The 56,717-nt window shown below is 45.9% G+C and carries 58 protein-coding genes, 1 tRNA gene, 1 other RNA gene and 2 pseudogenes (1 of these 62 running past the window's edge); 32 read left to right on the plus strand and 30 right to left on the minus strand.

Going from position 1 to position 56,717, the window contains the following annotated elements; all coding sequences use genetic code 11:
- Window positions 1-421 precede the first annotated feature (421 nt).
- From J2T20_RS20605 to J2T20_RS20630, 6 genes are all read right to left on the minus strand, one after another.
- Window positions 422-1,246 carry a hypothetical protein gene (locus tag J2T20_RS20605; protein ID WP_307591206.1) on the minus strand — a complete coding sequence of 275 codons (825 nt, stop codon included), beginning with the start codon at window positions 1,244-1,246 and terminating at the stop codon, window positions 422-424.
- The gene (locus J2T20_RS20610; RefSeq protein ID WP_307591207.1) at window positions 1,230-2,273 is read right to left on the minus strand and encodes a M42 family metallopeptidase; all 1,044 of its coding nucleotides are present in this window, start codon (window positions 2,271-2,273) and stop codon (window positions 1,230-1,232) included. Before J2T20_RS20610 ends, J2T20_RS20605 begins: the two co-directional genes overlap by 17 nt.
- Window positions 2,274-2,309: 36 nt before the next feature.
- Window positions 2,310-2,630: a LapA family protein gene (locus J2T20_RS20615; RefSeq protein ID WP_307591208.1), complete on the minus strand. Its 321-nt coding sequence runs from the start codon at window positions 2,628-2,630 to the stop codon at window positions 2,310-2,312.
- Window positions 2,631-2,731: 101 nt separating this feature from the next.
- The gene (gene pepF, locus J2T20_RS20620) at window positions 2,732-4,522 is read right to left on the minus strand and encodes an oligoendopeptidase F (protein WP_307591209.1); all 1,791 of its coding nucleotides are present in this window, start codon (window positions 4,520-4,522) and stop codon (window positions 2,732-2,734) included.
- A gap of 212 nt (window positions 4,523-4,734) precedes the next feature.
- The gene (locus J2T20_RS20625) at window positions 4,735-4,905 is read right to left on the minus strand and encodes a hypothetical protein (protein ID WP_036654323.1); all 171 of its coding nucleotides are present in this window, start codon (window positions 4,903-4,905) and stop codon (window positions 4,735-4,737) included.
- A 6-nt stretch (window positions 4,906-4,911) separates the two neighbouring features.
- Window positions 4,912-5,145 carry a hypothetical protein gene (locus J2T20_RS20630; protein WP_036654325.1) on the minus strand — a complete coding sequence of 78 codons (234 nt, stop codon included), beginning with the start codon at window positions 5,143-5,145 and terminating at the stop codon, window positions 4,912-4,914.
- A gap of 172 nt (window positions 5,146-5,317) precedes the next feature.
- Between J2T20_RS20630 and J2T20_RS20635 the strand changes: the two genes are divergently transcribed.
- Window positions 5,318-5,515 carry a cold shock domain-containing protein gene (locus J2T20_RS20635; protein ID WP_036654327.1) on the plus strand — a complete coding sequence of 66 codons (198 nt, stop codon included), beginning with the start codon at window positions 5,318-5,320 and terminating at the stop codon, window positions 5,513-5,515.
- A gap of 260 nt (window positions 5,516-5,775) precedes the next feature.
- Window positions 5,776-6,519 carry a YebC/PmpR family DNA-binding transcriptional regulator gene (locus J2T20_RS20640; RefSeq protein WP_307591210.1) on the plus strand — a complete coding sequence of 248 codons (744 nt, stop codon included), beginning with the start codon at window positions 5,776-5,778 and terminating at the stop codon, window positions 6,517-6,519.
- 97 nt (window positions 6,520-6,616) lie between these two features.
- On the opposite strand, the gene J2T20_RS20645 is transcribed toward J2T20_RS20640, so the two are convergent.
- Together J2T20_RS20645 and J2T20_RS20650 are read right to left on the minus strand one after the other, a co-directional pair.
- On the minus strand, window positions 6,617-7,267 hold the full coding sequence (locus tag J2T20_RS20645) for a nitroreductase family protein (protein WP_307591211.1): 651 nt from the start codon (window positions 7,265-7,267) through the stop codon (window positions 6,617-6,619).
- A gap of 53 nt (window positions 7,268-7,320) precedes the next feature.
- Window positions 7,321-8,631, minus strand: coding sequence for an MFS transporter (locus J2T20_RS20650; protein WP_307591212.1), 1,311 nt, complete (start codon window positions 8,629-8,631; stop codon window positions 7,321-7,323).
- Between the two features lie 196 nt (window positions 8,632-8,827).
- Here J2T20_RS20650 and J2T20_RS20655 point away from each other — a divergent pair, with 196 nt between their 5' ends.
- Window positions 8,828-9,910, plus strand: a complete 1,083-nt coding sequence (locus J2T20_RS20655; protein ID WP_307591213.1) for a tetraprenyl-beta-curcumene synthase family protein — start codon at window positions 8,828-8,830, stop codon at window positions 9,908-9,910.
- Between the two features lie 66 nt (window positions 9,911-9,976).
- Complete coding sequence (pfkA, locus tag J2T20_RS20660; RefSeq protein ID WP_307591214.1) at window positions 9,977-10,948, plus strand: 6-phosphofructokinase; 972 nt, start codon at window positions 9,977-9,979, stop codon at window positions 10,946-10,948.
- 677 nt (window positions 10,949-11,625) lie between these two features.
- Here the strand turns inward: pfkA and J2T20_RS20665 are convergent.
- From J2T20_RS20665 to J2T20_RS20680, 4 genes are all read right to left on the minus strand, one after another.
- Entirely contained in the window at window positions 11,626-13,002 is a 1,377-nt protein-coding gene (locus J2T20_RS20665) for an MATE family efflux transporter (RefSeq protein ID WP_307591215.1), read from the minus strand.
- 114 nt (window positions 13,003-13,116) lie between these two features.
- Complete coding sequence (locus tag J2T20_RS20670; RefSeq protein WP_307591216.1) at window positions 13,117-14,349, minus strand: putative glycoside hydrolase; 1,233 nt, start codon at window positions 14,347-14,349, stop codon at window positions 13,117-13,119.
- A 241-nt stretch (window positions 14,350-14,590) separates the two neighbouring features.
- Complete coding sequence (locus tag J2T20_RS20675; RefSeq protein WP_036658735.1) at window positions 14,591-14,779, minus strand: hypothetical protein; 189 nt, start codon at window positions 14,777-14,779, stop codon at window positions 14,591-14,593.
- Window positions 14,780-14,950: 171 nt separating this feature from the next.
- Window positions 14,951-15,772, minus strand: coding sequence for a YitT family protein (locus J2T20_RS20680; protein ID WP_307591217.1), 822 nt, complete (start codon window positions 15,770-15,772; stop codon window positions 14,951-14,953).
- A 333-nt stretch (window positions 15,773-16,105) separates the two neighbouring features.
- Here J2T20_RS20680 and J2T20_RS20685 point away from each other — a divergent pair, with 333 nt between their 5' ends.
- Complete coding sequence (locus J2T20_RS20685; protein ID WP_307591218.1) at window positions 16,106-17,791, plus strand: DEAD/DEAH box helicase; 1,686 nt, start codon at window positions 16,106-16,108, stop codon at window positions 17,789-17,791.
- A 95-nt stretch (window positions 17,792-17,886) separates the two neighbouring features.
- Here J2T20_RS20685 and J2T20_RS20690 read toward each other — a convergent pair.
- A pseudogene (locus tag J2T20_RS20690) lies at window positions 17,887-17,976 on the minus strand (YjcZ family sporulation protein); the annotation flags it as partial.
- A 176-nt stretch (window positions 17,977-18,152) separates the two neighbouring features.
- Here J2T20_RS20690 and J2T20_RS20695 point away from each other — a divergent pair.
- The 3 genes from J2T20_RS20695 to J2T20_RS20705 all read left to right on the plus strand — a co-directional run bounded on the left by J2T20_RS20695 (window position 18,153) and on the right by J2T20_RS20705 (window position 19,832).
- The gene (locus J2T20_RS20695) at window positions 18,153-18,959 is read left to right on the plus strand and encodes a YesL family protein (RefSeq protein ID WP_307591219.1); all 807 of its coding nucleotides are present in this window, start codon (window positions 18,153-18,155) and stop codon (window positions 18,957-18,959) included.
- A 102-nt stretch (window positions 18,960-19,061) separates the two neighbouring features.
- A non-coding RNA gene (ssrS, locus tag J2T20_RS20700) (6S RNA) lies at window positions 19,062-19,253 on the plus strand.
- A gap of 189 nt (window positions 19,254-19,442) precedes the next feature.
- Window positions 19,443-19,832, plus strand: coding sequence for a DUF1499 domain-containing protein (locus J2T20_RS20705; RefSeq protein ID WP_307591220.1), 390 nt, complete (start codon window positions 19,443-19,445; stop codon window positions 19,830-19,832).
- Between the two features lie 154 nt (window positions 19,833-19,986).
- On the opposite strand, the gene tpx is transcribed toward J2T20_RS20705, so the two are convergent.
- Complete coding sequence (gene tpx / locus J2T20_RS20710) at window positions 19,987-20,505, minus strand: thiol peroxidase (protein WP_307591221.1); 519 nt, start codon at window positions 20,503-20,505, stop codon at window positions 19,987-19,989.
- 107 nt (window positions 20,506-20,612) lie between these two features.
- Between tpx and J2T20_RS20715 the strand changes: the two genes are divergently transcribed.
- Window positions 20,613-21,239, plus strand: coding sequence for a rhomboid family intramembrane serine protease (locus J2T20_RS20715; RefSeq protein WP_307591222.1), 627 nt, complete (start codon window positions 20,613-20,615; stop codon window positions 21,237-21,239).
- Between the two features lie 13 nt (window positions 21,240-21,252).
- On the plus strand, window positions 21,253-22,167 hold the full coding sequence (locus J2T20_RS20720) for a LysR family transcriptional regulator (protein ID WP_307591223.1): 915 nt from the start codon (window positions 21,253-21,255) through the stop codon (window positions 22,165-22,167).
- A gap of 51 nt (window positions 22,168-22,218) precedes the next feature.
- Here J2T20_RS20720 and J2T20_RS20725 read toward each other — a convergent pair whose 3' ends face one another.
- Together J2T20_RS20725 and J2T20_RS20730 are read right to left on the minus strand one after the other, a co-directional pair.
- Window positions 22,219-22,887 (minus strand): zinc metallopeptidase, encoded by a 669-nt coding sequence (locus tag J2T20_RS20725; RefSeq protein WP_307591224.1) that lies wholly within the window; start codon window positions 22,885-22,887, stop codon window positions 22,219-22,221.
- 33 nt (window positions 22,888-22,920) lie between these two features.
- Window positions 22,921-23,352: a MerR family transcriptional regulator gene (locus J2T20_RS20730; protein WP_307591225.1), complete on the minus strand. Its 432-nt coding sequence runs from the start codon at window positions 23,350-23,352 to the stop codon at window positions 22,921-22,923.
- Window positions 23,353-23,684: 332 nt separating this feature from the next.
- On the opposite strand from J2T20_RS20730, the gene J2T20_RS20735 reads away from it, so the two are divergent.
- The 3 genes from J2T20_RS20735 to J2T20_RS20745 are packed head-to-tail and all read left to right on the plus strand — an operon-like array spanning window position 23,685 to window position 26,934.
- The gene (locus J2T20_RS20735; protein ID WP_307591226.1) at window positions 23,685-25,076 is read left to right on the plus strand and encodes an ammonium transporter; all 1,392 of its coding nucleotides are present in this window, start codon (window positions 23,685-23,687) and stop codon (window positions 25,074-25,076) included.
- A 38-nt stretch (window positions 25,077-25,114) separates the two neighbouring features.
- On the plus strand, window positions 25,115-26,188 hold the full coding sequence (locus J2T20_RS20740) for a DUF294 nucleotidyltransferase-like domain-containing protein (RefSeq protein ID WP_307591260.1): 1,074 nt from the start codon (window positions 25,115-25,117) through the stop codon (window positions 26,186-26,188).
- Complete coding sequence (locus tag J2T20_RS20745) at window positions 26,185-26,934, plus strand: exonuclease domain-containing protein (protein ID WP_307591227.1); 750 nt, start codon at window positions 26,185-26,187, stop codon at window positions 26,932-26,934. The genes J2T20_RS20740 and J2T20_RS20745 overlap by 4 nt, the downstream gene beginning before the upstream one ends.
- On the opposite strand, the gene J2T20_RS20750 is transcribed toward J2T20_RS20745, so the two are convergent.
- The gene (locus tag J2T20_RS20750) at window positions 26,916-27,389 is read right to left on the minus strand and encodes a M67 family metallopeptidase (protein ID WP_307591228.1); all 474 of its coding nucleotides are present in this window, start codon (window positions 27,387-27,389) and stop codon (window positions 26,916-26,918) included. The two genes, J2T20_RS20745 and J2T20_RS20750, sit on opposite strands and share 19 nt — an antisense overlap.
- Window positions 27,390-27,521: 132 nt before the next feature.
- On the opposite strand from J2T20_RS20750, the gene J2T20_RS20755 reads away from it, so the two are divergent.
- Entirely contained in the window at window positions 27,522-28,085 is a 564-nt protein-coding gene (locus J2T20_RS20755; RefSeq protein ID WP_307591229.1) for a TlpA family protein disulfide reductase, read from the plus strand.
- A gap of 111 nt (window positions 28,086-28,196) precedes the next feature.
- On the opposite strand, the gene cimA is transcribed toward J2T20_RS20755, so the two are convergent.
- Complete coding sequence (gene cimA, locus J2T20_RS20760; protein ID WP_307591230.1) at window positions 28,197-29,816, minus strand: citramalate synthase; 1,620 nt, start codon at window positions 29,814-29,816, stop codon at window positions 28,197-28,199.
- A 222-nt stretch (window positions 29,817-30,038) separates the two neighbouring features.
- On the opposite strand from cimA, the gene J2T20_RS20765 reads away from it, so the two are divergent.
- The 3 genes from J2T20_RS20765 (at window position 30,039) to J2T20_RS20775 (ending at window position 33,292) form a co-directional block, all read left to right on the plus strand.
- Complete coding sequence (locus tag J2T20_RS20765; RefSeq protein WP_307591231.1) at window positions 30,039-31,331, plus strand: DNA polymerase IV; 1,293 nt, start codon at window positions 30,039-30,041, stop codon at window positions 31,329-31,331.
- 160 nt (window positions 31,332-31,491) lie between these two features.
- Window positions 31,492-31,734: a ferredoxin gene (locus tag J2T20_RS20770; RefSeq protein WP_307591232.1), complete on the plus strand. Its 243-nt coding sequence runs from the start codon at window positions 31,492-31,494 to the stop codon at window positions 31,732-31,734.
- A 136-nt stretch (window positions 31,735-31,870) separates the two neighbouring features.
- The gene (locus tag J2T20_RS20775) at window positions 31,871-33,292 is read left to right on the plus strand and encodes a L,D-transpeptidase (protein WP_307591233.1); all 1,422 of its coding nucleotides are present in this window, start codon (window positions 31,871-31,873) and stop codon (window positions 33,290-33,292) included.
- Here J2T20_RS20775 and J2T20_RS20780 read toward each other — a convergent pair.
- Window positions 33,289-33,426, minus strand: coding sequence for a hypothetical protein (locus tag J2T20_RS20780; RefSeq protein ID WP_307591234.1), 138 nt, complete (start codon window positions 33,424-33,426; stop codon window positions 33,289-33,291). The two genes, J2T20_RS20775 and J2T20_RS20780, sit on opposite strands and share 4 nt — an antisense overlap.
- Before the next feature lie 207 nt (window positions 33,427-33,633).
- Here J2T20_RS20780 and J2T20_RS20785 point away from each other — a divergent pair, with 207 nt between their 5' ends.
- From J2T20_RS20785 to J2T20_RS20810, 6 genes are all read left to right on the plus strand, one after another.
- Entirely contained in the window at window positions 33,634-34,728 is a 1,095-nt protein-coding gene (locus tag J2T20_RS20785; protein ID WP_307591235.1) for a quinone-dependent dihydroorotate dehydrogenase, read from the plus strand.
- A gap of 27 nt (window positions 34,729-34,755) precedes the next feature.
- Window positions 34,756-35,568, plus strand: coding sequence for a GTP pyrophosphokinase (locus J2T20_RS20790; protein ID WP_307591236.1), 813 nt, complete (start codon window positions 34,756-34,758; stop codon window positions 35,566-35,568).
- Window positions 35,558-36,010 (plus strand): DUF309 domain-containing protein, encoded by a 453-nt coding sequence (locus J2T20_RS20795; RefSeq protein WP_307591237.1) that lies wholly within the window; start codon window positions 35,558-35,560, stop codon window positions 36,008-36,010. Before J2T20_RS20790 ends, J2T20_RS20795 begins: the two co-directional genes overlap by 11 nt.
- A gap of 102 nt (window positions 36,011-36,112) precedes the next feature.
- Window positions 36,113-37,654: an RsmB/NOP family class I SAM-dependent RNA methyltransferase gene (locus J2T20_RS20800; protein ID WP_307591238.1), complete on the plus strand. Its 1,542-nt coding sequence runs from the start codon at window positions 36,113-36,115 to the stop codon at window positions 37,652-37,654.
- Between the two features lie 8 nt (window positions 37,655-37,662).
- Entirely contained in the window at window positions 37,663-38,418 is a 756-nt protein-coding gene (locus J2T20_RS20805; protein WP_307591261.1) for a pseudouridine synthase, read from the plus strand.
- Between the two features lie 22 nt (window positions 38,419-38,440).
- Window positions 38,441-39,241 (plus strand): Cof-type HAD-IIB family hydrolase, encoded by an 801-nt coding sequence (locus tag J2T20_RS20810; protein ID WP_307591239.1) that lies wholly within the window; start codon window positions 38,441-38,443, stop codon window positions 39,239-39,241.
- Between the two features lie 161 nt (window positions 39,242-39,402).
- Here the strand turns inward: J2T20_RS20810 and J2T20_RS20815 are convergent, their stop codons facing one another.
- Both J2T20_RS20815 and J2T20_RS20820 read right to left on the minus strand, forming a co-directional pair.
- Window positions 39,403-39,495, minus strand: coding sequence for a sporulation protein YjcZ (locus J2T20_RS20815; RefSeq protein WP_205622770.1), 93 nt, complete (start codon window positions 39,493-39,495; stop codon window positions 39,403-39,405).
- A gap of 133 nt (window positions 39,496-39,628) precedes the next feature.
- Window positions 39,629-41,014, minus strand: coding sequence for an RsmF rRNA methyltransferase first C-terminal domain-containing protein (locus J2T20_RS20820; RefSeq protein WP_307591240.1), 1,386 nt, complete (start codon window positions 41,012-41,014; stop codon window positions 39,629-39,631).
- Window positions 41,015-41,168: 154 nt separating this feature from the next.
- On the opposite strand from J2T20_RS20820, the gene J2T20_RS20825 reads away from it, so the two are divergent.
- From J2T20_RS20825 to J2T20_RS20835, 3 genes are read left to right on the plus strand one after another with little or no spacing between them, the layout of a single operon-like run.
- Window positions 41,169-42,305, plus strand: coding sequence for a glycosyltransferase family 4 protein (locus J2T20_RS20825; RefSeq protein WP_307591241.1), 1,137 nt, complete (start codon window positions 41,169-41,171; stop codon window positions 42,303-42,305).
- 5 nt (window positions 42,306-42,310) lie between these two features.
- Entirely contained in the window at window positions 42,311-43,660 is a 1,350-nt protein-coding gene (locus tag J2T20_RS20830) for a metallophosphoesterase family protein (RefSeq protein WP_307591242.1), read from the plus strand.
- Entirely contained in the window at window positions 43,657-46,848 is a 3,192-nt protein-coding gene (locus J2T20_RS20835; RefSeq protein ID WP_307591243.1) for an AAA family ATPase, read from the plus strand. The genes J2T20_RS20830 and J2T20_RS20835 overlap by 4 nt, the downstream gene beginning before the upstream one ends.
- On the opposite strand, the gene J2T20_RS20840 is transcribed toward J2T20_RS20835, so the two are convergent.
- Window positions 46,835-47,950 (minus strand): YkvI family membrane protein, encoded by a 1,116-nt coding sequence (locus J2T20_RS20840; RefSeq protein ID WP_307591244.1) that lies wholly within the window; start codon window positions 47,948-47,950, stop codon window positions 46,835-46,837. The genes J2T20_RS20835 and J2T20_RS20840 overlap by 14 nt on opposite strands.
- A 165-nt stretch (window positions 47,951-48,115) precedes the next feature.
- On the opposite strand from J2T20_RS20840, the gene J2T20_RS20845 reads away from it, so the two are divergent.
- From J2T20_RS20845 to J2T20_RS20855, 3 genes are all read left to right on the plus strand, one after another.
- On the plus strand, window positions 48,116-48,688 hold the full coding sequence (locus J2T20_RS20845) for a xanthine phosphoribosyltransferase (protein ID WP_307591245.1): 573 nt from the start codon (window positions 48,116-48,118) through the stop codon (window positions 48,686-48,688).
- A 91-nt stretch (window positions 48,689-48,779) separates the two neighbouring features.
- A complete protein-coding gene (locus J2T20_RS20850) occupies window positions 48,780-49,097 on the plus strand; it encodes a hypothetical protein (RefSeq protein ID WP_307591246.1) in 318 nt (105 codons plus the stop codon).
- A 118-nt stretch (window positions 49,098-49,215) separates the two neighbouring features.
- On the plus strand, window positions 49,216-49,431 hold the full coding sequence (locus J2T20_RS20855; protein ID WP_307591247.1) for a hypothetical protein: 216 nt from the start codon (window positions 49,216-49,218) through the stop codon (window positions 49,429-49,431).
- Between the two features lie 90 nt (window positions 49,432-49,521).
- On the opposite strand, the gene J2T20_RS20860 is transcribed toward J2T20_RS20855, so the two are convergent.
- The gene (locus J2T20_RS20860) at window positions 49,522-49,968 is read right to left on the minus strand and encodes a hypothetical protein (RefSeq protein ID WP_307591248.1); all 447 of its coding nucleotides are present in this window, start codon (window positions 49,966-49,968) and stop codon (window positions 49,522-49,524) included.
- 180 nt (window positions 49,969-50,148) lie between these two features.
- Between J2T20_RS20860 and J2T20_RS20865 the strand changes: the two genes are divergently transcribed.
- Window positions 50,149-50,232 (plus strand) — tRNA-Leu (locus tag J2T20_RS20865).
- A 90-nt stretch (window positions 50,233-50,322) separates the two neighbouring features.
- Here J2T20_RS20865 and J2T20_RS20870 read toward each other — a convergent pair.
- The 3 genes from J2T20_RS20870 to J2T20_RS20880 all read right to left on the minus strand — a co-directional run bounded on the left by J2T20_RS20870 (window position 50,323) and on the right by J2T20_RS20880 (window position 51,419).
- Complete coding sequence (locus tag J2T20_RS20870) at window positions 50,323-50,799, minus strand: helix-turn-helix domain-containing protein (protein ID WP_307591249.1); 477 nt, start codon at window positions 50,797-50,799, stop codon at window positions 50,323-50,325.
- A gap of 36 nt (window positions 50,800-50,835) precedes the next feature.
- Window positions 50,836-51,009: a hypothetical protein gene (locus tag J2T20_RS20875; protein ID WP_307591250.1), complete on the minus strand. Its 174-nt coding sequence runs from the start codon at window positions 51,007-51,009 to the stop codon at window positions 50,836-50,838.
- A gap of 245 nt (window positions 51,010-51,254) precedes the next feature.
- Entirely contained in the window at window positions 51,255-51,419 is a 165-nt protein-coding gene (locus J2T20_RS20880; RefSeq protein ID WP_307591251.1) for a zinc ribbon domain-containing protein, read from the minus strand.
- Between the two features lie 25 nt (window positions 51,420-51,444).
- Between J2T20_RS20880 and J2T20_RS20885 the strand changes: the two are divergent.
- Window positions 51,445-53,316, plus strand: a pseudogene (locus J2T20_RS20885) (beta-mannosidase); the annotation flags it as partial.
- 4 nt (window positions 53,317-53,320) lie between these two features.
- Here J2T20_RS20885 and J2T20_RS20890 read toward each other — a convergent pair.
- Window positions 53,321-54,031 carry an N-acetylmuramoyl-L-alanine amidase gene (locus tag J2T20_RS20890; protein ID WP_307591252.1) on the minus strand — a complete coding sequence of 237 codons (711 nt, stop codon included), beginning with the start codon at window positions 54,029-54,031 and terminating at the stop codon, window positions 53,321-53,323.
- 159 nt (window positions 54,032-54,190) lie between these two features.
- Between J2T20_RS20890 and J2T20_RS20895 the strand changes: the two genes are divergently transcribed.
- On the plus strand, window positions 54,191-54,376 hold the full coding sequence (locus tag J2T20_RS20895; protein WP_036654483.1) for a YqzE family protein: 186 nt from the start codon (window positions 54,191-54,193) through the stop codon (window positions 54,374-54,376).
- 63 nt (window positions 54,377-54,439) lie between these two features.
- Here J2T20_RS20895 and J2T20_RS20900 read toward each other — a convergent pair whose 3' ends face one another.
- The 3 genes from J2T20_RS20900 to J2T20_RS20910 all read right to left on the minus strand — a co-directional run.
- Window positions 54,440-55,453, minus strand: a complete 1,014-nt coding sequence (locus J2T20_RS20900) for a hypothetical protein (RefSeq protein ID WP_307591253.1) — start codon at window positions 55,451-55,453, stop codon at window positions 54,440-54,442.
- A gap of 142 nt (window positions 55,454-55,595) precedes the next feature.
- A complete protein-coding gene (locus J2T20_RS20905; protein WP_307591254.1) occupies window positions 55,596-56,546 on the minus strand; it encodes a YqhG family protein in 951 nt (316 codons plus the stop codon).
- On the minus strand, window positions 56,543-56,717 hold the 3' end of the coding sequence (locus J2T20_RS20910) for a DEAD/DEAH box helicase (protein WP_307591255.1). 1,571 nt of this gene lie beyond the right edge of the window; the window shows 175 of its 1,746 coding nt (coding positions 1,572-1,746); its start codon lies off the right edge, out of view; its stop codon occupies window positions 56,543-56,545. Before J2T20_RS20910 ends, J2T20_RS20905 begins: the two co-directional genes overlap by 4 nt.

Here is a 56,717-nt window from a genome sequence, read left to right on the forward strand (position 1 = left end):
GGCATTTTCCCCTCTAATTCACCGAAGGACGGGTCCGCAACCCGGATTCGCTACCTGTAAGACGTAGTTACCCCAAACCCGGTGAAACATCAGGCAAAGTTAAATCGAAATCGTTCCCGGCACAGTGACGTAAACGGAAAATCAAGCACTGATTTCGAGAAAGAGCCTCATTTATTTGAAAATAATATCGAAAAAAGGATATATGCTGGGTGTGGCGAATAACCAACAAATAGACTAAATAGTGGAAAATATGGGAGGTGTAGAAATGTCCGGACGAACTACAGGAGTTGTATTCATTGCTATAGTCGCATTTTTGTATGCTACACGATATATTTGCGGATCATTGCTGATAACGAATTTAAATGTGAGCCTGTTGATATAAGGGAGACTAGTCCTGAAAAAAAAGTGGACGGCGACTGAATTAGTCACCACCCACAGCAATCATCTGTACAACCATTCGTTTATCTCCGACTAACACGGCCTCACTTGCATTCATCTGCGAGGAACCGTCTCCATCAAGAAAAATACCCTCTGGATCTTCACCTGGAACAGACTCCAGTATAGCTGTGCGGAATTCACCGGCGGTGCATCGGCTGGGTGTAACTATGAGCCAGAGCTTGCCTGTATTGTCATACACTAAGCCTGAGCGCATTCGCAGCTCGTCTGCGTATGGCAAGTGCTCCTGCGTTGCTGAGGACAGCCACAGCCCTTCATCCTGTAAATTCATGCTGATCCCGCCTTGAGCCCAATACTGAGTGCGATCGCTGACCTCTAAGTCCTCCCCTGAAGAAGCAACTTGTATCGAAAGCTTGCGAGACCTGCCATCCCACACCAGTGTTCCCCGCGGGTATTTGGCATTGAACCATCCAGAGCCATAGGCTTTTTTGTCACCACTTATCGGAATGTCATTCATGATTGCGATAGATAAGAGATCCTTACCGTAGAAAAATCCGCCATTTATTCCGTAAGCCACCACCTGCCTGAGAGGAGACCTGGCGGTCCGTAGAATAACATCCTCAGGAGATACGGACATCATGTGCAGCCTTATTGGTCCGGGACTTTCTTTTTCCAGATAGGAATAGGAGTGGGGGAGGCCGTCAAAGACCTCCTTAGATTCCGACCCCTCAGACAGAAATGAAGCCGCAACCCATATCACCAAGGCCAGCAGCGGGACTATGACTAGCAGCCATTGTTTCAGTCCCCAAAGCTTGCCCAGCTTACGGCTATTCTCAGTTTGCACCGACATAAGCGGCCAGCAGCCTGGCTGTGTTTATTACAGCCAGCTTGTGTGTCCGTTCCATAGAGTGGGAAGCATGAACGCCAGGCCCAATCAGAGCCGCACGAATATTATTACCGCCTTTTAATGCGGCAGAAGCATCAGAACCGTATTGTGGGTAAATATCGACTGCGTAAGGGACAGCCAGTGCCTCTGCCAGCTCTATTAAGCGACCTGTCATCACGTAGTCATAAGGCCCCGATGAGTCCTTGGCACAAATAGAGACATCCGTTTCCTTGCAGCTAAGATCATCTCCCATGGCTCCCATATCTACCGCTATCATCTCATTGATATCTGCTGGGATCCACGAAGCTCCGTGTCCAACCTCTTCATAGTTGGAGATTAACAAAGAGAGATTATGCAGCGGCTTCCAGCCCTCGCGCTTCATACTTTCGAGGAGTCCAAGCAATGCAGCTACACTTGCTTTGTCATCCAGGTGCCGAGATTTAATATAGCCGCTAGGCGTAATAACCGCTCTGGCATCAAAAGAAATAAAATCACCAACAGAGATCCCCAGCTTCATAACTTCATCCTTAGAAGAGACCAGCTCGTCAATACGAACCTCCATATTCTCCTCTTGACGCTTAAAGTCGCGGGCATCGGGATATACATGGACCGAAGGATGACTTGTCAGTATGGTGCCGGTGTATGTTTTACCGCTGCGGGTATGGATTACACAGTATTCATTCTCTATGCTGTGCATTGTAAACCCACCTACAGAAGTAAGACGAAGTGTACCGTTGGATTTAATTGACCGAACCATGCCTCCAAGTGTGTCTACGTGAGCACTGATTCCAATGGTGCGAGAAGGGTCAAGACCTGGAACAGTCAGGATGACACCGCCTTTTTCATTCCAAGTCAGGGGTACATTGAGCGCTGCAGCCTCTTCGGCAACAAGGTTCATGACCTGTGCAGTAAAACCGCTAGGACTGGGTGTATCGAGCAGCTTTTTGAGAATGGAAAGGATGTAATCTTCATTTGGTTGAATGGTAAGCAATGGTAAGTCCTCCTGTTCATTATTAAAAAATAGTAGCTAGAGCTGAGTCGAATGGGAAGTTGATATCCGATCTTGATCGATATTCATAGACTCCATAGAGGTATTGGCATCACGGAGTTTAGTTAATTCTGCGGTCATAATTTTGATTTGCTTCTGGAGCTTGTATTGGCGGAATATGCCATAAGAGCCCACAATGATTCCACCAATTAGGGCACAGCCGAGGATCACTAGAATTAGTGGAATACTGACTACATCGAATCCGAAATTGACCTGGACCGGATCTACGTTGATAACAGCGAACAGGGCTGTAAGCAGAGCGAAGATAAGTCCGGCAATAAGCGACCATTGAATTTTCATAATGAGCCCCCTTGAATGGTGAGTTACTTTCATACGGTCTAAATGTTAAAATCCCCTGCCCGAAGCGGGCAAGGGACTATTGTTATACTACGCTTCTCGTGTTACTTGGTCAACTCTTCCATCTGAGCGATTACACTTTCGAAAACACTCATCGCTTCGCGGATCGGTTCTGGAGAAGACATGTCAACACCGGCTTTAGTTAAAATATTAATGGAGTAGTCGCTTCCGCCACTCTTCAGGAAACCGAGGTATTTGTCTACCGCTGGTTTGCCCTCTTCAAGAATTTGCTTGGCGAAGCTGGTTGCAGCCGAGAATCCAGTCGCATATTTGTATACGTAGAAGCTGTTGTAGAAATGCGGGATTCTGGCCCACTCCATCTCGATATCCTTATCAACGACCATTCCCTCGCCATAGTACTTCACGTTGAGGTCATAATAGATCGCTGAAAGATCCTTGGACGTTAGAGATTCACCTTTCTCAGCACGCTCGTGAATGATCTTCTCAAATTCTGCGAACATGGTTTGCCGGAACACGGTAGTGCGGAACTGGTCAGCATAGTAGGTCAGCAGGAACATTTTTTCCTTCGGATCTGTTGACTTATTCAGCAAGTAATCCATTAGAAGAGCTTCGTTGGTAGTAGAAGCCACCTCTGCCAGGAAAATAGTATATTGGGCATCGCGGTATTTCAGAGCATTGTCTGAATAATACGAATGCAATGCATGACCCATTTCATGAGCCAATGTGAACATACTGTTGAGATTATCATTATGGTTCAAGAGGACATAAGGATGGGTGCCGTAGGCTCCCCAGCTGTATGCTCCTGTACGTTTGTTCTCGTTCTCATAAACATCAATCCAGCCTGTGTCGTAGCCTTCCTGCAGCACGTTCAGATAGTCTTCACCGAGCGGTTTAAGACCCTCTTTGGTAATCTTCTTGGCTTCTTCAAAGGTGATATCCATCTTATATTCATCAACAAGTGGTGCAAATAGATCATACATATGTAGTTCATCAACACCAAGCAGCTTTTGACGGAGTTTCATGTAACGATGCATCAGCGGCAAGCTTTCGTGAATGGTATCAATAAGGTTCGTGTAGACCTCTTTTGGAATGTTGTCACCGTATAGTGACATTTCCAGAACTGAAGGATATTTGCGCACTCGTGAGTAAAATACGTTTTTATTTACATTGGCGCTGAGTGTTGCAGCGATTGTGTTTTTCTGTTTGCCATAGGTTTCATAGACTGCTTTAAAAGCGTTTTTTCGAACCTCACGGTCAGGACTTTCTAAAAACTTAATGTAGCTGCCGTGTGTTAATTCAACTTCTTTACCGTCTTCATCTTTAATCTTAGGGAATTTGAGATCGGCATTATTCAACATGCTGAAAATACTTTGCGGTGCTTGGGAAAGGTTGCCCACTTGTGCAAGCAAGGCTTCTTCTGCTTTAGAAAGAACATGCGCTTTCTCGCGTTTCATCTCTTTGAGAGTGAAGGTGTAGTCAGATAACTCAGGATTTGCAATGAATTCATCCAGCGTTTCTACAGGCAATGCCAAAATTTCTGGTGTTACAAAAGAGAGTGCCTCACTGGCTTCTACATTCAACTGCTTCGATTTCTGAGCCAAACCTTGGTAAACGGAGTCAGCGGTATCTTCATCCTGCCGCATGTGTGCATATACATAAAGACGTTCGGTGTTTAGCGACAGCTTATCATCCAGTTGGAAACAATCCTTTAGGGCATCTGGAGAGCCCAGTTTACCCTGGAAATCGGAAGCTTTCTTTATCAGCTCTTTAGCTTCTTCATATGCTTGATCCCATTCAGATTGGGAAGAAAACATGTCTTCAAGCTTCCAACGATTTTCGGCAGGTACTTCACTTCTCTTCAATAATTGTTCCATAGTAATCCTCCTTGAATGATGATATGAAGTAGGCATAATCTTTACCGGAAGCCTGACGGATAATAAATCACCCGAAAGCAGGCTAAGCGTTAGCAGAATAGGGAGTGACTTGGCTGGTATGGACAAATGGGCTGCCTCCTAGTAATCAAAGGTCAGCCTAGTATGTCCTGCCAGATCAAGATTATTTATCCTTATCCTGCATTGTACAGAATTTATGCCAACAAACTATAGATAACAAAAACAAAAGCCAATACAATCATAATTACTGCTGTCAAAGCCATCCCCCGCTTAAGCTTGGGAGGCATCTTATCCTTACCCATTATGAGTACTGCACCCAGGCAAAGGACAAGAATTACATAAATGGTTAGGTTCTCGGTGTCCATTATGCTTTATACCTGTTTGAATGCTGCGATGATGTTTTTATATTCTTCTTCATTGTCTTTGTAAGACTCTTTGTTGAAGCGGTTATTTACCCACTGCATCATGGCAGGACGGCTTAGAAAAGTATGGGTTTCTTCTCCCCATTGATCAGAAATTTCTCGAAGGACAATATATTTTCCTTGTACTTCTACGGTCATCATGTTCCATTTGTCTGTTTTGTATATTTCATGTTTTTTAATCATTGTTTATTCCCACCCTGGCTATTTTTGGCTTTTGGGTCAATGATAACGCACACACGAAGGGAAAAGCAAATTAAATCCACTTTATGCTTGTTCCTCAATTGATTTGAAGAAAATGCTGGAGTATAATGTAAGTATACGCCATATATGGCGCTATTTTTAGGAGGTTGTTCATTTGAAAGGTACAGTTAAATGGTTTAATGCAGAAAAAGGTTATGGTTTCCTTCAAGTTGATGGCGGCGAAGATGTATTTGTTCACTTTTCAGCAATCCAAGGCGACGGTTTTAAGACTTTGGACGAAGGCCAAGCGGTTGAATTTGATGTCACTGACGGTAACCGTGGACCCCAAGCAGCTAACGTAACGAAATTATAAGAAACGGCTTAGACAGCTCCTCTGTCTGCTATAAATATACTGCTAGTGTTAGATTCGTGGAATTAAACACCAACTAGTCATAGATCACACAGTTCTCTTTCGGGAACTGTGTTTTTTTCATATATTCATTCAATAAATTGGCTAAAAAATGGGTTATGGTATTGGCTTTGACCGAACGTATAAGGAAATGATAAACTAGAATGGTACCCTTTGTTTGGGAAAAGAGAGTAGAAAGTCATTTTGATGGGGAGCGTTACGTCATGAAGTTTAAATTATTTAAGGATCGTAAAGGCAAGGCTGATCAAGCCAAGAATAACAAATTCGTCAAGCTGGCCCGCGAAATCTATGTGCAAGCACGTAAGGGCGGACCAAATCCGGAGGCTAACTTCGGGTTGAAGACAGCTATCGCTAGCGCACGAGCAATCAATATGCCTGTTGATAATATCGATAGAGCGATTAAGAAAGCCATCGGTGGTGGTGAAGAAGTCGATTACGAAGAAATTTATTATGAAGGTTATGGCCCTGGCGGCGTAGCCATTATGGTTAAATGTCTTACAGACAACCGCAACCGTACGGCTGCTGATGTTCGGTCCATTTATAATAAACGGGGCGGCAATATGGGTGAGTCAGGCTGCGTTTCTTATATGTTCGATGAGAAGGGTGTACTCGTTGTCGACCGCGAAGCCTTCACAGACCTGGATGAAGATACGGTGATGATGCAGTCATTGGAGGCAGGAGCGGAGGATTTATCTGTTTCTGAGGAAAGTTACGACATTCTTACACATCCCCACGAACTTGAGGCCGTAAAAAGCGCGCTGGAAGCGCAGGGCTATACTTTTGCAAGCTCTGAGGTCCGCTGGATTCCGCAGAATACAATTGATGTCGAAGGTGAAAATGCCGAGAAGCTGCTTAAAATGATGGATGCCTTTGAGGACAATGATGATGTTCAAGATGTATACAACAATTTTGAAATCAGTGATGAGGAAATGGATCGTATCGGGTAATAATGGCGATGATTTGAATAGTAAAAGGACCTTGCCCTCTTGAAGAAGAGGAGCAAGGTCCTTTTACTATTGTGAGGTAGGATCTAACGCTCACCGTTTACTCAATGAAGGTTAAGATTTCTGTTACTTCCTTGCGCGCCATAGTTTTTTGGGGCTGTATAGCCGGATGGCCAAGAGCAACGACCATATTGATTCCCCGGTCGTCTGGAATAGTCAAATAATTACGAAGCTCTTGTTCAGCCAGCAGGACTGGGCCAGTCAAAGGACAAGTTGCCAGTCCCTTGGAATGAGCAGCCAGCATCATATTTTGAATGGCAAGGCTGCTGCTCTTTAAAGATTCCTCAGCCCATATAGATGCACTTCCAAATTCAAGCGGATCAAAGATCCGATCTCGAAACTTTGAGGCGTAAGGAGTGCTGAGACACACAAGCAGCACCGGCGCATTATTGAACGCAGTGGCATAGGGTCCGAAAGATTTCAGCAGTAGTTTTGCTTCCTTCTTAAGTCCTTTCTCTACAGAAGCAGCAGCTATAATATGAAGCTGCTCCCAAGTAATCCGCTCAATATCTTTAATCTTATCCCGATTCATTATGGCGATAAATTCCCAAGTTTGTGAATTAGTATCACTTGGTGCATAACGGGCGCAATCGATAATGTCATGAATATCGCTGACTGTGACACTTTCCTCACTGAAGTCCCTAATACTACGCCGTGATTGTACTAGTTGCCTGAAATCTTCAAAGAGCATTCCTGTTTCCTCCTACAATTGTTACCAGGTACTAATAGCTGATATTAAATCGATTATAACGTAATTTTCGGAGGGTGAGAAGTCTCATCTGCTTCGAGAGAGATAGGCTGTGTAGTCGGTTGAATAATCTTAGTGCCACGTTTTCTGAGTAGTAGCCTCGGGTGAACACCTGAGTCCAATGCATGCTTGCCTAGAAAACCAACACAAGCAGTAAGTGCAAAAAGCATGGCTACTGTGTAAAAGAAGGACCTTCCGGATTCTTCAAATATGATCCCTCCGAAAGTACCGCTTAGTAGACCTGCTGCGCTTGACCATACCACAGTGAAAATAGCAAGTCCTGTAGCGCGTAAGTGGTCTGGAATGATCCGGGTAATGTAGCGAACCGCAGTTACATAATAGATTCCGAAGGTCACACTATGCATAGCTTGAATGGCAATTACGGATCCCGGATGATCCGCTCGAGACATAAGAATAAAGCGAACTGCATACATAAGACTGGCAAATGCAAGCAGTGGCAATTCCTTAAATCTATCACCATACTTACTAAGTGCGAAGAACACTGGAATCTCACTGAGTGCGGACGCAAGCAATGCCCATCCAATCAGTTCTTCTCCTGCCCCCATCTCCTTTAGGCTTACAGTTAAAAAAGCTTCGTTCATCCGGTGGCCTAAAGCCAAGACAAAGACGCAGCTAAAAAACCAAAGGACCTCTTTCTGAAAAAGAATCTCTCTAAGCCCGTTTTCTTTACGTTTCGGAACCTGGGCAGATGCATTCTTTTCATTATGAGTGTCAGAGGTAATTTTCTTAACATCCTGCAACCACCATGAAATGATAAGAGCCGATATAATTATGATGAGACATAAGGTCATACTCCAAGAGGTGCCTAAGGCTCTAAGAACGTAGCCAATGGTTAAAGCAAAGAATGCATAGCCGAGCGAACCGAACACCCGAATAGATATAAAGTTGCGGCCATGTTTCTGCGCGGTTTTAATAGCTATTGTATCCGCGAGGGGGAAAACTGGGTAATAGAAGAAATAGAAGAAGGACAATATAAGCATAACTGATGAAAACTCGGTAGCTTTAGATAATAGGAGCACAGAAATCAATTGTCCGCCTAATAAAATCATCATAATTTTCTTGATTGTTCCCAGTCGGTCACTTATCATACTCCAAAATAGATTAGAGAGAATGGAAATTAGCGGTCCTAAGGAATACAATAAACCTACCTGAGAATTGCTGAAGCCCAGGTGTCTGTAAAAAAGCGGGAAATAGGAGACCGCCAGAACACTGGTGCCAAAAATGGTGAACATAAACGCACGAAGCCAGTTCTGATCACTATAACTGCTGCGGGGATACTCTTTCATAACCTTGTAGTTGCACTCCTCCAATTAAGAAATACGGATAGTATAGCATAAGTAAAGAATACATGTTGGTTAAAACAGCGGTGTTATAGAATCTTTTATAGGTTCGATAAGTGATTTTGTTGTTTGTACAAATACGATGATCATATTATAATAATGTTGATTTGGATAAGGAGACAACAATGTGGAGGCAACGTCATTGAGTGAATTTGAGCAAGGCCGTTACCTTAGCCCGCGTGGTCCAATTGGGCTTATGAACAGGGTCTACAAGTATGTGCTCCCGGAAGTGAGAGAATGTCTCCATTTCTGGCGCGAAGATGCAGAAGGAATTCCCGATCCCGAGCTTCGAAAGCAAGCGCTTGCCAGCATTGAAACGAAACAGTTTCATTGTGAAGGTGGTGGAATTTATGCTGCCGGCAATTTGGCCATGAGACATATACTGATTCCGCTTATAGTTGCTTATCAAACGATCAGTGATTATTTGGACAACCTTTGTGATCGCAGTACGTCACTTGACCCTGCTGATTTCAGGCTCCTGCATCAATCCATGCTGGATGCTATTAATCCGATTGCTGACCCGGTTAATTATTATGCGCTTCGTAGTGAACAAAATGACGGCGGATACTTGCAACGTCTGGTGCAGAAGTGTCAAGAAATGATCTCCAAGCTACCGGGCTACTCAGCTGCGGCATCCGAGATTCATGATTTGGCAGTGCTTTATACTGACCTTCAGGTCTATAAGCATATTCAACCAGAGCTTAGAGAAGATGCACTACAAGAATGGTGGAAAGCTGAGGGGAATCGCGCACCGCATTTACAATGGAACGAATTTGCGGCTGCAACAGGATCTACCTTGGGCGTTTTCATGCTTTTTTTGGCAGCCTGTGATCCCAAGTTAAGTACGTCAGCCTCAGCGACGATACGTTCAGCGTATTTCCCTAATGTGTGCGGTCTGCACATTATGCTGGATTATTTAATTGACCAGGATGAAGACCGAGCTGGCGGTGACCTCAACTTTTGCAATTATTATGATAACACCGATATCATGCTGAATCGTCTTGCTTCCATAGTAGAGTGGGCCCGTAAGGATGTCCGGAGTCTACCCGAGACCTCTATGCATCGAATGGTCATCGAAGGATTGCTGGCATTGTATTTATCCGATCCGAAAGTTAGCGAACAGCGGGAAGTTCGTATGATCTCCAAGCGTTTGATGAAAGGAAGCCCGCTAACGAGGCTGTTCTTTTTCGTCAATAGCCGTTGGATACGCAAGCACATGTATTAGTAATGCTGTGGGGTAGAACCTTATACTTAAGGGAGGCTCCACACAATTTTGAGGAGGAACATTAGAATGTCAAAAGTTAAAAAAATCGCCGTATTAACGAGCGGTGGAGATTCACAGGGCATGAATGCCGCTGTACGTGCGGTAGTCCGTAGCGCCCTTTTTTATGGAATTGAGGTTTATGGTGTTCAACGTGGTTATCAAGGCCTGTTGAACCGTGATATTTTCCCTATGGATCTGCGTAGTGTGGGTGATATTATCCAACGTGGAGGAACCATTCTGCAATCTGCACGTTGTCTAGAATTCCTGAAACCGGAAGGACAACAAAAAGGCGCCGACATTTTAAATGAAATGGGTATCGACGGCTTAGTAGTTATTGGTGGAGACGGTTCTTATAAAGGAGCTAACAAACTTAGCAAATTGGGTATCAACACCATGGCATTGCCAGGTACGATTGATAACGATATTTCCTTTACAGATTACACGATTGGTTTTGATACAGCAGTTGGTGTCGTAGTAGATGCTATTAATAAGCTTCGTGACACTATGTCCTCCCATGAACGTTCTTCCATTGTAGAGGTTATGGGTCGTCACTGTGGAGACATTGCTCTTCATGCAGGTCTTGCTTCAGGAGCAGAAACCATTCTGGTACCAGAGATGCCTTATGATTTGAATGAGGTAGCTGACCGTATGCGTGATAACTTCGCACGAGGCAAACGCCACAGTATTGTAATTGTTGCTGAAGGCGTTGGTAAAGGGGAAGATGTAGCATTGGCCCTTAAAGATCGTCATGCTTCCTTGGATGCACGTGTTACTGTTCTTGGACATATTCAGCGTGGAGGCACTCCAACTCCAGCAGATCGCAACCTGGCCAGCCGTCTAGCTGACTTTGCGGTACGTAAGCTAATCGAAGGTGAATCGGATAAAGCATGTGGCATTATCAAAGGTGAACTTACACTTACAGATATTGACCTTGTTGTTAACACGAAAAAAGACTTCGACCTCGAGTTGTACGAATTGGCATCCCGTTTATCCCAATAAGAAGAGATCCATCAAAAAAGAGACTGTCTCTCACTAAAAGTGAAGGATAGTCTCTTTAGTTTGGAGGGCGTAAAATAAGTTGTGTACCAAGATTTGGAGCCTAGTCAAGGCACAAAAAAGTAGGGTATTCCGGGGATTACGACACCACCAAGAAAGGACCCTACTCGATGACTATTTTACCCGAAAACATGCTTAATAATCTATTTGAAAATCTTGTTACTCAATTTGTCAAAAATAACTTGGAATCTATCATGTAAGCGGAGATCCAGCACTACTAACAAAAACCCGAGAAGATACTTTCTACTCTCTTACACAAACTTCTTGACGCTATCCAGGAAATGGATGCAGTCAGTGAATAGATGTACTTTATACACTTATTTCTAGCTTTTGGCGCACGGATGTATGGATAGATGTACTTTGTGCAACTAAAAACACGAATATGCCGATTAAACCTCGGAATACCCAAAAATAAGTGTATAAAGTGCAATTAAACACCCTAAAGTATGCTAGAGGAGAAATATAAGTGTATGTTGTGCAACTATATATATTGAACTCATGTAGGTAGGTAGACGATTTTCCATATTGTCGCGGGTACCCGAGGAGATACTTCTACTCTCATACACAAACTTCTTGACGCTCCTTTAGTTTGGGTGATTTCTCTAAATTTAGATCTGAATTTAGAGTTGCTGCAAGGGTTGAGTTTTATCTTTAGCAGCATAACGACGTTGCACGGTAATTAGCCGTGATAGGAGGAGTACAGCACCGATAGCCAGACCCGTAATAAGCCCAATCCAATAGCCGTAAGCTCCCAAGTTCGTGTATGTAGCCAGAACATAACCTGTTGGCAGACCGATGATCCAATATGCCACGAAGCAAATGATAAAGGAAGGATTCACATCCTTATATCCTCGCAGGACACCTTGAGTCGGAGTAGCTATGGCATCCGAGATCTGAAAGAATATGGCATAGATGAGGAAGTGCTGAATCAAGGAAATCACTTGCGGATCAGCCGAATACAATCTGGCTACATGACTTCCGGCAAAAAGTAGAACCAACGCCGTTGCCAATGATAGTATTGCAGCAAGGCCTATCCCGAGCCAACCATATTGGCGGGCATCCTTAAGCCTTCCAGACCCCATCTCAAAGCCGACCAGAATGGTTAGGCTCATACATATACTGAGGGGAATCATATACAAAGTAGAAGCAAAGTTAATGGCTGCTTGATGAGCAGCTATGGTCATTGTGTCAAATCGGCTCATCAGCAGAGTAACAGCAGAAAACACGGCCGTTTCAAAAAAGATGGAAAAGCCTATCGGCACTCCAATGGTAAGTAATTCTTTGATACTTCTCAGTGATAAGGGATGGAAATCCCGAAATAGGCGAAGATTGATAAACGGCTCTGCCCGGTAAATAAATAACAGTGCAATTGCGAATATAACCCAGTAAGTAATGGCTGAGGCAACACCGGCCCCAACACCGCCCAGACGCGGGAATCCGAAATTACCAAAGATTAGCAAATAATTCAGACCCACATTAACAGGCAACGCTATTAGTGTAATAAACATGGATACTCTTGTTTGTCCGAGTGCATCAATGCAACTGCGAAGCACAGTATATCCGAACAAAGGCAGAATGCCGAATGAAATAGCACCCAGGAATCGAAAAGCAATGTCCCTTACTGAATTCTCCAAATTCATAAAGTTAAGGATAGGGGATAACAATATAAAACCAATAAGCAGAACCAGGGCTGATACGATCAGTGACAGCCAGATACCTTGCATTACCTGATAAGCTACATCTTTGTCCTTTTTACTTCCAAGAAGGTGAGAGACAATGGGGGTAATCCCAATAAGAATTCCACTAAGACCAGTTTGTATAGGAATCCAAAGACTGGTGCCTATTGCTACTCCGGCCAGATCCGCAGTTCCAAATTTGCCGGACATGTTCGTATCGAAAAATGTAATTGCTGACAGCGCGATCTGAGTAATAAGAATCGGGAATAAAATGTGTAGAAACTGATTTATTTTTTGTCTGAGTGATAGGGTTTGTATCATTGATTTATTCCTCGTATCTTAAGTTTTCGGGGGAGTATCTTCCTGTTCCAGCAAAAGACCCGGCATGCGCCGGGTCTTTTATTATATTTATAAGACGGATAAGAGCAGTATGCATTATTTCTCGTAATCAACACCGGCAGTATAACGATTATTAGCGTTCCATAGCAGAAACTCATCTACATTTTCTTCCTTCAATGCCCGAACCTGATCTTCCACTTGTTTCTTGCCGTATTTCACATAGTGGCCACTTCCCAGCCAGCTGGCTGTAAAGTCTTGGATCCATGGGCGAATGATGGGTTTATAGCTGCCGAGTGGATCAAGCTTTTTATGCGTATCGACCATAGAACCTTTGATGGTTGCGTACGGATTTTTGTCAGGATCTTTCACATCGAACCAGCCGGTCGAGTAATGACTAGGATAAACCATCGGGCTGATAATATCCACATTCTTAGATATTTTTACAAAATCTTGTCCAATTCCTTCAGCGGCTGGAACAGAGGCGGCATAACCGAAAATATCGACGGATACTCGAACCCCGAGAGGGTTGAGCTCAGACTTTGCGTATTTAACGAAATCAGAAATGATTTCTACTCGTGATTTATCGTTTTTGGTGTATTTAAGGGTATCAGCTCTCTTTTCGAAACCTTCAGGGAAACGAACATAATCAAATTGAATTTCTTTAAAACCCAATTTAACGGCTTCCTTTGCAATTTCTATATTATACTTCCAAACGTCTTCATTATAAGGATTAACAAAGCTGTCACCACCCTTGTTCCTCCAAACGGAGCCGTCTTTATTCACAAATGATAATTGCGGGTTTTTCTTTGCAAGTACGGTATCCTTGAAAACAACAATCCGGGCAATTGGGTATACGTCATGTTTCTTAAGTCTTTCCATAAGCTTGTTAACATCACCAATGAAAGGTTGAGGTTTACCGAGCGTTTGTAAGTTAACGTTATCAGTCTTATACGTAATGTAACCTGCATCATCCTTGATATCGATAACCATTGAATTCAGCTCTGTTTGATCCAAGAGATTCAGAAGAGTTTCCATTCTGGCTCCTCCTGCACTGTAAGCTGTGACATAAATGCCTTTAACCTTTGGTGCGTCCGGTTGAGGATCGGCGAGAATTAGATTGTTTGGAGCTGTTGCTCCAGGAGAAGCGCTGGGACTTGGAGTTGCTGAAGGATTTGAAGGTGATGTTGAATCAGGATTGCTGCTGTGTTGTGAGACAATGGGGGGATTCATGGCGGACTGCAGAGCGGATGCCACTGCGGCTTCATTCTGATCATGCTGTACGCCTACGCTTCCCAAGGTCATCATCAATAAAGCCCAGGTGATGTTCATTCGTTTTCTCTCTCCCTTTATGTACATTGTCTAAATTATATAGGAACGGCTGCTCCCAAAAAGAACAGGTTTGTAACAATCTTGTGGCAGATCTGTTCCTGTAGCAGGTGGTTAAAAAAGGTTACTTGTTTCTATAAACGCGATACGGAAATAATAAACCTGCCTTTAAAAAGTAAATGCCGCTCAAGTTCGGCAAAGGCCGAACCTGAACGGCAACATCAAGACTTATCTTGCTTGCAGATCATTGAAGATACGCAGAATTCTGATGCTCGCAAATGCTGTAATGAATGATATCCATTGCATCTGCCGGTTCCAGAATACTCAGACCGTCTCGCAGAACTATGACAGAATTCAGTTCGTTCTGCTTAAGAAACGGCATCATATCAGGATACCACCTCATGACGATTGCTGACAGTTTTACCGTTTCCATTTCCACAAAAATCACCCTTTCCTTTTTCGAATAGTACTGAACTGAAATTCAGGGTCATCGGAAAAGCGAAGTGCCTGGAAAAAAGAGGGGTAATTCATAATCTTTATGAAATTGTTAAGGTCCTGCGTAGTCCTAATATATCACAATTTTAAAACAAGCGCATTGTTTGGTTTATCGCTTGCGGAAGGAACCCATGACTCCAACCGTCTCCACGATATTCACAAAAGCTTGAGGATCACTTTTCTTGATAATACGCTGCAGCTCGGCCAGTTCATAACGGGTGGTTACTGTCATTAACATGTCCTTTTCCACATGGGAGTAAGCACCTTCTGTTTTGATCTTGGTGACCCCTCGTTGAAGACCCAATAGCTGACGGAGTAATTCATCGGTACGGTTAGTAACAATAAACACTGTAACCTTAATGTGACTAATATGAATCATATCCACGACTTTTCCGCTGACATATATGGAAACCATGGATGCAAGTGCTAAATTCCAGTTATTGTCGAAGTACCCCGCAGCCAGGATCACGAGCGCATTTAAGCTGACAAGTACATTACCCACAGGGAAATCCCGGTAGCGGGTAATAATCGAACCTACAATATCGAAACCTCCTGACGAACCGCCGATACGAAAGGAAACCCCGCTGCCAATCCCAACAAGCACTCCTCCAAAAACAGAAGCAAGCAGCATATCCGAAGCAACAGGAACCACCGGAATGAGGGTCATTAGCCAGGTGGTGCCTACAACAGAGGCTATGCTTAGAACAATAAATCTCCGTCCAAGCTGGAACCAGCCAGCGGCAAGCAGAGGAATATTAAACAACAGATATAGAAGACTAATATTAAAGGGGGTGAAGTATCCTACTAACATGGATAGACCCGATACGCCTCCACTTAACAGACGATGTGGAATTAGAAAAAGGTTGAAGCCAGCGGCAATTAATGCTGAGCCGAAAAAAACAACCAAATAACACCAAATATTCCTTAACAAAAGATTTCACCTCGAAGTCTGAAATGTAAAGTCTGAAATGTAAATAATGAAAGAAAGGAATACACTGGTATTTATCATTGGGTTTGTGATATAATGTATAGGATATTCTTGAGTAGGACGTTACAATGGTATTTTTGCATTGAATCAGATGTAAAATACAGTTGTTCAGGTATAAATTGAAGTACCTGATAATAGGACGATTTTTCGTCCCAATACGCGCTAAACCATGCAGAGAATCCGGCATGATTGGACAGCCTATATATGTGTTTACCGCTACTTAAGAATACAGACAAGCATGTGGAATGTCCACTGTATAGAAGGAGCATGAATAATTTGAAAACATTTGCGGAATTTGGCTTGCAGCCTAAAGTTATGCAAGCAATCACAGAACTAGGATTTGAGGAAGCGACACCGATTCAGGCGCAAGCGATCCCCCTTGCATTGGCAGGATCGGACTTAATTGGTCAAGCACAAACAGGTACAGGTAAGACTGCAGCTTTCGGTATTCCTCTTATTTCTAAAATCGATCGTGAAGACGAAAGAATCCTCGCGCTCATTATGGCACCTACACGCGAACTTGCGATCCAAGTGGCAGAAGAAATTGGAAAACTAAGCAGATTTAAAGGTCTTCGTTCCCTGGCAATCTACGGTGGACAAGACATCGGCCGTCAAATTCGCGGTTTGAAAAAGAAACCACAAATCATTATCGGAACACCAGGACGCTTGCTCGATCACATTAACCGCAAAACAATTCGTCTTGACGATGTTCAAACGATCGTATTAGATGAAGCAGACGAAATGCTTGACATGGGCTTTATGGAGGATATTCAAACCATCCTTAAGCTTGTTCCAGAAGAACGTCAGACTATGCTGTTCTCCGCAACAATGCCAGCTAACATTCAACGTCTTGCACAACAATTCTTGAAGAATCCACAACATGTATCCGTTATTCCTAAACAAATCAGCGCACCATTGATTGATCAGGCTTATGTTGAAGTACCTGAGCGTCAAAAGTTTGAAGCTCTTAGCCGTTTGATCGATATGGAGTCTCCTGATCTTGCTATCGTCTTCGGCCGTACCAAACGCCGGGTAGATGAATTAGCTGAAGCTTTGCAAAAACGCGGCTATTCCGCTGATGGATTACATGGTGACTTGTCTCAGAATCAACGGGATGCTGTTATGCGTAAATTCCGTGATGGCAGCATAGATGTTTTGGTAGCAACAGACGTTGCTGCCCGTGGTCTCGATGTATCTGGCGTATCACACGTTATTAACTTTGACCTTCCGCAAGATCCGGAAAGTTACGTTCACCGTATTGGTCGTACAGGTCGTGCGGGTAAAGAAGGAACTGCATGGTCTTTCGTAACTCCTCGGGAAATGGATCACTTACACCTAATCGAGCGTGTTACCCGTCACCGGATTACACGTAAACCTTTGCCGACAATGGCTGAGGCGATTGAAGGCAAGCAACGTATTACTGCTGAGCGTGTCCTTGCAATGGTGGAGAGCGAGGAACTGAACGAATATAAGAGCTTGGCAATCCAATTGCTTGAGCAATATGATTCTGTTCAATTACTCTCCGCAGCAATGAAATTGTTGACCGGAGACAAAAAAGACTCAGAGATCGAATTGACTCCAGAAGATCCAATCCGTGCAAAACGTCGTGGAGGCAAAAATGACATTCGCAGTGGCCGTAAACCAAGCGGAAGTTATGGCGGCGGCAGCGGCGGTGGATATCGCGGCGGTACTAGTGGATCCGGTGGATCTGGCAGCGGTGGCGGTTACCGTGGTAATCGCGATAGCAGCGGCGGCGGAAGTCGTGGTGGCTATGCTGGTGGCGGAAGTAACTACGGTAGCGGCAGTGGCGGTTATGGCGGCGGCTACAAAGGCAACCGTGACGCTGGGGCTGGCGCAAGCAGAGATGCAGGAGCTAACCGTACTGGAGAGCGTAAGCCTTCATCACGTCCAAGCAGCAGTGCACCTAGCCGTCCAGCTAAGCGTGAGGATTCCTTCGAGTAAAGATATGGATGCGGCATAAGGTCAGCATCTCCTAGTATAAAGAAGACGGTGCCCTCTAGAGGCCCGTCTTTTTTTTGTAGATTGGGGAGATAGATGAATGTGCGGCTAATAATCACGAGAAGGATAAACAGGACAAGTATGGTGCTGGTGGATGTCCAGGCTCCGTAAGCAACAGTTGAGGACATGGAATTACCTCCTTTATCGACCATATTTGTCTTGTTTTCAATAATAATATATGTCCATTTTTTATATCTGCGTAGACCTCTATCTATATTCTGAAACTTGGGCTATGGAAATGAACAGGTCAAATAAGGTATAGTTAAATTACGCAGTATGCGCTAGATAGACAGGAGGAAGGGAATTGGAGTTTAAAGGAGCAATGGGCGGTTTATACCGTATCACAGAATGGATATCACGCATCGCCTTCGGCAACATCTTATGGGCGTTTTGTTCGATACCGTTTTTGTTTACCGCCGTCTTAAAAATCATTATGATGGCATCAGAACAAGGGGGGCCTAATGAACAAATTACTTTGAACTGGGTGCTGGGTATTACCGCACCGTTCACTGTATTCCCCGCTACAGCAGCATTGTTTACACTCGTTCGTAAATGGGTTATGGGCAACACCGACGTCAGCACGTTCCGCACTTTTTTTCAAGGCTACAAAGAGAACTATGTTAAAAGCATGCTTGGTGGTTTGATTTACAGTTTGTTGTTCGTAGTTATGTATGTCGATGTAACAGTTTACATGACTCAGATGTCCAGCTTCAAGATTGTGGGCATTTTAATGCTTGTGCTGATGATTATCCTTTTTGTATCGATGTTTAATTTCTTCTCCATTATTGTGCATTATCAAATGACCTTTAAAGAAGTGGTCAGTAATTCCATCCTGTTGACGATCGCTCGTCCAATTCGTGTGTTCTCAACATTGATTGCTGGTGCATTTCTGGTGTATATAGGTCTGAAGTACCCGGTGCTTTACTTTATTTGTATTCCGACGCTTATAGCAATGGTTGCCTTCTTTAACTTCTATGCTACCTATAACAAGCTTCAATTGCAGGTGGAGAAGAAGAAACAGGAAGAACTAGAGGCGGCTGAAGAAGCGGCGCTGAATGAGGGTACAGACCGTGAGAATGAGGACAGTGAGCAGCAAACCAAACATATTTAAGAAGCACAGTAACAATCGTCACTTTATCTGGAAGATATTCTCAAATGTAAGATAAAGCGCATACAAGGTTTACTTTTTCGTTAAAACGCAATATAATAGTTATAAATCCTGCGATGTTCGTTACGGTTGCTCGTTGTTTTGAACCAATGATAATGTCTTGGGAGATCTACACGAAACGCCGCTGAACAGCCCTGTCTATATGACGTGGGGAATTCAAAAACGTTTTCTGCGATCACCCACCTGCTATAGCAGGTTCAGAAGACACTGTAGCCGGACGGCATAAGCGGGTTTTCTATTTTTGTCCAAACGCTCAATTTCCCTCTCTGGGAAAGAGGGCGTTTTCTTAATTTATAAGGAATTAAGAATTTTGTGACACTGTTAGAGAGCGCAAACGCAAAAGAGAAGAAGCATTACTCTTTTGTTCCGAGTGTAAGAGTGTTACACTTATACTAGTGAATTGGGATTTGTAGAGGGGGAAGAATTTTGTCGTTAAAGAGAACTTTGGTAGGCTTATTCCGTAGTCATGATGGGACGAGCGACCGTGCAAAAGACCCGACATTAAAAACGCGCTATTACAATCTTATGAGGGACAAGGCGTGGGAGGAAGTATCATCGACCATGAAGAAAATCCCTGGTTACAAGGTATTGCATGAGGTGGAGTCAGTAGGTGAGATTACACTGGAGAAAAGAACGGCCTTTGGCCGCACGCTTGATATAACTGTATCGGTGCTCAATACGTCTCCGATGCGATGCGGTGTGGACATTTATTCTGCTTCAAGAGGCTCCTTGGGCGACTTAGGGGCAAATTATCGTGTAATTCAACGACTATTTCAATCGCTTGATAAAAAGCTGGGAAAATTTAAGTTGGATTAACAAGATGAAGCTGAAGCGTTGATTATTTGTTCTGATGAATTAGACGGCTTCTGGTCAGTCGCTCAAAGGTTTATATAGTTAAAAAAGCGGGAGAAGGAGTTCCTTCTTCCGCTTTTTTAGAAACTTAGAGTAATAATTGTATATTTATCTGCAATTACATTAAGCTTTTGACGGCAGAGACCGCGGCTTCGAAGTTGGGAGACTCGGCCATTTCGCCTAAATACTCGACATAAGTAATGATGTTGTTCTTATCCAAAACGAAGATTGAACGCATGTCCAACCGGAACTCTTTGATCAGTACGCCGTATGCTTCACCGAATGAAGCTTCTTTGTGGTCAGATAATGTAATAACGCTCTCAATTCCGCTAGCTCCACACCAACGGGCTTGGGCAAAAGGCAGATCCATGCTGATTGTGAGAATAACAACATCATCACTAAGATCAGCAGCTTCACTGTTGAAGCGGCGGGTTTGAGCGTCACATACTCCGGTATCAAGAGAAGGAACAACACTGATCAGCTTGATCTTGCCGGCGTAATCACTGAGAGAGGCTTGTTCCAGTAGGTTCTTGCTGATTACAAAATCGGGTGCAGAATCTCCAGCCTTTAATTCCGGGCCTATGAGAGTGATAGGGCTGCCTTTAAAAGTAGCTACACCTGTTCTTTCTTGTGCCATGTTATTAAATCCTCCTCATATTTTAAAATGGATTGTACTGCCATTATAAATTATAATCTTTTTAATAAGACCATGTCCAACTGGATGGGTACATAAGGATGGGTGTTATGATATTCATACGTTATGAGAATTGGAAAAGCTACCTGAAATTTTATCCGGCTACTTGCCTGTTCCTGTTGGCAAACGTAGTTATGTTTCTTATTTTGACGCTTAACGGCGGTTCTACAGATCCTTATACGTTGATTGATTTTGGAGCTACAGTTGATACCGAACCTTACAAGAGTGAATTTTGGAGATATTTGACGGCTATCTTTTTGCACAACGGCTTTTCCCATTTTCTGTTCAACAGCTTTGCGTTGCTGGTATTCGCTCCACCGCTGGAACGATTGCTGGGTTGGTGGAGGTACGCGGTGCTGTATTTATTTGGAGGCGTTCTAGCAAACGTTCTATCCATAGCCCTTAGCACTCCTTCTCCGGGGGTGGATGGTACGGTTTCAGTCGGTGCTTCTGGAGCGATCTATGCCGTATACGGAGCTTTTCTGTATATTGCAGTACTTCAGCGTGCGAGTATGGATGAGGGGTCCCGTAAAACGTTGTACGGCTTGCTTGTGATGGGTTTGATTACATCGTTTGCCATACCAAATGTTGATTATATGGCGCACATCGGGGGTATGATTGCTGGATTCTTTATATATGGCCTAATCATACGGTTATTCAAAAGAAATAGAAGATAGGGGCGATAATGACGTGGAGCTTAGACAACTGCAATATTTCCTTAAGGTTGCTCAAAAAGAACACGTCACACGAGCAGCAGAGGAACTGCATGTGGCGCAATCTGCGGTAAGCCGTCAGATTCATCAACTGGAGCAGGAACTGGGTGTTGACTTATTTATGCAAAAAGGACGCAACCTGCAGCTTACTCCGGTGGGACAGCTTTTTTGTAAACGGGTGGAGAATGTGTTGAAGGAATTGGATCGTTCTGTTGCTGAGATTCATGAATTTCTCGATCCAGAGCTTGGTGAGATTCGCATCGGCTTCCCGCATAGTCTTGGAACACACCTGATTCCTACGATAGTAGCGGAATTCCGTCAGCAGTATCCTCATGTAAAGTTTCGTTTTAAGCAGGGCTCATATCACTCTTTAATCAAGGATGTAGTATCAGGGGAGGTCGATTTGGCATTCATTTCTCCCTTTCCGGATACGGATGTGCACGTAACGGGAGATATTGTAATGACAGAGGAACTGTTTGCTATTCTCCCTCAGAATCATCCTCTCGCAGATGAGTCGCTCATAAGGCTTGAACAGCTTAAGGAAGAGAAATTCGTATTGTTCAGTGAAGGTTACTCGTTAAGGCCTATCGTGTGGCAGGCGTGCTTACAGGCCGGATTTGAACCAAAGATTGCCTTTGAAGGTGGAGAGACGGATACCATTCGAGGTTTGGTGGCAGCGGGCATGGGAGTGAGTCTTCTTCCTGAAATGGCGTTATTTCAGACTAATCCATTGCAGCCTGCGCAAGTGAGGATCGTAGAGCCGACCATAACCAGGACAGTGGGATTGATTCATCGTTCTGATGGGAAGCTTCCGCTAGTTGCTCATTCTTTCCGTACGTTTTTGTTAGGTTATTTTAGATTGCGAGAAAACAATACCCCGGTAGGCAATTAGCCTTCCGGGGTATTTGTGTATTGTGGTATTAGGATGTAATTTATACTTTACTTAGTCACGGTTTCCAAGAAAAACTGTTACAAGGCGAAGCAGTTCAAGCAGAGATACCAGTGCTGCGGCTACGTAAGTTAATGCTGCGGCATTTAGTACTTTAGCTACACCTCGTTCTTCCTCATTGCGAATGTAACCTTGTTCTACCATGACCTGCCGTGCACGATTGCTGGCATTGAACTCTACAGGTAAAGTTACGAGCTGGAAGGCCACAGCGGCTGAGAAGAAAATAATACCAAGACCAACAAGGTTAAAGTAACCGAATATAAAACCTGCCATCAGCATAAAAGGAGCAACGCCTGAGGCGAAATTGACAACTGGGAACATTCTATGGCGAAGGGTAAGCATAGGATAGTGTACCTTGTGTTGAATCGCATGACCTACCTCGTGACAAGCGACGGAGACGGCTGCGATGGAGCTTTCATAGTACACAGGTTCGGACAGACGTACGACCCGGTGTATTGGGTCATAGTGGTCTGAGAGAGAACCTCTAACGGCTTCGATTGGAATATCGCTCAACCCGTTGGTATCCAGCATGTGCCTTGCTGCTTCATAACCGGTCATTCCGTTCGAGTTCGCGACCTTGGACCACTTTTTAAAGGTGCCTTTCACTCTAAATTGTGCCCACAATGAGAATATAAAGGCGACAATTACTAATAACATCATCATAGCTGCATTCCTCCATTGAATTGTAAAAACTGATTACATTGGCGGCCCTTGGGTAAGCAAGAGACGGATCGCTTCCATGCAGGCGAGGCCTTGAGGCAGCAGATTGGTTAGGGCTGTGTGAGCCTGTCCCGGTTTGAGCTGGCTGATTATCGGCTCAAGTGCTTTGACCTCGCGTTCAAGCTGTTGCATATGAACTTCTAGCTCCACCAGTCTATCTGATACGTCGGCTTCAGGTGTGGCTGAATTCCATTTGCTCATCAAGGATTTGATCTCTTCCAATGTATATTTTTCTTGTTTCAACTGATTAATACGTTCTAAGGCCGCCAAGGTTTCATGGCTGTAAAGACGGTAGTTCTTTATACTACGTAATTCTGGTGTAATCAATCCCAGCTTAGTGTAATAATCTATCGTACGCTCACTGATGTGAGCTGCTTTGGATAATTCGCCGATCCTGTAGAGTGTCATATTCCCATGTTCCCCACCTCGCAGTTGTTATCCGGCAATAGAAAAGTGCCTGCCGGGCTACATATAATACACATATAATGATAACAAACAGGAAACCGTACAGTCAAACGTCACACTTACATAAAGTATATGCCTATTTCCAATATTCATTACATATATATATATTATGCATAAAAATGCAACTTTCTTTTAAGGACAAAGCCAAATGAGGCTTTAGCTCATTAATTTCAACTTTCCAAAAAATACTCTTGTCAATTTAGCTGACTTCTGATTATAATGACATTAAGAGTTTCACGCTTTGTTAGAAAATATAACATAGGGGAGTGGGGAAATTGAAAAAGAAATGGTTGGTAATGGTGTTGGCCATGTTTACACTTATGGCTTACCCAGTGAGTGCTTTTGCAGCGGAGGGTCCTACTAGTCCGGAATTATTAATTGGATTGGACACGACATTCACCTTCTTGGCCTTTATCCTAGTGTTCTTTATGCAAGCTGGATTCGCAATGCTGGAAGCCGGTTCCGTCCGGATGAAAAATGCCGGTCACGTTGCTGGTAAAACGGTATTGACTCTTGCGATCGCGAGTCTGTGTTTCTGGGCTGTTGGATTCGGATTTGGCTTCGGTAACGGTAATGGATTCTTCGGTACCACCGGATTTTTATTCGGCGGAGATTCTACCGGATCATCATTTGAGTCACTAGCATTCTCAGATGTAACATTGAATGTTAAGTTCTTGTTCCAAATGGCCTTTGCAGCGGTTTCGTTGGCTATCGTATCTGGTGGTATGGCGGAACGTGCAAAGCTGAGTGTATATATCATATTCGGAATTTTGTTCTCCGTCCTCATTTATCCGGTAGTTGCTCACTGGGTTTGGGGCGGCGGTTGGTTGGCTGAATTAGGAATGCAAGATTATGCAGGTTCGACAGTTGTCCATCTGACAGGGGCAACAGCAGCAGTTGTTGCTACAATCCTACTTAAGCCTCGTTTGGGTAAATTTAATAAAGAAGGTAAACCGGTAATCATTCCTGGTCATAACCAAGTATTCACTGTTCTCGGTGTTATCATTCTATGGGTAGGTTGGTTCGGATTCAATCCTGGTAGTGCATTATCACCAATGGGTGGATTGTTTGGCCATGTTGCACTGACAACGAACATTGCAGCTGCTGCTGGTGGTCTGGCTGCCTTGATCGCTTCGTGGTTATATTTTGGAAAGTCCGATATTCCAGCCATGTTAAATGGTGTTCTGGCAGCGTTGGTTGCCATCACAGGAGCTTGTGCATTCGTTGAGCCTTGGGCGGCAATCATCATTGGTCTGGTAGCAGGTGCATTTACATTCATGACTTCCCAATGGTTGGAACGTGCTGGACTGGATGATCCAATCTATGCCTTCTCAGTGCATGGTATTGCAGGGATGTGGGGAGCGTTGTCCACTGGTTTGTTCGCAGCACCTAGACTTGTAGAAGCAGTTGGTATTGGTGAAGCTGGCTTATTCTACGGCGGTGGGTTACATCAGCTTGGAGTACAGGCGCTTGGTGTAGCTGGAACCTTTGCATTCGTAGCCGTACTGTCTTTCATCATCCTTTATGTAATGAAAATGGCTATTGGCATTCGTGTAACGGAAGAAGAAGAATTAATGGGTCTGGACATCAGCGAGCATGGTACTTACGGTTACCCTGAACAAATGAAGCTGATTGCTGAATCGGAATCCAAAACCCTGAAACATTAATTGTAATTCAATTAAGGGAGGCGGACCGTGTGACATCGATGGAGACAGCAGATTGGAGTAAGAATAAGGACTACATGTCCATCGTAACAGCCGGTTCGTCAGCGGAATTAAGGCGAAGTCGTATTGCCTGCCAAAGTATACTTCTAGAACAGTTAAATCTTATTCCTACCCAGGAATGGATGTACCGTGTGAATTTGATGCACGATAGGGTTGCTCAGACAGCGGTGCAAATATGTGAGGCACAAATGAAGGAGGCGGGCTACGGCTCGCCTCCATGTGCTTATTCTTTCATAGTATTCGGCAGCGCAGGCAGACAGGAGGCTACCCTTTGGAGTGATCAGGATAATGGGTTAATTATTGAAGGAGACTCAGACGAGTCTAAGACTCGTTATTTTGAGCCCTTTGGAAATATGCTCTCCGATTTGCTATCAGAGGTTGGATATGAAAAATGCGAAGGAAAGGTCATGTGCTCTGAACCTCTGTGGCGGAAAACGCTGCCGGAATGGGAGCAACAGCTTCAAGATTGGAGGATGCAGTTGGCGTGGGAGCCTATACGGTATCTTTTGATATCGTCAGATATGAGGCATATCTCTGGAAGTGATGAACTATCTAGAAGATGGCGAGAATCCTTTCATGCCGGCGTTACTTCGAATGAGAGACTTTCCACAGCTATTTTAAGGAATACGGTTCGGCACAAAGCAACGCTTAATCTGCTCGGACAGGTATTGACCGAACGATTCGGAGATCATGCCGGCGGATTTGATATTAAGTATGGAGTTTATATTCCTCTAGTAAATTATGTGAGGCATTTATCTTTGCAGCATGGAATTTGGGAAACGTCGACCTTACAAAGACTTGAAGCTCTTCAGTTATTAGGTGAAACCAGGTTGATGGAAGGTATTCGGGAGGCTTTTTTGACAGGACTCCGGATGCGTGTAAATACACCTTACGTGAGTCAGGATGGACTCCTAGCCAGCAGCGATTATGTCGCTGGAAGTGTGTTGAAGAATAAACAACAACTGTCTGAGCTGCGCGATAGTCTGCTGATTGTAAGGCGAATGCATCGTACCCTGCAACGCCAGCTCCGATCAGCGGAAAGGAGGCAGTTATGAAAGAGCCGAATAAAGGCGGAGGATTCTGGAATAATCTGAGACAAGGTGGTATGCCGTCCGCAATTGCATCTATGAGAGGTGGAGAGTCCGCTCAACAAACCGCTCAGCAAATGGCTTTTATCCGTTCCTTGATGCGCGAGAAGCGGCGGCCTGAAGTACTGCATACTCCACTGTCGGAACTGGAGACGATTATATTTGATCTCGAGACTACGGGTTTTTCACATCAGCACGGGGATGAGATTATGTCCTTTGGAGCAATTAAGGTAATCGGGCAAGAAATTAAGGAAGACGAGTGCTTTTATACACTGGTTAACTGTCAAACCCAAATCCCTTCGAATATTACGGAGCTAACCGGAATTTCGGGTGAAATGACACGGGGAGCTCCTTCCTTAATGGACTGTCTTCATAATTTTATGTCTTTTGTAGGTCAAAATGTTATGGTTGCGCATGCAAGTACCCATGATAAGTCATTTCTTAATGCAGCTCTTTGGAAAACATCTAAGGTCCAGCTTACCAACAGGGTACTGGATACCATGATGATTGCCCGTTGGCTGGAGCCTCAGCGTGCAAGTTATAACCTTGATGAACTGCTTAGTGATCACGGAATACCGATCTACGGGCGACACAATGCTCTGGAGGATTCCAAAATGACAGCTAAATTATGGGTATCGTATCTGAAGGAAATCGCCCAGCGGCGTCAAGTAGACACGTTAGGAGATCTTTATGCTTATTTAAGCAGAGCATAAATGGGGGCTTCCACAAGACGAAGGGACAACTTCCCATTAGAGTTCCTTCGGCGGTCGATGAGGTATCCATTCACAAGGGGGATGTTAGGTTCTCTTCCAAGTGAACCAATTAAGTAAACAAGAAATTCTGGGCCAAGGGCAGGTAATCCCTTTAGATCAGCTAAAGATGGAATAGGCGCTGAATGAGGGTGGGAGTGGAACAGGCCGATAGGAGCCGGTTCTAGATATAAAGCTTCCACCCAATCCCTGGGATCAGGGATGAAAGCGTGCAGCGGGTCAGGCGCTACGTTGCGAAGAGGCACATAGGTGTCGATTCGCATGCCTCCCGCTGCGGCAGCTCCCAGCAGGATTCCGCAAGCTTCGCGCGGATAACAGGACAGCAGGTGCTCCCCCAGTGCCTGCTGTACGGAACACGCCAGCTCTATGGGCTGGATATTTCCCTGGAATGCTGTCATGCTTCACCCCTCTCTCTTCATTGGGTTCCGTCTCTGACGGAATCTCTTTTTTTTCTCTCCTTCAGGTTTGAATCTTCGGTAAATGGGGGTACAATAGGAGAAACTATCCTATTTGCAAAGGACAGACCCATCATGAAAGCAGTTAATAAACGTAATTTAACGGTTATTGCTCTTGTTGTTTTTCTTGTTGTACTTGTGCTATGGCGAAATAATCCTGCGGAGTCCGTATCCGTTTTTCAACAGCAGAATGAATCTACGGCAGGGAATGCTGTAAAAGCCGGTCAGCTAGCCCCTGAGTCTACTCTGCAGGGAGTAGGCGGCAAAACCTATACCATCGGGGGACCTAAGGAAAAAGCTGTCCTGTTGAATTTTTGGGCATCCTGGTGTGATCCTTGTAAGTTGGAGGCTCCGGAACTCAATGCATTAGCCGAGAAATATAAGAATTCATTGGACATTTATGGAATTAATGTGACCAGTCATGATTATAAACCCAACGCGGAACGGTTTATAAAAAAATATAGTCTGACATTTCCGGTCATGTTTGACCTAAAGGGTGACGTCTTTGCCCAATACCGTGGTATTGCATTTCCAACGAATGTGCTAATCGACAAGAATGGAGTCATTTCCGAAATTGTTCTGGGATTGTTAACACCAGAGGAACTGGAAGAGAAAATCAAGGCTGTGACAGAACCTTAGTTTTTATCAGAATAGCATAAATGGCAAGTGTACGTGAATCAAAAAACACCCCCAATGAGCTGATGTAGTTTAACCAGCTTATCGGGGGTGTTCGTATGCTAAGCCTGATCTTTAATGATTGACCAGTCCTCTAGGCTCTCTATCCGTGTTTGTTTCGTTTTCCTGTGAGATTTGTCCCAGAAGCGCATAACGCATACTGTCTACAAGAGCCTCCCAACTTGCTTCAATAACATTTCCGGATACACCCACGGTGCTCCAAGTATCTACAAAGTTCTTGGACTCGATAAGAACACGAACCTTAGCTGCAGTTTGATCTTTCTCATCAAGCACCCGCACCTTGTAATCCGATAAATGCATTTCTTTTAGTTGAGGGAAATAGGCCAGCAGCGCTTTACGTAGTGCGTTGTCCAGAGCATTTACCGGACCGTTGCCCTCCGCAGCCGTATATAGACTTTCGCCACCGACTTTTATTTTCACAAAGGCTTCTGAGATGACGGGTCTGCCGGCTGTTTTTTCTACAAGCATTTTGAAGGATTCGAAGGTAAACAGCTCATTCACTTCACCGGTGGCTTCACGAAGCAGCAGCTCCAGAGAGGCGTCTGCGCCCTCGAATTGATAACCTTGATGTTCTAGATCTTTGATCTTGTCGATAACTTTGCGCGCTTGTTCACTGCTTGGGTCCAATGTCAAACCTATGTCCTGTGCTTTGGAGAGCACGTTGCTCTGACCAGCCAGCTCGGAGACGAGCACACGTTGCTTGTTTCCGACCTTTTCAGGTTCTATATGTTCATAGGTACGGGAATCCCGTAAAATAGCTGATACATGGATACCGCCTTTATGAGCAAAAGCTGCGGCACCTACGTAAGGCTGGTTAACAGGCATGTTGACATTGGCTACCTCACTAACGTAGCGAGCTGTATTTGTAAGCTGTGAAAGTGCTTCTTCGGGAATGCAGTGGAGACCCATTTTGAGCTGCAGTGTGGGTAGGATAGAGCATAAATTAGCGTTCCCGCAGCGTTCACCGTACCCGTTGATCGTCCCCTGAACCTGCCGGGCACCTGCACTGATTGCGCTTAGCGTATTCGCGACTGCGAGCTCACAGTCGTTATGAGTATGAATACCCAACTGAGCTCCTGAGAGCTGAAGTGAGACTGTGGAGATGATGCCATGTATTTCCTGCGGCAGTGTTCCACCGTTCGTATCACACATAGTAAGCCAATCGGCTCCGGCTTCACGTGCTTTGGCGAGAACAGCAGCAGCATACTCGGGATTGTGCTTGTAGCCGTCGAAGAAATGCTCGGCATCGAAAATAACTTCGAGCCCGTTGCGCTTAAGGAAAGAGATCGAATCACCGATCATGGCGAGATTTTCTTCCAAGGTCGTTTGAAGGGCAGTATGGACATGGAAGTCCCATGATTTGCCGACCAGCGTGACTGCCGGGACACCTGCATCAATCATTCTCTTCAGGTTGTCATCTTGCTCAGCTAGAGAGTTTTTCCGACGGGTGCTGCCGAATGCGGTGATTTTGGCATTCAAATGCAGATCTTTGACCCTTTTGAAAAATTCAATGTCTTTATTGTTGCTTCCCGGTATGCCACCTTCAATATAGTGAACACCCAGATCATCAAGTTTCTTGGCGATTTTTAGTTTATCATCAGCCGAAAGACTGATACCTTCGCCTTGGGTGCCGTCACGAAGAGTTGTATCGAAGATGGAGATGGACTTAGACATGAGAGTCCTCCTAAAAGTTTTGTGAGTGTTGACTTCCGGAATTAGCTTCTTACAAAACTCGCCTCAGAAGCATACGCTTAAGGGAAATGAATTTTTATATTATAGCATTTTTACGCGGGAATGTAACAAAGAACTTTCCAGACTTCCTCTATATTGACCTTAGGGTTGGGTAGGGGTATTCTAAATTGGACAATAGAAACCATAGATAAGAAGGTAGATATTGTGCAGAATGTGGATCAATATTATCCAACGAGTGGCAGGGTAATCCTGCATGTGGATATGAACGCTTTTTATTGCTCTGTTCACGAAGCGGAGGACCCTGATCAATATCGGGGGAAACCAACTGCGGTTGCGGGCAGTGTCGAATTGAGGAAGGGGATCATTGTAACCTGTTCCTATGTTGCGCGGAGACTGGGGATTTCAACGGGAATGCAGGTGCAGAAAGCGCTACGGATCTGTCCCTCGCTGATGGTAATCAAACCCGACTTCCACTTATATCGTAAATATTCCAATGCGTTCATGCAAATAGCATACAGTTATACGCCCATGCTTGAGGCTGTTTCTATTGACGAATGTTATCTCGATATTACAGGCTCGAAGCAGTTTGGTACGCCATTGGAGATCGCGGAGAATATCCAACATCGTATTATGGAAGAACTTAGCCTGCCATGCTCGATTGGAATTGCCCCTAACAAGCTGCTGGCCAAAATCGCATCTGATCTGAAGAAACCGAATGGCATATCCGTGCTGCGTTTACGGGATGTCGCAAAAGTCCTATGGGATAAGCCCTGCAATGAGATGTTCGGGATTGGTGACAAAACCGCTGAGAAGCTGCGTAAGCTTGGAATCTACAGTATAGGACAGCTCGCTGCAGCCGAAGAAGGAATGCTGATTCAGAATTTCGGTGTATTGGGATCTTGGCTAAAGCGGGCCGGCAATGGGGTCGATCACTCATTAGTGAATCCGGAGAGGGAGCAGAGCAAGTCTATAGGGCACACAACAACACTGCCAAGGGATGTGTTGGGTATTATTGAGGCTCGGCCTATACTGCTTAATCTGTGTGATCAAGTAGCGCGTAGACTTCGGCGGCAGAGTCTCATGGCATCCGGAGTTCAACTCACGATCCGTACCCCGGATATGAAGACTATAACTCGTTCCTGCCAACTGGATACGCTATCTGAAAGTGCTGAAGATATATATAAAGCAGTCTGTAATCTCTATTTAAAGCACTGGAAGGCTGAAAAACCTGTAAGATTACTGGGTGTGACTTTGCAGGGTCTAAAGGCGAAAGAAGAATCCGCCATCCAATTAGATTTATTTGATTATGAACGCCAGCCGAAGAAGGAATCATTAAACAAGGCGATGGATATGCTGCGCAACAAGTTTGGGGAGAATGCTGTATTAACAGCAGGTATGTTAAGTGACACACATTCAGCACGTTTGCGAAATCACAAGGAACGCGGAACCTCGCTGCAGAAGGATAATTTAAAGGATATAGATCATGATAATGTATGACACGAATGATCTGAAGCGTGTGAATTAAGTTGCCGCAGATTGCGTCAGAAATGCAAACGTCTTGAAAACCCATTGAAATTGAAGTCTATTTATATTAATATGAGAAAAATAACACGCTGCTACAAGGGCGTTGTATGTTTAACAGGAGGCAGAGATAACTATGGCTAAGTATACTTGGGTCGAGAAAGATACTTGCATCGCTTGCGGTGCGTGTGGTGCGACGGCCCCTGATATTTTTGATTATGATGATGAAGGTTTAGCGGAAACCATCTATGAGAATGATGGTAACCACGGAAACACAGCTATTCCTGACGACTTGTTTGATGATTTGCAAGATTCTGCTGATGGATGTCCTACGGATTCCATTAAAATCGCGGATGAACCTTTTAACAAAGAAGGTTAATCATTCTGTAAGTTAGTAACGTAAGATTACGAGAGACATCCCGTTTGCCGGCTTCATTCGGCTGGGATGTCTTTTTTTATTATCCGGTTTTGCCGATATATATTAAGGAAGATATCATTACATGACGGAGGTCCCGATGAAAAACTCGCAGCACCTCAAGGCGTATGTACAGATGCACCCTGATAATAAGATGGCATGGTACTTGCTTGGTAAGGAATATTATAAGAATGGTCAGGAAGGTAAAGCGAATTACTGTTTCAATGAAGCTGGAGAGGTTTATGAGGCGTTCGAGCACAGCAAGGTGCCTGGTGAGGTCCTGCGGGAATATGAAGAGGGACTTATGCGAGCGGACCAACAGCGTCAACTAAGCAAGCTTAAAGTCCGCCGATGGCTTCTGGGCTTGATGTTTTTGCTGCTTCTCATCATGCCTTCGTACGTCTCCCCGGGTATATACATAGATAAAGAAACCGGGAAGAGGCAGGTAAATAATCTTGCAGGTGATACGGGTCCTACACCCAATGAAGTCACTATCGAAGCTGAGGCTGCTGAAATTCTATTCACAGCAGAAGAAGTGAACGGGGTTACTTCTGGAAAGGCATTCATGAATATTCTCCAGAATAAAAAAACACCTGCACGGATAGCTGTGTTAGGTCTTGAACGCTCAGGTAAATGGCTGCTCTGGAAGGAGAAGCTTCCTCTAAAATTCACTGTGGCTAAAACTGGTAACGGGCAGGCAGCGTATCAAGACTACGATCCGGTAGCCTGTTCATGTCAACCGCCGGAGCATGGAGAGCTGACTGCGAAGGCTGCGCAGTGGCAAGAGCAGCAGGTAGAGAAGGCTGCGTTGTGGAGTTCGATTAGAGCCTTTGCTAATAGTAAAGGGCGTTCACCTGCTTCACTGAAGGAACTGGCAAGTCCCTTCCCGGGTAATTGGCTGGCAGGTACCACTCCTGCGATGAAGGTATCCTTCATGACGCTTATGAAAGCAGCTGCCGAGACCATTACCCCAACTCTTCCGGCTATTCCAGATAAGCAACTCTCTCCTGCAGGAGCTTCAGGGGGAACCGCTGCCACTCCATCTGCAGCAATAAGCGAAGCGGGAATGCCGTTTCTGTCAGAACCGCTTACAATCATTGTAGATAAACAAAAACACCGATTGGCTGTGACCAGCGGTTCTATAATTCTACGAAACTATGAGGTTGGTCTTGGCGGTAATAAAACACCGGAAGGGAGCTTTGTTATCTCCGATAAGGTCGTTAATCCAAACGGTCATGACAATGGTGAATTTGGAAGCCGGGGATTACAATTATCGGATAGTAACTATGCTATTCACGGTACAAATGAGCCTGAAAGTGTAGGGAAGGATGAATCACTAGGTTGTATAAGGATGAAGCGTGAGGATGTGGAGGAGTTGTTTGCGCTAGTCCCGAGGGGTACAAAGGTACAGATTAGTAAAGGGGTTCTGCCCGCTGAGCTGTTAATACCGGAGGATCGCTTCTCCCCCTCTGCAACTCAGAACCAGACCAACCCCCACAAAGTATATCATTGGCTGAATTAATTACCCGCTACAATTAATAAAACAATTATTAGAAGTACGAGTAATGAAAGGCTTACTCCGACCCATAGAATTGCCTTGCGGTTCACATCTTCTTTCTTCTGCTGCAATGTGGGAGGTTTGCGTTTAGTTGACATACAGCTCTACCTTCTTTCTCTATTCATCGGTGGTTACCCTTACATTGTAATTCGTTTGTAAGAAAAATACTATACTCTATAGAGAGGTCCTGAGAATCGTAGGGGCAAAAAACTTTTCTTTTCAACTGGAAAAGGCTAAAATTAAGAAGAAACCTACAGAACCAGGGGAAACTGCATAGTAATGGACCCCTTGAAGGAGCGAGAGCGGTGTTGTATCGTAATATTGCCAAACCTTTTTTCTTTAAAATGGACCCGGAAAAGGCGCACCATCTCGTCGTAGGCGGTCTGGAGAAATCATCAGCTTTTCCAGGCGGTCGCGCAGCTTTACGCTTGATGTATGGTGTTCCTGAAACGGCTGATCTCTCGATAGATCTGTTCGGGCAGCATTTTCCGACCCCAGTGGGACTGGCGGCTGGACTCGACAAGAATGCCCAGGCGGTTGCAGGCTTCTCTTCCATTGGCTTTGGGTTTATGGAGGTTGGCACGGTAACCCCTAAGGGACAGCCGGGTAATGAGAGCCCGCGGTTGTTCCGTCTTCCCTCGGACGAAGCGCTCATTAATCGTATGGGCTTCAATAATGAGGGTGCGGAGAGTATGGCTCTGCGGCTTAAAAAGATTACCAAACGTCCCATTCCGATTGCGGTGAATATAGGGCGAAATAAAGCTACAAGCAATGAAGCGGCTCACGAGGATTATCGTCAGTGTATCCGTACCCTTTACCCGTACGGTGATTTTTTTGTGGTTAATATCAGTTCGCCGAACACACCTGATTTACGCAGTCTTCAGCATGGTAGTGAATTGTCATTTCTATTGAATCAGGTAAAAGAAGAGATGGACATTCAGCGTCAGGCTAGCGGCATTCGCAAGACCCTGCTGGTCAAGATTGCACCGGACGTTACTGCTTCTGAGCTGGAGTACATGGTACATACGCTGACAGAAACCGGAATGGACGGGATCATTGCTACCAATACAACGATTAGTCGTGACGGCTTGAAGCATTCGAGTGCCGGAGAAACCGGAGGCCTAAGCGGCAGACCGCTGCGGGATCGTTCAACGGAGATCATCCGCTCGATTTACCGCCAGACCGAAGGGAAGCTGCCAATTATAGGATCCGGTGGTATTTTTACAAGCCAACATGCTTATGAGAAAATTCGGGCAGGCGCAAGTCTGGTCGAAATTTATACAGCCCTCATATACGAAGGACCGGAAGTTAATCGCAGAATTCATGCCGGATTACGGCAATTGCTGCGGCGTGATGGATTCCGGAATATTTCAGAAGCAGTGGGTGCAGATCATCACTGAAGGTGATTAGGACAGGAGGACAGGAAGATGGACGACAGGGACTGGGGAACTTTTTTACTTCCATATGAACAGACTGTGGAAGAACTGAAGGTTAAATTCAAAACGATGCGATCGGAACTGAAAAAGAGAGAGGAATATACACCGATCGAATTCGTGACAGGACGAGTGAAGCGGCTGTCAAGCATTCTGGAAAAAGCACAGCGGCTGAATGTCAAAATGGAAGATCTGGAGACTGGAATCGAGGATATTGCTGGAATTCGCATCATGTGCCAATTTGTGGAGGATATCCGCAGAGTGGCTGAATTTATCCGAAACCGCAAGGATCTAGAGGTTCTTTACGAGAAGGATTATATCACTAATTATAAAGAGAGCGGCTACCGCAGCTTCCATATGATTATAAAATATCCCGTACAAACGGCTCTAGGGCAAAAGATTGTGTTGGCTGAAATTCAAATTCGCACACTGGCGATGAATTTCTGGGCCACCATTGAGCACTCCCTGAACTATAAATACCGGGAGAGTCTGCCGGATGAAATGCGGATTCGCCTGAAGACGGCAGCGGAAGCCGCGTCGATATTGGATAGTGAAATGTCCAGTATACGGGAAGAGATCCTCGAGGCACAGAAGACTTTTGAGGAAAATTCCAATGCTACAACACAAGTGTTGAAAGCTATCCACCAATTATATTTCTATCATCTTGTTAATGAAGCGATAGAATGCCAAGGGCGCTTTAACGAGATTTGGCAAGCACAGGATATGGATGCCATGAAAGACTTGTTAGACCACGTAAGAAAACTGCTATCCGAGGCGAAGAAGGGCAGCCAGCCCTATGGCTTATGAGAAGCTTTATATAGCTTATCTCATCTATTTTAATCGTGACCGTGATTATTTTGAATGTCATGAAGTGTTAGAAGAATTGTGGCTTGCCCGGGAACGTGATCCGCTCTATAAAGGATTGCTTCAGGTGGCAGTGGGTCTGTATCATTTTCGTAACGGGAATGTGCGCGGAGGAACTATATTGTTAAGAGGTGCGACCGACAAGCTGAAGGATTATCCGGCACTGACACTAGGCATCAATCTCGCCAAGCTGTTGACAGAGGCTCAGGATTATGCCGGACGCTTGGAGAGCTATGAGGAAATGCCATTCCCCTACTACGATTTAACCATTGAAATAGTTGATCATGCGCTTGCCTTGGAAGTAGAGGCGGCATCCCCCGGTATAAAGCCCAATATTCCTCAGCGCCGAGGTCCACAAAGACCTCAGGCATCTTATTATAAATAAACAATATCCAGCAGCAAATATGGATCAGCTAGAGGGACACCCGCAGGGGTGTTCCTTGAGTCTTTCATCACCTAATGTTTGGATAGCAGGAGGACAGTATTCATGGCAGTGCAATTACCGCACTCTTTCACCGAAAGAATGAAGGAGCTGCTCGGTACGGAATATGAGCAATTTGCAAATTCGTATAGCGAAATCCCTTATGGGGGTATCCGTGCTAATACACTGAAGATAACGGCGGAACAGCTGCAAGAAATCTCACCTTTTCAGTTGGAGCCGATTCCTTGGTGCCCTACAGGGTTTTATACCCCGGAAGGTGCCAGACCCGGCAAGCATCCCTACTATCATGCAGGGCTGTATTACATTCAGGAGCCTAGTGCAATGGCACCGGTAGAATTGCTCGGTGTAACTCCAGGCGACCGTGTATTGGATTTATGCGCTGCTCCCGGCGGCAAATCAACCCAGATTGCAGCCAAGCTGCAAGGTAAGGGACTGTTGGTGAGCAACGATCTTCACCCTGAACGGACCAAAGCGCTGGCTAAGAACCTGGAACTGTACGGAACCCGCAACGGGATCGTCCTGAATGAGAGTCCAGAACGGATCGCTGCAGCCTTTCCTGCTTTTTTTGATAGAATTCTGATTGATGCTCCATGCTCCGGGGAAGGAATGTTCCGTAAAGATGAGGACATGGTTAAGCAGTGGGATTCAGAAACACCGGCCAAATATGCTGCAATGCAGCAAGAAATTCTGAGTTCTGCTGCCGCAGCATTGGCTCCCGGTGGAACGCTGGTGTATTCAACCTGTACTTTTGCAATGGAAGAGAATGAGGGATCCATTGCGAAGTTTCTCTCCGGCCATCCACAGTTTTCCGTTGTCCCGGTAGGAGGAACAGGATCATTCGCCGAGGGCTTTGGAGAGTTACCGGGAACTGCTCGGCTATGGCCGCATAAAGTGAAGGGCGAAGGGCATTTCATGGCTGTGTTAAGACATAATGGAATCCCTGCTAATCAAGAGACGGATGCGGAAGACATTATGAAATCCGGTTACACCCAACAAGTGAAGCCGGAGGATAGAAGCCGTGAGAAGAAAAGGCAAGGTTCTTCCGTGAAATTATCGCCAAGGCAGAAGAACGGTGGTGGAAAAGGCGGCCGTCCCCAAGGGAAATCGGAGGGGAGTAACAGTCGTAACCTATCTGCTCTAGTAGAGGAAGAAGCCTTGGCGGCCTACGGCCAATTTGTTGTGGAACAGTTGGTGTTTCAGCCGGGGGGTTATCCTGTTTTTTTCGGAGATCATATCTATATATCCCCTTTACCTAAGGAAGCGTTAGATGGATTAAAGACGATTCGTCCCGGATGGTATGTGGGATCCATGCGCAATGGTCGTTTCATTCCTGGGCATCCATTTGCTACAGCGTTGCGTGCAGAAGAAAGCCGTCGCAGTTTGTCCCTTTCTACTGAGAATGGTGAAGCGGTGTCTTACCTCAAAGGAGAGACATTGACTGTTCCGTCGGAACGTCTGGTTGTGACGGAGGGCATTCCTTATAAGGGTTATGTTCTGGTCTGCATTGATGGGTATAGTGCAGGTTGGGGTAAATGGCAGGACGGTATGCTCAAAAATGAATATCCCGCAGGTTGGAGGTGGACGTAGAGATGAAGATGTCACCCAGCAATGAAGGCAAAAAGCAGCGCCTGGATAAGGTGCTGTCTCATATAGGAATTGCTTCACGAAGTGAAATCCGGAAGCAGGCGAAGCAAGGGTTGATTACTGTGAATGGCGCTGTAGTTAAGGATAGCGGTATACATGTTGATCCTTATAAGGATACAATTCAAGTAGCTGGAGAAAAGGTTCTCTACCGAGAATATGTCTATCTAATGATGAACAAGCCCCCCGGTGTTTTATCGGCAACTGAAGATCGGAAGGACCGTACGGTACTCGATTTGCTATCTACGGAATATGCTCAATTCGAGCCTTTCCCTGTAGGCAGGCTGGATAAGGATACGGTGGGGTTGCTGCTCTTAACCAATGATGGAAAGCTTGCTCATGAGCTGCTCTCTCCGCGTAAACATGTTCCTAAAACCTATGAAGCTACGGTAGAAGGTGAAGTGGACTCCGACGATGTAGCCGCATTTTCAGCAGGTGTTCAATTAGAGGATGGTTATGTCACTCAACCCGCGCAGTTAACCATTCTAAGCAGAGAACGGGGCACAAAAGTAATTTCTTATATATCTCTTGTAATCACCGAAGGGAAATTCCATCAGGTAAAACGAATGTTTCAAGCTGTCGGCAAAAAGGTTACCTTTCTGAAGCGGGTATCCATGGGGGAGCTGAAGCTGGATGAGACCTTGCCGCTAGGTTCTTATCGTGAATTGACTGCCGGGGAGCTCAATATGCTGGGGGAAACAGATAAATAGAAATAGACGGGGATGGTGGAGTATGAGATACAAACTGATAGCACTTGATGTAGATGGAACACTGTTGAATGATGATCATCACCTTAGCGCTGAGAACAAGGCAGCAATCGCTGAGGTTACCCAAAAGGGAGGACAAATCGTCTTATGTACGGGGCGGAGTCCCCAGAACTCCATTCCTTTCATGGAGGAATTGGGATTGTCGGGATATGTGCTTGGTCATAACGGAGCAGCAACGGTACGTGTGAAGGATCGTGAGATTCTACACCAGTATGGTTTGGATGCGCGCGGTCTTGATCCGTATATTGAATACTGCCGGGAGCGGGACATTCATTTTGATGTAAACACTGCGTTTGACATGTACGTGGATAATGTGGAGAACCTGACCAAGGAAGCGAATTATATGTACGAGCATTTCCGGATGCTGCCGGCAACGCTTCCCGCTTGGGAAGAGTTCCGCGACCCGATTCTGAAGTTTACGGTATTTACCCAATCCGATATTCTAGATGAAGCTGAACGGGAGTGGCGCACATGGGGTGGAGAGTATAACATTCTCCGTAGCGGTGAGTTCTTTGTTGATTTTATGCATCCAGAGGCTTCCAAGGGTAATGCGCTTAAGCATCTGGCCATGCAGCTCGGAATCCCACAACAGGAAGTACTTTCGATCGGCAATTATTATAATGACATCTCCATGCTGACTTATGCGGGAATGGGAGTGGCGATGGATAATTCACCGGTTGAAGTCAAGGCTGCAGCTAATGCTATAACAGGTACAAATAATGAACACGGTGTACGTGATGCGCTAATTAAATACTGCTTGTCCTGACATCATTCTAAAGCATAAAGCAAACCTTATCAGGTGCTTTGTGCTTTTTTTGTTATCTGGGAGACAAATGATGTGATTTTTCTATTGAAAAAGCGGCCGTGCCCATCCTAAAAAAGGACGACATAGCCGCTTTTGTGTAGGGACTATTCGAGGTGTGTAATTTAGACGAATAACGAACGGGAAATGATTACGAGCAAGATAAAAAGTACCAAAATTGCTCCAGTAGATGTGAAGCCTACTCCAGGTGCGCCCATGTCTGATTCCTCCCTTGTCACATGTCTAGTTCCCGTTACCGCGTCTAATGCCGCAGTATTACTGGGATAATGACATCATATGTAGAAGGAAGGCTCAGGGATTGGCCAGAAGCCTATATACTCTCAATATGGGCTATAGGATACGCAATCCCTTGGGTAAATGATTCTTAAGCTGACCCAAACTCGCCTTACCCCAACCTATAGATAAACCATCAACCGTTACAAGTGTCCAACCATGCAGGTCAGAGGATACAGGAAGACTCTCTCCGCGAAGCCAAGCCTTTATTTCAGGCCCATCGGAAGCCAAATCGAATCTGCGGGAGACTTGGGTTGGGTGGAGTGCCATAGCTAAAGCATGTGCAGGTTCTATCCTGTTTTTCTTTAAATGGGCAATATGAAGACCGGCACGAGGGATACGCAGCCCGTCAAGCAACCCGATATGCAAACGGTCATTGAAAGCTTCAGGCAGAAGATATAAAGAGTCCCCGAAAAGCAGCGGCACACCCTTTCCAAGAAACCCAGGGAGTTCAGTCGAGGCCCAGATTTGAAACTGTTGAAAGGCGTCACGGACAGAGGCATTGACTCTTGGAGTATTTTTGCCGCGTCCTCCACCTGACTTGCGTTTAGCAGTAACTTGTGTATCCTCCGACGCCGTAACTTTTTGTTTACGCAGCAGAGCTACAAAATGCCCCTCGCCTTTTTCTAAATGCGGCCATAACCGTTTTTGGGTAATCAGCTCCATATCCGGATAGCTATCCGTTAATCGGGTAATGATTTCTTCGTTCTCCTTGCGGTTGAAAGTACAAGTGGAGTAAGCCAGGCTTCCGCCTGGTTTTAGCATTGTATAGGCATCCTGAAGGATATCCCATTGGCGTGCTGCGCACATCAATACATGCTCAGGCGACCACTCCTCTATAGCATCGGGGTCCTTGCGGAACATCCCTTCACCTGAGCAAGGTGCATCCAGCATGATCTTGTCAAAAGCCTCGGGGAAACGCAATGCCAGCTCGCCGGGTGTCGCGCTAGTAACCAGGGTAGAAGTATGACCAAGTCGTTCAACATTTTCAGCTAGAATTTTCGCTCGCTCCGGATGAATTTCATTAGATACAAGCAGTCCTTGTCCCTGCATCAAGGCAGCAAGGTGCGTCGTTTTTCCACCTGGCGCTGCAGCTAGATCCAATACAGTCTCACCGGGTAGCGGAGATAGCAGCTCGGCAGCGGACATTGCCGATGGCTCCTGAATATAATATAATCCGGCAGTATGATAGGGATGTCTGCCAGGACGAGAAGCCTCTTCGTAATAGAATCCATCAGTACACCAAGGGATGGGTTCCAAATTGAATAGGGAAATGGTATTCGAGACCGTATGATGTTCTGAATTTGTATAGCTTTTTAACCGGTTAAAGCGTAGTCCCTGAGTTCTCGGGGCTGTATAGCTTTCCAGAAAAGCGTCCGCCTCTTGTCCCAGCATATCTCTCATAGTTGTGGTGAAAGCGGCGGGCAGCCGTTCTTCCTTCATAATTCATTCTCCTTTTTGTCTGTTGCTGTTTCAGGTGTATACCGATAAAATCAAGTTATGGAACTTTGCGTACCTGAAAATGTACATATACACAACTATATCATAATTGCCAGGCTACACCGTAACAGGGGCAATAGTAAAGGGGATGTACCTAATGAATTTGCTTCAAGCGCTTTTCTTCCCACCGGAACAACCTGGTGGAGTCTCTTCGATGATCCCGTATCTTCAGGAACGCTTTCGTTCAAGCCGTTGGGAAATGGACCTCTTCTGGCTGCCTAAGCGGATTCGTAACAAGGGTCATGAGGAGATACTTTTTGAGACATTTGACTGGACACAATACGCCGAAAGTCCAATTGTGCAAAAATATATACAAACGTATCGCGATTATTTATGGTGGACGAGACTTCGTGTAAACAAGAAATATGATCTTATTCATGCACATCATCCTATTGCCGGTTTAGCAATGAAAAAAGTGTTTCCAGACGTTCCATTGATTCAAACTCTGCACTCTAGTTATGAGCGTGAGTTGATATTAAACGGGGCAATTGTAGAGAATGGATTGGAGCATCAGTTCCTGGTGTCTATATATCGTGAGCTGGAGCATGTCAGTGAGCGGTTAATGACGGTGTCGCTCTCCTTTGCCGAATATCTCTCTCCTTATATTGCTGAGCCTTCTCAAATTGGAGTCATTCCGAACGGCTTCGATGAGAAAAGATTCAAACCTGTTTCCCATGACAACAGCATTCCACAATTGGTTACGGTAACCCGCCTTGTCCCGGCGAAAGGGATTGACACTTTGATTAAGGCTTGTGCCGAATTAAAGAAACGCGGACATGAATATGTCCTGCATATTATCGGGGACGGACCTTCACGGACGGATCTGGAGAGCCTGGCCCAATCTCTTGGGATATATAATGAGACTATTTTCTACGGGTATACGCTGCATCCGGAGGAGTTCATGCCGTTCTTTGATATTTTTGTTCTACCCTCAAGAGCGGAAGCGTTCGGTTCTGTATTTGCAGAAGCTGCACTTAGCTGCCTTGCCTTGGTAGGCACGAATGTAGGCGGAATTCCGGAACAGATTGAAGATGGAGTGAATGGATTACTGGTCAATCCTGACGATGAGCTGGCCCTAGCAGATGCTCTCGAAAAGGTTATAGCCGATCCTTCCTACCGGTATGAGCTTTCGCGTTCGGCTTGGGAGAAAGCAAAAAGCCTGTATTCGCTGACACGGGTCGCCAATGAGCTGAAGAAGACTTATCTGCAATACCACCCGGGAACTAAGGGGTGACTGCTATGATTCCGTTCCGTTTTCTGCATGCTGCAGATTTACATTTAGACAGCCGGTTTACCGGGCTGACTCATATTCCGCCAGCTGTAAGATCGCTGCTGCGGGAGTCCACCTTTGCCGCCCTCGGGCGGCTTGTTGGCGTGGCTATTAAGGAACAGGTTGATTTTGTGGTGATCAGCGGAGATGTGTATGATGTCTCTGATTCTTCACTCCAGGGACAACTCAGATTCCAGGAGGCGCTTCAGGAGTTGGGAAGTGCGGGTATTGGAGTGTTCATGATTCATGGTAACCACGATCCGTTGGATGGGCCGCGGTTGGTCAGTAATCCACCGAAGCATGTTACGGTGTTTGGTAGTGATACACCTGAATATGTAACCGCTACACGACGTTCAGACGGGTGTGAAGTTGCTGTTATAAGCGGACTATCCTACCCCACCATGAAGGTAATTGAGAACACGGCACAAAGATTTAAACGCAAGCCAGGTTGTGAATTGTACCACATCGCTCTGCATCATTGTAATGTCGACGGGGATCTACAGCATGAAACTTACGCTCCATGCAGCCGAAAGGATCTCATTGAAAAAGGTTATGATTATTGGGCGCTGGGGCACATACATACGAGAAGTATTTTGCTTGAGCGCCCCTTCATTGTATATCCGGGGAATATCCAGGGGCGAAGCATCAAGGAAACCGGTGCAAAGGGCTGTTACGTTGTTGATGTGAATGAGGACGGTGCTACTTCCCTTAAGTTTCATGAACTGGATGTTGTACGATGGCAAGTCCGGGAAATATCCATTCAAGGGCTGAAGGATGAAACCCAATGGATTGAAGCGGTCGAACGGGCTTTAAAAGAAATTAGAGAAGAACATCCCCAGATGATGTCCGTTGTTCGGTTTCAGTTAACAGGGCGAGGTGCAGTTCACAGGCTGCTAACTGAAAAAGGGGCCGTGGCGGACCTGTTAAGTGAGCTGCAGCGCCGTGAAGGGATCAAAGCGGAACAAAAGGCATTTCAGGGATTAGTCTGGACAGAGGGCTTCGCCGTGGAAACCGGTGTGGAGATGGATCGAGAACGACTTTTGCAGGAGGACAGTTTTCTGGGTGAACTGCTCCGTTTCGCAAATTTCAGTAAAGAGTCTACAGAAGAGCTCGATGTTTTGTTTCGCAGTGCCCTTGCGCCTATGATGGAGAACCGTGAGCTGAGAAGGATTTTGTCTGAGACCGGAGTGGAAGAGAAGCGCAACTGGCTGGAGCGGGCTGCTGAGCTGGGAGCAACACTGCTGAGCGGGGTGGAAGAGTCCGGGAAGGATGAACAAAAAGCGGCTTTTCACGGTCAAGATGGAGGACTGGATACATGAGAATTCAGCGGCTGGAGATTAGCGGTTTTGGTCGTCTGCGTAATGTAGAGATAGAATTGGGAGATGGAGTCACGGTGCTTTATGGGCGTAATGAGGCGGGCAAAAGTACCTTGCTTCAATTCATGCGCTCTATGCTGTTTGGTATCCCTTCAAGGAGTAATCTGCTGGAGAGATATGAACCAGCTACAGGAGGCCTTCACGGAGGCGTCATGACGGCGGTTGACAGGGAGGGTGGAAGCTGGAGGATTCACCGTTATAACGCGGGCTCTACAGGACAGGGCAAGAATGAAAAGCTGACTGTAACCTTAAACCGCCAGGATGGGACGATAGAAGAGCTGGGCCAGAGCGAACTGGAACGAAAACTGCTCGGTGGCATCTCACGCAGCATGTTCCGTCAATTGTTCGCCGTCACCTTGGACGAGCTTCAGCAGTTGGCAGCACTCCAGTCGGAGGAAATGAGCAGCTACTTATTTCATGCGGGAATGGGGGGCGGCGGAGATATCATGCGCGCGGAGCGGCGACTTCTCGCGGAGGCCGATAGGCTGTATAAGCCGCGCGGCAAGCTGCAGGAAGCGGCCCAAATATTGCAGGCTATGGAGAAGCTCGAACTTCAAATTGCGGAGAGTCGTTCGTATTTACCGCGCTACAACGAGAACATTACTGCTCTTGCAACTACGGAAAATGAACTATCGGAGCTGGAAGCGAGCCGCATTCATACCAGCATTCGGCTTAACCGTCTGCGGAAGGCCTTGGAAGTACGTGAAGTTTGGCTGAAATGGAGCGAAGCTCGGCTTGAGCTAACTGAACTGCCGATTCTTGACTCCTTTCCGCAGGATGCAGTGGCCCGTTGGGAAGGTCTTGAGGGAGAAATCAGAAATGCGGAAGGGCTAGTTGCCCGATTAGAGCGAAGCCAAAAGGAGCTCTTTACGGAACTTGAGGAGAGTCAACCGGATGAGCTTCTTATCGCACAAGGGCCAGCAATCGAGAGCCTGGAACGCCGTCGTGGGGGATACGAGGATCGTAGACTGGAACGTCAGCGGCTGGCAGGTGAACTCCGGTCGGTACAGGATCATCTGGGGAGGCTCCTGCGAACTATCCATACCGACTGGAGCTCTGCCGAGCTGGCTTCGTTTCCAGGCGCAGCGGTAGACCGTGAAGCTGCGCGGCGTTATGCGGCGACATTTGCGGCTTATGACCGCCGCATGGAGGAACTTGGCGCCGAGCGCTATGCTCTGCGCTCGCGTCTTGCTGCGGCAGCCGCAGAGCTGCAGGCGGCGGATCGGGCACTGGCGCGGGAGCAAGCCGCCGGTGCCGAGCTGTTCGCCGCGCTGCGTCCCGTAAGCGCGCATGAAACAGCGCAGCTGTGGGATGAGCTGCAGCAGGCCGCCGAGCATTGGCGCGAAGGTCTGCTGCGCACGCCGCAGAGCAGCCGCGGCGGTGAGAGCGAGGCCATGCTGCGCCAGCGCATGGCCTCGCTCTATCGGCGCCTGCTGCTCGCCGGCGCAGCGCTGACGGTGCTGCTGCCGTCAGCGCTGTGGCTGACCGGGGCGCCGCCGGTCAGCGCCTGGATCGCGCTAGGCCTGCTGGCCGCCGCCGATCTGACCCTTTGGGCCGGCGTGCTTGCGCAGCGCCGGCCGAACCTGTCCCCGCCTGAGTCCGGCGGGGACGGCAGCGCAGCCGAGATGCTTCGGCTGCGGGGGCTGCTGCTCTCCGGCGCTGCGCCGGAGAGCGACACAAGCGGCCGACCGGCGCCGCGCCGGTCAACCGCCAACCCAACCGCCGCCAGCCCTGATGCAAGCGGGCTGGAGGCGGGGATGAAGGAGCTCCGCAAGCTGATGGACGCTTGGGGAGCCTGGCAGCAACGCTTGGTGAAACTGACGCAGGACCGCGATGCTGCGAGGACAGAATTGGAGTCCTTGACCGGGCAGGAAAAGGTGCTGGCGGACGAGCTGGACCAAGCGGAGAGATCCTTTCAAGACACAGTTGCGCGTTATGAACAATGGCTACTGGAGCATAACCTGCCTGACGGGTTATCACCTGAAGGGCTGCCTGATATATTCAGCATTGTAGAACAAGGTAATGAATTGCTGCGCCAGGAAAGCAAATTATCGCATCGATTGAAGGAGCTGGAGCAGGAGTGTACGGTCTTCGAAGAGGAGTGCCGGTCTCTGGCTAATCAATGTGGAACTGAAATAGATTCCATAACACGTCTTAGTTGGCTAGAGGCGCGTAAGAGCGATTTGGAACAGATGAAGGCTACAATGCTGCGCCGTGAAAGTCTAACCCTAAGCATGGTTAAAATAGAAGAGGAACTAGCTGAGAGCCGCCGGGAGCTTGATGAATTGAAGGTGCGACGCACGGATTTGCTGATCGAAGGGGAGGCTGCTAGCGGAGAAGACTTCCTGCGGAGTGCTGCTGCTATGATTCAACGGATAGAGTTGACCAAATCAATCAGGCAGTGGGAGCTTGTTATGTTCAGCGGTCTCAGTGCCGAGGGGACAGCAGAGGTCTTGAAGCTTCTGGATCATATGGATTTTTCAGTGCTGAATGAAGAATATTTACTTCTAGAGACCACTGTAGCGGAGGAAGAAGAAAGACGTAACCGTCTTCTGCAGCAGCGGGGTAAGCTCCTGCAGGAACAGGAGAACTTGAAGGAGCGCTGTCTCGAGGATTCCCCTCTTCAGCGCTTGGAGGAGCAGCGGGCTGCACTGCGGGACCTTGCGGAGCAATACGCGATTACAGTTCTAGCAGCCGAATTAATAGGGAGAACCCGCCGGATTTATGAGCAGGAGAAGCAACCGCAGGTATTGCTGCTCGCATCCACTTATTTCGAGCACTTGACTGAAGGGGAATATCGGCGAGTCGTGATGACACTAGGACATAAGGTACTCAAAGCAGAGCACAAGGATACTGGATTAATTGACAGCGGTCTGCTCAGTAGGGGGACCGCTGAGCAGTTGTATCTGGCTCTAAGACTGGCTCTAGCAGAGACAATGACTCGTCAGGCTCCTTTGCCGCTGCTGTTCGACGATTTATTCGTTAACTTTGATGAACAACGACTGCATGCAGCCCTTACATTACTCGGGAAAATGTCCGTTTCCAGGCAGGTTGTGATGATGACCTGTCATCGGCATGTTGCTGAAGCGACAATCGCGCTGATTCCGGCAGCAAAGATTATTTCCGTGTAATTCGTGTTACAGGTTGAGTATGTAGATAGACATCGCCATTATTTATAGAGGTATTGTTATTTCTGGGGGGAGGGTTCACTGGGCTGAGAATCAGCTTATATACCCATACTATTGATAACCCCCCAAAGATTGGATAGAACAGCGATAACAGTGAACTGAAGCCGAATTGGCTCAAGGCATAACAGATGACCATCACTCCTGGTGTAATGAGCTTCGGTGCAATGGGCAAATGCTGTTTCAACTGCGCAGTGACACCATATATGTCAGCAACAAAGGTACTGAAGATTTCAAGGAAAATAAGCAGTAAGTATACAAACTGTACAATGCTGCCCAATTGAAAAGCAATACTGCCCATTGGAATCTCAAATTGCAGGATTCCAGGCATTTGCGCACTCATCGCGAAATGAGCAGTCAACAGCATAAAGCCGATTCCTGCACCGCCAAGGATGCCTCCCCATTTCAAAGCTCTAACATCCTTGGTATGTCGTGCAAGGGGAACCAGCACAGCCTGAGCCATCCCCAGATTAAAGGCAGTGTACAATATAGGTGATAACCAGGCCCGTAACGGGCTGCGATCCGTATCAAGCCATAAGAAATGTCCTGCTTCAGGTATTGTAAGGGTATTAATCACGATGATGATTGATAGGGTAAGCATCAATGGTACAACGGTGCTGTTGATTTGCATAATTCCTGATATCCCTCGTCTTAGAAGAAAATAAGATCCTACGATAGTCAGCAGCAACCCGGTTTGATAATGGAGTCCCAGATGTTCTTCGAAAATAGCTCCCGCCCCGGCCAGCATGATACTGTTGACACCAATTAAAATGAGAAGTGTAAAAAGACTTATAAGGCTTCCGGCATATTCTCCGAATAGATGCCGATTGAAGTCTTCATAGGACTCGGCTTCGATCCGCTGTGCAATGATCATCATTTTGGTGCCAAGCCACATAAATAGCATAGTGGATAGCAGAATGGTCAGCATCGCCCAGCGGCCGTATTGAGTAAAAAACTGAAGAATTTCCTGTCCTGTAGCGAAACCGGCACCGACTATAGTGCCGATATAAGTGAAAGCAATCTGTAAAGTGCGGACCTTTGTTTTCATTTCATGGATCTCCCCCTATATGCCTTTAGCAGGATTGCCTTGTGCAGTCCATATAGTACAGGTTATGATGAGGAACAGAAGGACATGACTTCCGCCTGTCCCTGCCTATGGGTATTTATTACAGCGGAAGGTCTGCAATTATAAAGGTAATGGAGGTTCGAAATCATGGAAGTATTGAAGCAGCGGATTTTGGAAGAGGGTATTGTCGTTTCGGATCAGGTGCTGAAGCTGGATGCTCTGCTAAATCATCAGGTTGATCCCCAACTGACGATGGATATGGGACGGGAGTTTGCTGGGCGATTTGCGGATAGTGGGATTACCCGTATAGTAACCGTAGAGTCTTCGGGTATTGCCGTAGCATTTGCCACCGCTTTCGTAATGAATGTGCCGCTGGTATTTGCACGCCGCAAGAAGACATTGCTAGCTGATCCAGATGCACTGTGCGAAAGAGTGCCTTCCTTCACCAAAGGTATTGTTACCGACATTATGTTATCACGCCAGTTTATAGGGCCGGAGGATAAGATCTTATTTATTGATGATATTATAGCGAACGGTGATGCAGCACGGGGGTTGATTAAGATCATTCAGCGCTCCGGAGCTGAGCTTGTCGGGTTGGGCGTAGTTGTTGAAAAGAGCTTTCAGGCAGGTGCCCGTACGATTAGAGAGCAAGGCATCCGTTTGGAGTCTCTGGTTAGAATTAAGTCTCTAAGCGAAGGAAAGATTGTTTTTGAAGATTAATCGGGAATTGGCCCCATTTTTGAAACAACTGCTTTTCACCCTCTAAGTTTTCCTTTATAATAAAAATAGACATAGGAGAGGAGGCGTCACAATGGGGAAAGAACCGGTGACAGAGCAATTTTTTATAGATAAATTAACCGAGGCTAAGGATCACTTCGAGCGCGCTTTGGATTGCAAACATACGGAGTTTGATGATCTTTATCCCTATATGATTGAACATCCTCAGTTTTTTTGGTACAAACGCTATGTAGCCTGGTCAGAGTTACTGACCATCAAGGGGCTTTGTGAGGAGCTGTCCTACTCCTGGAGGGAGAAGTTTACAGCCAAGCAAGTGGAGTATCTTGAACAACGAGTGATGTCTGCTAAAGTTCTCGACTTTTGGTTTGAGAAGAATGAAGCGCTAATATAGGTGAATTGGATAAGAGAGGCATAATCTCTTAATTGCTTACATGAGACCCAATGATTTATCATTGTGGTCTTTTTTATACTCCGTGTGTTCGACTAGTATGAAGGAAGGGGGATAGAGAATGATTAGTGATGATCAACTGAATGAATACCGAATCTCAGGCGAGAAAATTCGTGTGGTACGTGACGGATTGGAAAGTAATGATGTTAAGGGGATTGTACTGGCCTGGGATGATACTCAAGTCATGGTCCGCCGCCCGAACCGTCGGGTGGTGAAGCTGGACCGGAATTATATCTTCCAGCCTTTTACTGAACCTAGGGCAGATATCTTGTCTTAAGATAGTCTTCAACTATATAATAATACATCTTTAAAAAGGCTCCCCTCTCATAGCAAAATGAGCTGGGAGCCTTATTTGTCTTACAGTGCTTTATAGCGTCAGTGCCAGCTGCTCCACATGTTCCTCACGGTTGAGAACGGAGAATTCAGTAGCGAGGCCGAGGTATGCACGCATTCGCAGCATCATTTCACGGCGAAAGCCCGGCCACAAAATATTAAGCTCACCAGGGCATTCTCTGCAAATATACCGGGCGACTACTCCTTGTACATCCTGAAGAATAGTAATGATTCTTAGATCATGAAGATCCAGCTCACGCTTGACCTCCTTTAGCATTAAAGATGTCTTCTTGGCTCCGGTGGATACCAGTTCCATATACAGCTGTGGTGTCTTGAACAGACCGCTCTTACCGATGACACGGCAATCACGCTCAAAGACTTTATGAATGAAGGTTAGCAGCAGGTAGCTTCTTACGAGTGACAGTTCTTCTTGAGTTATATCCCTTGCTGCGTCTTGAGTAGATATCTTAGTAGTCGCCATATAAATCACCTCATTTATAGGATGCGAACCTTTGTTCTCATTATAACCCAAACCGATCTATGAAAGCAATATTTATACAGAAAATAAAGTGAATTAATAAAATCTAAAAAAATGTTGACGATTATTTTTCAGCATGGTATGATCTATCTTGTGACCGCGAGAGCGGAATCATCATAATATGCGGTCGTGGCGGAATTGGCAGACGCGCACGGTTCAGGTCCGTGTGGTAGCAATACCGTGGAGGTTCGAGTCCTCTCGACCGCATTAATAAGTAGAAAGCACCTATCGATACTAATCGGTAGGTGCTTTTTTTTGCATGGTATATCAATTCCGCACATCACCCTCGCAGCGCTTTCACTTATAGATTAGCAGTAGTTTGGAGTAGGCATTTCTGAACTCGGTCGCTGTTAACCCCACAATTTTTTTGAAAGATTTCATGAAATTATGGCAATCCTTGTAGCCTAGCTGTGAGGCGATTTCATTGATGTTTTGATTGGTGTCGGTAAGTATGAATTTGGCCATCTCCATCTTTTGCTGCAGGATGTATTGCTTCAACGACACACCGGAGATGGTTGTGAACAGATGGGAGAGATACTTTTCGTTATAACCAAAATAATCGGCCAGTTCCGAAACTTTTACCTGCTCATGCTGATTCCATTTAATATGATCCACAATATCATTATAGAGCTGCTCCTGTTTGGATCGTTTGAGTGAACTGAGCCGGGAGGAAGTAAGCTGGTTGTGCAGCTCACATAGTATCACCGTTGACATGTAATCGTTGAGTGTTTTCTCATTATAGCAGCGAACCGAATCCTGATGCTGTTTCATCATAACGATGATCTTCTCAACATTGTTAAGCTTTCCGCGCTACGGAATAACAATTAGACCCGGCTTATTAACAGGAACTGTATTGGAGATTTCAACCACTTTGAGAGCATGTTTGGAATAAAAATCCAGCCAATAAAAGCTGCAATTAGAAGCTTTGTAGCCGTATTGGTACGTTAACGGTGGCAGAAGCAGGAGCTCGCCTTTATTCACCACAGTGGTTATTATCACCTGCAATATACAAGGTGCCCTCAGTAACGACGATTAGTTCATAGTCCTGCAAAGATCGGGAGAGATGAATCCATTCCGGAGAAGGGGCGTTGAACACTCCCGCCACCTGTAGAGGTGGAGGATTCTTGGGTAGTGCTTCCAATGAAGCAGAGTTATGATAATTCTATTTCCCAACATGGAAAATCGAATCCCAAGCGATCCCTGTGGTTCCCACAGTTGAATGTATCCTGCTATTTAGACATTTGTATGATGTTGTGTGCAGCATTCTCATCCCGATCATGAAGTGCATCACAACATGGACAGGTCCACTGCCGCACCGAAAGATTTTTCACTTCTTGGTTGATGAAGCCGCACACATGGCACGTTTGGCTGGTGGGGGCGAAGGTGTCAGCCATCTTAACCGTCCGTCCGTACCAACTCGCCACAATATTAGTGGATATCGACGTACAAGCTTTTCGCAAACATCAGCATTTAGAATGTGAGATTATACTCCTGGATCAAGCAGGTGTGCGTGTAGCAGTAGATAGAGTCGCAGTAGAAGGAACAGCGGCAAGTTCGGAACTATTGGTAGATTCTCCTCAGCTATGGTGGATACATGATTTAGGTAATCCTTACTTATATGAACTGCAGGTCAACCTTTTCGCAGATGGAGAGAAGATAGATAGCAGCACGCAGCCCCTTGGCATCCGGACTATTGAATTGGAACGGAAGGACGAGAGTGACAACGATAGCTTTGCGTTTCTGCTAAATGGTGTCAAGGTGTTCGTCAAGGGAGCCAATTGGATTCCTGTAGATCATTTTATAGGGTCAGCGCCTAATTCAAGGTATGTGGAGCTTATTGATCTAGCGGTTGAAGGTAACATGAACATGCTGCGGGTATGGGCGGGCGGAATCTATGAAAAGGATGTCTTTTATAACGAGTGTGATCGCCGGGGAGTATTGATCTGGCAGGATTTTGCGTTTGCTAACGCTCTGTTTCCTGATTTCAATCGTGACTTCATGGATAATGTGCGTAAAGAGGTTATTTATAATGTGAAAAGATTACGAAATCACGCCTCACTGGCCCTATGGTGTGGAAATAACGAAATTGATTGGTTATACGATATGAAATCATCAAGTGGTGATATTACAACTCCATTCTATGGAAGAAGTATCTATCATGAATTAATTCCTAATGTGCTCGAGGAACTGGACGACAGCCGCGCGTATTGGCCTTCTTCACCTTACGGCGGTAATGATGATAATGATCCAAATGTGGGGGATCGGCATAATTGGCAGGTATGGCATGGATCCGTGTATCCGAGACAATTTGGAGATCGACCTGTGCTGGACTATAGCGTTGAGGGCGTTTCCTTTAGAAATTTCAAAAAAGACTTTACGTTATTTAACAGTGAGTTTGGAATGCATGCTTCAGCCAACCGTTATACTTTGGAGAAAAACATACCGGCGGGTCAATTCTATTGGGGCAGTGTGGAAATGGCTTACCGGAATAAGGATACGAATCATCAGAAAGGGATTCTGTTGATGGAAGGCTTCACGGGCATTCCACAGAACCTTGATGAATATATGAATTTCTCCATGCTGACACAGGCAGAAGGTCTCAAGTACGGGGTTGAGCATTACCGCAGGAATAAAAAACGGACAAGCGGAACGTTAATTTGGCAGTTAAATGACAGTTGGCCCGGAACCAGCTGGTCGATGATAGATTATGAGCTGTTGCCAAAAGCTTCTTTCTATTATGCCCGTAAATTCTTTCATCCTTTATTGTTATCTGTTGACCATGAACCGGGTGAGCCGCTGAAGCTGTGGGTGGTTAACGACACTTTAGATTCTTATCTGGGAAAAGTGATCATGCAAGTGATTACTTTTGATGGCAACGAAATATACCGAAGGGATTGGGATGCAGAAATCACGGGCAATCAGGCTGTAATTCTGGGTCAGGTAGAGGAGTCAGAAATACTTAACGGAAACCTGCCCGAAGAGGTGATCGTAAGAGTGTCAGCAGAGGGAATTGCGGTGCCGGATAATTATTACTACCTGCGGGATCCGAAGGATTTGTTGTTCCAGAATTCGCAGCTTGAGGTTGTTGCAGATGAAGAACTGCAGACGGTAACGATAAAAGCGGGATCTACTTTAGCCCGTATGGTCAAAATTGATTTGCCTCAAGGCAGGGTCCGCTTGAGTGATAATTATTTTGATCTGCTTCCTAATGAGGAACGTACCGTGAAGGTCAGTCATCGAGACGGGACACAGGTGTCTTTTGCGGAATTGAGTGTTAGTGCATTCAATTAATAGCCTACACTTCCGTAAGGTATACTGCAATGCCGTTGGCAATGGCTTCTGCTATCTCCTTCTGTCCTTGTTTACTGTAAAGCTTGGACCGATCAATAGGACTGCTGATATATCCCGCCTCAACAATTACTGTTGTGGCGGTTATTTTATTTAGCAGGTAGAACGGCTTCCCATGCTCAGGTCTAACATTGACGTCATATAGCCGATTAAGCTGATTTTGAATCGCTTTTGCCAACATGAAGCTGCGCCCTTCTTTACGATACAAGACAAGCGGCCCACTCTTAGCTGAAGAAGGTGCCCAATTTACATGGATGCTGACAACCACAGAAGTAGGAATAGCGTCAGCCAGTCCTTTCCGCTGGGTTAAATCACGACGATGCCGAGATGAGCTTGGGAACCATCGGTTTTCATCGCTGAGCGCATAGTCATCGAAACGATTCAAAACAGCATCTAGACCATTACTTCGCAAAATTAAATACAGCTTGCGTGATATCGCAAGTGTAAGGTCTTTTTCCAGAGTTGTCCCGTAAGAGGTTCCTCCATCGACACCGCCATGTCCGGCGTCAATCAGAATCACACGCTGATCATTCCCAAGTATAAATGGTGAATGTTTCGTGTTTTGTTCAGGAGCAGCGTAAGTATAGTCAAAGCCCGTCGCCAAGAAGAGGGAACTCGTAATTAACGTAATAAGGATCCTTTTAACCTTTATCCCCAAAAGGAATCACCTCCGCTACAAGAGATACTTTGTTAGATTGTGCTTTTCAAGGGAAATCTATTCGAGCTTATACCCTCAGTTTAAAATGAATGATAACGGTGCAAACTAAGAATACTGAACTTTTTGTAGTCCTAATAGTATTCGGAAGGAGTGGGCTCAATGGCTTCAAAGGGTGGTGACGAGCTAGTGAAATATATAACCGAAAAGGTAGTCATATATATGGAAGACCCGCGCAGCCGTCGTTCAGAAGTACCGAAGCAGCCCTGGTCACAGAAATGGTTTGGCATGCTTCCGCTTGGCCTATCCATTTGGCGTAGTAAGTGGAACCGCAAAAACAAGGAATAAATACAAAACAACCTTCGAAGCATTGGGCTCGAAGGTTGTTTTGTTTCTATAATACTTAGGATATCATTTACTTGTTGTGGAAGCCTGATGTAATGTTCCGTATTGCTGAAGGAGAGATAGCGGAACGAATCGTCTGCCTTGTGGCCCGATAGCAGCATACAGTTTGTTCATACTAGCTGTTCCCGGTTCCGTAGTCTGAGCATCTACCGTCCAGATCTGGTAACCCGTAATCATCAAGGGAGCTCCCACACTTTCATTTTGACCTGCGGACTGAAATACGAGATTTCCCTTACGTTTCAGCACAGCAGAAAAGTCATTATCGCTAATCGTGGGTAGCTTGGGGTTCGTCAGCCAAAGCAAGTTGTCATAGGGATCAGACGACTGATTGGTTTGGTAAACCTCCCGGGGTGACAGGTTAGAACCAACAGTAAGGTCAAGATTCGCAGCAGATCCTGCCTTTTTAAGTAATGCTTCTGCTTTACTGGAATTCCACGGTAAAATTTCGGGCACAACAGCATTAATGTACAGTTTTTTCCCAGAGATCGAAACTTCCCATAACGGCAGAAGAGGGACATACAGTGGTGTCAATGTCAGATTTCCTGAAGAAGTGGATGTAATAAGTCCTTCCTGCACCAGTAACTGGCGCAGTTCTTTCAAGCTGTATGGCAGACCTTCGTATCCTGCCCCGTATTCGCTTAACATGTACCCGCCTTCATTCTTGGCGGTAATAATCAGATAGCCGATGCGTTGTTCAGCCTTCATCACATTAACAAGCCAGCTGTGAGTTCCCGGTCCTAAAGGATAGTACTCGCTTTGCGCACCCTTCCAACTCTTGAAGGTTGCCTCTTCAGCCAGCTTGTCTATATTAAGCTGGACGAAGTCCTTGAGCGTGCCCGGAGCGGGAGCTGTTGTCATGCTTAATTGAGGAGTGGTATTCTTGTACACCGTAACCGAATGTCCAGTAGCAGCGAGTGGTTCAGGGAAACTAAAGCTCGACGTCGCCAACCCTATGCTTAGTAGCAGAAGGAAGCAAGCCTTTTTCCCGGCAGAATTCCTCCACCGATTTTTTCTTTTCATGTGGATCGTTCACCTTTCTTATTCCGGATCACCTTAACTTTATTGTAGAGGACGAGCTCCGAAAAGAGTGTTACTTGCTGTCGGGCAGGACCTCAGGATTTCTCTTGTTATTTTGCCTGCTTTTAGCGAGAGGGGTCACATCCTACGTACTTCGCAGATGAAACATACCGTAGGTTATTGCGGAAACTGTAACTTTGGGTTCGTATTGCCAAACGGTTTCTTTATGCCGCCTTGAATACTGCTCTTCCACAGCTAGCCGCTTTTCTTCATCAGGCTCTTTCAACATCTCTTCGTAATACACATCTATTATGGCCAGTTCCAGCCGCAAACGTTCCCGAGCTTCCTCTGCCCAGCTGTAATCCAGTTCTGCAAGCTTAGAGGTGAGGTAGGCCTCCAGCCATTCTGTCCCTACAGTCGGAGACATACCGTAGGGTTGGATATGGACATTTTCCGGGAGGCGTGGAGTAAGCTGAAGAGATGCAGACGTTAGCTTTTTCTCGAAATGATCCACAATAACCCCGCTCGCAAGAGATATTCCGATAAAATTCAATTGTTCGCACTTTAAATCGCAGGTCATTTCAACCTTAAAACATACACCGAGCCAAGGTTCATAGGATGCCGAGAATAATGTGGTTCGTTGTCTGGCTCCGGGTTCTTCAAACAAATATAAGCATTTGCCTTCATCTTGGGCTGCCGTCCAAATCTGCCGCAAACGTTTGCTGCCATAGATAATGTCCTCTCTGCGGATCATACCTGGTCCTACCCACGGAGCAGTGGGGGCTACGCCAAAGTAGCGGGAAAGAATGCCGGCCTGTGGATCGGAAGCCGGGGCTATCCCCGGTGCAATGCTGCTTGGATTCGTCATTGCATCGTATTTCTCCGGATCGAACACGAAATTAAACGATAGAGTTTCCGGTACAACACCGGTTCGCTCTACGAACCCCCAGTAATAAGGACGGTCTGTCAACATCCGGTCAGCACGCGGTGACAGCTTCACCGTGACATGATGTGGAGACTTTTCAATAATGGAGCATTCTGTAGCTTCCAGATAATCCATGACTTGTGTGCGGATTTGCTGTGGGGTCAAGGTCATGTTGCATTCTCACTTCCTAAGTTTATACCTTCCTTCAACTCACTTAACGATTGACCGATTTGATCCACTTTGTTACGGAGTTCCTCGTCGCTACCGGCTTCGAGAATAATTTTATAGAGACTCTTCTCCAGTGATTCCTTCTTCTCGAAACGCTCCAGGATTACATCCAGC

The sequence above is a fragment of the Paenibacillus wynnii genome (genome assembly GCF_030812855.1).
Classification (GTDB): domain Bacteria; phylum Bacillota; class Bacilli; order Paenibacillales; family Paenibacillaceae; genus Paenibacillus_AQ; species Paenibacillus_AQ wynnii_A.

What these genes read in the sequence shown, in the direction of transcription:
- J2T20_RS20605 (WP_307591206.1), bottom strand. Translation starts at nt 1,246, where the DNA reads ATGTCGGTGCAAACTGAGAATAGCCGTAAGCTGGGCAAGCTTTGGGGA.
- J2T20_RS20615 (WP_307591208.1), bottom strand. Translation starts at nt 2,630, where the DNA reads ATGAAAATTCAATGGTCGCTTATTGCCGGACTTATCTTCGCTCTGCTT.
- pepF (WP_307591209.1), bottom strand. Translation starts at nt 4,522, where the DNA reads ATGGAACAATTATTGAAGAGAAGTGAAGTACCTGCCGAAAATCGTTGG.
- J2T20_RS20625 (WP_036654323.1), bottom strand. Translation starts at nt 4,905, where the DNA reads ATGGACACCGAGAACCTAACCATTTATGTAATTCTTGTCCTTTGCCTG.
- J2T20_RS20630 (WP_036654325.1), bottom strand. Translation starts at nt 5,145, where the DNA reads ATGATTAAAAAACATGAAATATACAAAACAGACAAATGGAACATGATG.
- J2T20_RS20640 (WP_307591210.1), top strand. Translation starts at nt 5,776, where the DNA reads ATGAAGTTTAAATTATTTAAGGATCGTAAAGGCAAGGCTGATCAAGCC.
- J2T20_RS20645 (WP_307591211.1), bottom strand. Translation starts at nt 7,267, where the DNA reads ATGCTCTTTGAAGATTTCAGGCAACTAGTACAATCACGGCGTAGTATT.
- J2T20_RS20650 (WP_307591212.1), bottom strand. Translation starts at nt 8,631, where the DNA reads ATGAAAGAGTATCCCCGCAGCAGTTATAGTGATCAGAACTGGCTTCGT.
- pfkA (WP_307591214.1), top strand. Translation starts at nt 9,977, where the DNA reads ATGTCAAAAGTTAAAAAAATCGCCGTATTAACGAGCGGTGGAGATTCA.
- J2T20_RS20665 (WP_307591215.1), bottom strand. Translation starts at nt 13,002, where the DNA reads ATGATACAAACCCTATCACTCAGACAAAAAATAAATCAGTTTCTACAC.
- J2T20_RS20670 (WP_307591216.1), bottom strand. Translation starts at nt 14,349, where the DNA reads ATGAACATCACCTGGGCTTTATTGATGATGACCTTGGGAAGCGTAGGC.
- J2T20_RS20675 (WP_036658735.1), bottom strand. Translation starts at nt 14,779, where the DNA reads ATGGAAACGGTAAAACTGTCAGCAATCGTCATGAGGTGGTATCCTGAT.
- tpx (WP_307591221.1), bottom strand. Translation starts at nt 20,505, where the DNA reads ATGGCACAAGAAAGAACAGGTGTAGCTACTTTTAAAGGCAGCCCTATC.
- J2T20_RS20715 (WP_307591222.1), top strand. Translation starts at nt 20,613, where the DNA reads ATGATATTCATACGTTATGAGAATTGGAAAAGCTACCTGAAATTTTAT.
- J2T20_RS20725 (WP_307591224.1), bottom strand. Translation starts at nt 22,887, where the DNA reads ATGATGATGTTATTAGTAATTGTCGCCTTTATATTCTCATTGTGGGCA.
- J2T20_RS20730 (WP_307591225.1), bottom strand. Translation starts at nt 23,352, where the DNA reads ATGACACTCTACAGGATCGGCGAATTATCCAAAGCAGCTCACATCAGT.
- J2T20_RS20740 (WP_307591260.1), top strand. Translation starts at nt 25,115, where the DNA reads ATGGAGACAGCAGATTGGAGTAAGAATAAGGACTACATGTCCATCGTA.
- J2T20_RS20745 (WP_307591227.1), top strand. Translation starts at nt 26,185, where the DNA reads ATGAAAGAGCCGAATAAAGGCGGAGGATTCTGGAATAATCTGAGACAA.
- J2T20_RS20750 (WP_307591228.1), bottom strand. Translation starts at nt 27,389, where the DNA reads ATGACAGCATTCCAGGGAAATATCCAGCCCATAGAGCTGGCGTGTTCC.
- J2T20_RS20755 (WP_307591229.1), top strand. Translation starts at nt 27,522, where the DNA reads ATGAAAGCAGTTAATAAACGTAATTTAACGGTTATTGCTCTTGTTGTT.
- cimA (WP_307591230.1), bottom strand. Translation starts at nt 29,816, where the DNA reads ATGTCTAAGTCCATCTCCATCTTCGATACAACTCTTCGTGACGGCACC.
- J2T20_RS20770 (WP_307591232.1), top strand. Translation starts at nt 31,492, where the DNA reads ATGGCTAAGTATACTTGGGTCGAGAAAGATACTTGCATCGCTTGCGGT.
- J2T20_RS20775 (WP_307591233.1), top strand. Translation starts at nt 31,871, where the DNA reads ATGAAAAACTCGCAGCACCTCAAGGCGTATGTACAGATGCACCCTGAT.
- J2T20_RS20780 (WP_307591234.1), bottom strand. Translation starts at nt 33,426, where the DNA reads ATGTCAACTAAACGCAAACCTCCCACATTGCAGCAGAAGAAAGAAGAT.
- J2T20_RS20790 (WP_307591236.1), top strand. Translation starts at nt 34,756, where the DNA reads ATGGACGACAGGGACTGGGGAACTTTTTTACTTCCATATGAACAGACT.
- J2T20_RS20795 (WP_307591237.1), top strand. Translation starts at nt 35,558, where the DNA reads ATGGCTTATGAGAAGCTTTATATAGCTTATCTCATCTATTTTAATCGT.
- J2T20_RS20800 (WP_307591238.1), top strand. Translation starts at nt 36,113, where the DNA reads ATGGCAGTGCAATTACCGCACTCTTTCACCGAAAGAATGAAGGAGCTG.
- J2T20_RS20805 (WP_307591261.1), top strand. Translation starts at nt 37,663, where the DNA reads ATGTCACCCAGCAATGAAGGCAAAAAGCAGCGCCTGGATAAGGTGCTG.
- J2T20_RS20810 (WP_307591239.1), top strand. Translation starts at nt 38,441, where the DNA reads ATGAGATACAAACTGATAGCACTTGATGTAGATGGAACACTGTTGAAT.
- J2T20_RS20815 (WP_205622770.1), bottom strand. Translation starts at nt 39,495, where the DNA reads ATGGGCGCACCTGGAGTAGGCTTCACATCTACTGGAGCAATTTTGGTA.
- J2T20_RS20820 (WP_307591240.1), bottom strand. Translation starts at nt 41,014, where the DNA reads ATGAAGGAAGAACGGCTGCCCGCCGCTTTCACCACAACTATGAGAGAT.
- J2T20_RS20825 (WP_307591241.1), top strand. Translation starts at nt 41,169, where the DNA reads ATGAATTTGCTTCAAGCGCTTTTCTTCCCACCGGAACAACCTGGTGGA.
- J2T20_RS20830 (WP_307591242.1), top strand. Translation starts at nt 42,311, where the DNA reads ATGATTCCGTTCCGTTTTCTGCATGCTGCAGATTTACATTTAGACAGC.
- J2T20_RS20835 (WP_307591243.1), top strand. Translation starts at nt 43,657, where the DNA reads ATGAGAATTCAGCGGCTGGAGATTAGCGGTTTTGGTCGTCTGCGTAAT.
- J2T20_RS20840 (WP_307591244.1), bottom strand. Translation starts at nt 47,950, where the DNA reads ATGAAAACAAAGGTCCGCACTTTACAGATTGCTTTCACTTATATCGGC.
- J2T20_RS20845 (WP_307591245.1), top strand. Translation starts at nt 48,116, where the DNA reads ATGGAAGTATTGAAGCAGCGGATTTTGGAAGAGGGTATTGTCGTTTCG.
- J2T20_RS20850 (WP_307591246.1), top strand. Translation starts at nt 48,780, where the DNA reads ATGGGGAAAGAACCGGTGACAGAGCAATTTTTTATAGATAAATTAACC.
- J2T20_RS20855 (WP_307591247.1), top strand. Translation starts at nt 49,216, where the DNA reads ATGATTAGTGATGATCAACTGAATGAATACCGAATCTCAGGCGAGAAA.
- J2T20_RS20860 (WP_307591248.1), bottom strand. Translation starts at nt 49,968, where the DNA reads ATGGCGACTACTAAGATATCTACTCAAGACGCAGCAAGGGATATAACT.
- J2T20_RS20870 (WP_307591249.1), bottom strand. Translation starts at nt 50,799, where the DNA reads ATGATGAAACAGCATCAGGATTCGGTTCGCTGCTATAATGAGAAAACA.
- J2T20_RS20880 (WP_307591251.1), bottom strand. Translation starts at nt 51,419, where the DNA reads ATGGCTGACACCTTCGCCCCCACCAGCCAAACGTGCCATGTGTGCGGC.
- J2T20_RS20895 (WP_036654483.1), top strand. Translation starts at nt 54,191, where the DNA reads ATGGCTTCAAAGGGTGGTGACGAGCTAGTGAAATATATAACCGAAAAG.
- J2T20_RS20900 (WP_307591253.1), bottom strand. Translation starts at nt 55,453, where the DNA reads ATGAAAAGAAAAAATCGGTGGAGGAATTCTGCCGGGAAAAAGGCTTGC.
- J2T20_RS20905 (WP_307591254.1), bottom strand. Translation starts at nt 56,546, where the DNA reads ATGACCTTGACCCCACAGCAAATCCGCACACAAGTCATGGATTATCTG.